Source organism: Acidithiobacillus sp. TH-A117, from assembly GCF_057473465.1.
On sequence record NZ_JBYCKQ010000018.1, the window covers coordinates 1 to 44,353 of the forward strand.

The 44,353-nt window shown below is 56.9% G+C and carries 48 protein-coding genes, 1 other RNA gene and 1 pseudogene; 26 read left to right on the top strand and 24 right to left on the bottom strand.

Annotated elements, in window-relative coordinates:
* On the top strand, nt 1–458 hold a 458-nt coding region (gene vapC, locus AC2VLR_RS03565; protein ID WP_486880880.1), incomplete at its 5' end, for a tRNA(fMet)-specific endonuclease VapC.
* A 13-nt stretch (nt 459–471) separates the two neighbouring features.
* Here the strand turns inward: vapC and AC2VLR_RS03570 are convergent.
* From AC2VLR_RS03570 to AC2VLR_RS03585, 4 genes are all read right to left on the bottom strand, one after another.
* Nucleotides 472–1,593: a 3-deoxy-7-phosphoheptulonate synthase gene (locus AC2VLR_RS03570; protein ID WP_486880881.1), complete on the bottom strand. Its 1,122-nt coding sequence runs from the start codon at nt 1,591–1,593 to the stop codon at nt 472–474.
* Nucleotides 1,594–1,824: 231 nt separating this feature from the next.
* On the bottom strand, nt 1,825–3,198 hold the full coding sequence (gene fumC / locus AC2VLR_RS03575; RefSeq protein ID WP_486880922.1) for a class II fumarate hydratase: 1,374 nt from the start codon (nt 3,196–3,198) through the stop codon (nt 1,825–1,827).
* 3 nt (nt 3,199–3,201) lie between these two features.
* Nucleotides 3,202–4,989, bottom strand: coding sequence for a M3 family oligoendopeptidase (locus AC2VLR_RS03580; RefSeq protein WP_486880882.1), 1,788 nt, complete (start codon nt 4,987–4,989; stop codon nt 3,202–3,204).
* 43 nt (nt 4,990–5,032) lie between these two features.
* Nucleotides 5,033–5,479: a DUF1841 family protein gene (locus AC2VLR_RS03585; RefSeq protein ID WP_486880883.1), complete on the bottom strand. Its 447-nt coding sequence runs from the start codon at nt 5,477–5,479 to the stop codon at nt 5,033–5,035.
* Between the two features lie 163 nt (nt 5,480–5,642).
* Between AC2VLR_RS03585 and AC2VLR_RS03590 the strand changes: the two genes are divergently transcribed.
* Nucleotides 5,643–7,346 (top strand): hypothetical protein, encoded by a 1,704-nt coding sequence (locus AC2VLR_RS03590; protein ID WP_486880884.1) that lies wholly within the window; start codon nt 5,643–5,645, stop codon nt 7,344–7,346.
* Between the two features lie 287 nt (nt 7,347–7,633).
* On the opposite strand, the gene AC2VLR_RS03595 is transcribed toward AC2VLR_RS03590, so the two are convergent.
* On the bottom strand, nt 7,634–8,203 hold the full coding sequence (locus AC2VLR_RS03595) for a 3-deoxy-D-manno-octulosonic acid transferase (protein WP_486880885.1): 570 nt from the start codon (nt 8,201–8,203) through the stop codon (nt 7,634–7,636).
* A 117-nt stretch (nt 8,204–8,320) separates the two neighbouring features.
* On the opposite strand from AC2VLR_RS03595, the gene glgA reads away from it, so the two are divergent.
* The 7 genes from glgA (at nt 8,321) to AC2VLR_RS03630 (ending at nt 15,601) form a co-directional block, all read left to right on the top strand.
* Nucleotides 8,321–9,772 carry a glycogen synthase GlgA gene (glgA, locus tag AC2VLR_RS03600; protein ID WP_486880886.1) on the top strand — a complete coding sequence of 484 codons (1,452 nt, stop codon included), beginning with the start codon at nt 8,321–8,323 and terminating at the stop codon, nt 9,770–9,772.
* A 144-nt stretch (nt 9,773–9,916) separates the two neighbouring features.
* On the top strand, nt 9,917–10,333 hold the full coding sequence (locus AC2VLR_RS03605) for a hypothetical protein (protein ID WP_486880887.1): 417 nt from the start codon (nt 9,917–9,919) through the stop codon (nt 10,331–10,333).
* A 59-nt stretch (nt 10,334–10,392) separates the two neighbouring features.
* Nucleotides 10,393–11,040, top strand: a complete 648-nt coding sequence (gene nth / locus AC2VLR_RS03610) for an endonuclease III (protein ID WP_486880888.1) — start codon at nt 10,393–10,395, stop codon at nt 11,038–11,040.
* Nucleotides 11,022–12,095, top strand: a complete 1,074-nt coding sequence (locus AC2VLR_RS03615) for an FIST domain-containing protein (RefSeq protein ID WP_486880889.1) — start codon at nt 11,022–11,024, stop codon at nt 12,093–12,095. Before nth ends, AC2VLR_RS03615 begins: the two co-directional genes overlap by 19 nt.
* A 145-nt stretch (nt 12,096–12,240) precedes the next feature.
* Complete coding sequence (locus AC2VLR_RS03620; RefSeq protein ID WP_486880890.1) at nt 12,241–13,152, top strand: L,D-transpeptidase family protein; 912 nt, start codon at nt 12,241–12,243, stop codon at nt 13,150–13,152.
* 225 nt (nt 13,153–13,377) lie between these two features.
* Nucleotides 13,378–15,132: a proline--tRNA ligase gene (locus AC2VLR_RS03625; RefSeq protein ID WP_486880891.1), complete on the top strand. Its 1,755-nt coding sequence runs from the start codon at nt 13,378–13,380 to the stop codon at nt 15,130–15,132.
* Entirely contained in the window at nt 15,125–15,601 is a 477-nt protein-coding gene (locus AC2VLR_RS03630) for a universal stress protein (protein ID WP_486880892.1), read from the top strand. The genes AC2VLR_RS03625 and AC2VLR_RS03630 overlap by 8 nt, the downstream gene beginning before the upstream one ends.
* Here the strand turns inward: AC2VLR_RS03630 and AC2VLR_RS03635 are convergent.
* The gene (locus AC2VLR_RS03635; protein WP_486880893.1) at nt 15,595–16,239 is read right to left on the bottom strand and encodes an ABC-type transport auxiliary lipoprotein family protein; all 645 of its coding nucleotides are present in this window, start codon (nt 16,237–16,239) and stop codon (nt 15,595–15,597) included. The genes AC2VLR_RS03630 and AC2VLR_RS03635 overlap by 7 nt on opposite strands.
* A gap of 3 nt (nt 16,240–16,242) precedes the next feature.
* Nucleotides 16,243–17,181 carry an MlaD family protein gene (locus AC2VLR_RS03640; RefSeq protein ID WP_215844378.1) on the bottom strand — a complete coding sequence of 313 codons (939 nt, stop codon included), beginning with the start codon at nt 17,179–17,181 and terminating at the stop codon, nt 16,243–16,245.
* Between the two features lie 141 nt (nt 17,182–17,322).
* Here AC2VLR_RS03640 and AC2VLR_RS03645 point away from each other — a divergent pair, with 141 nt between their 5' ends.
* Genes AC2VLR_RS03645 through AC2VLR_RS03660 form a run of 4 tightly spaced genes read left to right on the top strand, consistent with a single transcriptional unit; the run spans nt 17,323 to nt 20,962 of the window.
* The gene (locus AC2VLR_RS03645; RefSeq protein WP_486880894.1) at nt 17,323–17,976 is read left to right on the top strand and encodes a protein-L-isoaspartate O-methyltransferase family protein; all 654 of its coding nucleotides are present in this window, start codon (nt 17,323–17,325) and stop codon (nt 17,974–17,976) included.
* A gap of 6 nt (nt 17,977–17,982) precedes the next feature.
* Nucleotides 17,983–18,528 (top strand): isochorismatase family protein, encoded by a 546-nt coding sequence (locus tag AC2VLR_RS03650; RefSeq protein WP_486880895.1) that lies wholly within the window; start codon nt 17,983–17,985, stop codon nt 18,526–18,528.
* Nucleotides 18,529–18,545: 17 nt separating this feature from the next.
* Complete coding sequence (locus AC2VLR_RS03655) at nt 18,546–20,318, top strand: M61 family metallopeptidase (protein WP_486880896.1); 1,773 nt, start codon at nt 18,546–18,548, stop codon at nt 20,316–20,318.
* A complete protein-coding gene (locus AC2VLR_RS03660) occupies nt 20,315–20,962 on the top strand; it encodes a LysE family translocator (protein WP_486880897.1) in 648 nt (215 codons plus the stop codon). The genes AC2VLR_RS03655 and AC2VLR_RS03660 overlap by 4 nt, the downstream gene beginning before the upstream one ends.
* A 27-nt stretch (nt 20,963–20,989) precedes the next feature.
* Here AC2VLR_RS03660 and AC2VLR_RS03665 read toward each other — a convergent pair whose 3' ends face one another.
* The 4 genes from AC2VLR_RS03665 to AC2VLR_RS03680 form a co-directional block, all read right to left on the bottom strand.
* A complete protein-coding gene (locus tag AC2VLR_RS03665) occupies nt 20,990–21,592 on the bottom strand; it encodes a 5-formyltetrahydrofolate cyclo-ligase (protein ID WP_486880898.1) in 603 nt (200 codons plus the stop codon).
* A gap of 1 nt (nt 21,593) precedes the next feature.
* Nucleotides 21,594–21,774: non-coding RNA, 6S RNA (gene ssrS, locus AC2VLR_RS03670), on the bottom strand.
* Nucleotides 21,775–21,782: 8 nt separating this feature from the next.
* Nucleotides 21,783–22,097 carry a cell division protein ZapA gene (locus tag AC2VLR_RS03675; protein WP_215844373.1) on the bottom strand — a complete coding sequence of 105 codons (315 nt, stop codon included), beginning with the start codon at nt 22,095–22,097 and terminating at the stop codon, nt 21,783–21,785.
* A gap of 20 nt (nt 22,098–22,117) precedes the next feature.
* On the bottom strand, nt 22,118–22,357 hold the full coding sequence (locus AC2VLR_RS03680; RefSeq protein ID WP_486880899.1) for a hypothetical protein: 240 nt from the start codon (nt 22,355–22,357) through the stop codon (nt 22,118–22,120).
* Between the two features lie 88 nt (nt 22,358–22,445).
* Here AC2VLR_RS03680 and mrdA point away from each other — a divergent pair, with 88 nt between their 5' ends.
* The 7 genes from mrdA to AC2VLR_RS03715 all read left to right on the top strand — a co-directional run bounded on the left by mrdA (nt 22,446) and on the right by AC2VLR_RS03715 (nt 28,337).
* Nucleotides 22,446–24,416 carry a penicillin-binding protein 2 gene (gene mrdA / locus AC2VLR_RS03685; protein ID WP_486880900.1) on the top strand — a complete coding sequence of 657 codons (1,971 nt, stop codon included), beginning with the start codon at nt 22,446–22,448 and terminating at the stop codon, nt 24,414–24,416.
* 12 nt (nt 24,417–24,428) lie between these two features.
* Nucleotides 24,429–25,037, top strand: a complete 609-nt coding sequence (locus AC2VLR_RS03690; RefSeq protein WP_486880901.1) for a 50S ribosomal protein L25/general stress protein Ctc — start codon at nt 24,429–24,431, stop codon at nt 25,035–25,037.
* Nucleotides 25,038–25,043: 6 nt separating this feature from the next.
* Nucleotides 25,044–25,613, top strand: a complete 570-nt coding sequence (pth, locus tag AC2VLR_RS03695) for an aminoacyl-tRNA hydrolase (RefSeq protein WP_486880902.1) — start codon at nt 25,044–25,046, stop codon at nt 25,611–25,613.
* Nucleotides 25,614–25,622: 9 nt separating this feature from the next.
* Nucleotides 25,623–26,714 carry a redox-regulated ATPase YchF gene (ychF, locus tag AC2VLR_RS03700; RefSeq protein ID WP_486880903.1) on the top strand — a complete coding sequence of 364 codons (1,092 nt, stop codon included), beginning with the start codon at nt 25,623–25,625 and terminating at the stop codon, nt 26,712–26,714.
* 13 nt (nt 26,715–26,727) lie between these two features.
* The gene (locus AC2VLR_RS03705; RefSeq protein ID WP_486880904.1) at nt 26,728–27,459 is read left to right on the top strand and encodes a hypothetical protein; all 732 of its coding nucleotides are present in this window, start codon (nt 26,728–26,730) and stop codon (nt 27,457–27,459) included.
* Nucleotides 27,351–27,752, top strand: a complete 402-nt coding sequence (locus AC2VLR_RS03710) for a DUF7281 domain-containing protein (RefSeq protein WP_486880905.1) — start codon at nt 27,351–27,353, stop codon at nt 27,750–27,752. The genes AC2VLR_RS03705 and AC2VLR_RS03710 overlap by 109 nt, the downstream gene beginning before the upstream one ends.
* Nucleotides 27,753–27,932: 180 nt before the next feature.
* Entirely contained in the window at nt 27,933–28,337 is a 405-nt protein-coding gene (locus AC2VLR_RS03715) for a YidB family protein (protein WP_486880906.1), read from the top strand.
* On the opposite strand, the gene AC2VLR_RS03720 is transcribed toward AC2VLR_RS03715, so the two are convergent.
* From AC2VLR_RS03720 to AC2VLR_RS03730, 3 genes are read right to left on the bottom strand one after another with little or no spacing between them, the layout of a single operon-like run.
* Nucleotides 28,334–28,840 carry an RNA pyrophosphohydrolase gene (locus AC2VLR_RS03720; RefSeq protein WP_215844179.1) on the bottom strand — a complete coding sequence of 169 codons (507 nt, stop codon included), beginning with the start codon at nt 28,838–28,840 and terminating at the stop codon, nt 28,334–28,336. The genes AC2VLR_RS03715 and AC2VLR_RS03720 overlap by 4 nt on opposite strands.
* Before the next feature lie 55 nt (nt 28,841–28,895).
* A complete protein-coding gene (locus tag AC2VLR_RS03725) occupies nt 28,896–29,345 on the bottom strand; it encodes an NUDIX hydrolase (protein ID WP_486880907.1) in 450 nt (149 codons plus the stop codon).
* 2 nt (nt 29,346–29,347) lie between these two features.
* A complete protein-coding gene (locus AC2VLR_RS03730; RefSeq protein ID WP_486880908.1) occupies nt 29,348–30,055 on the bottom strand; it encodes a pseudouridine synthase in 708 nt (235 codons plus the stop codon).
* 83 nt (nt 30,056–30,138) lie between these two features.
* Here AC2VLR_RS03730 and AC2VLR_RS03735 point away from each other — a divergent pair, with 83 nt between their 5' ends.
* Both AC2VLR_RS03735 and AC2VLR_RS03740 read left to right on the top strand, forming a co-directional pair.
* Nucleotides 30,139–31,170 (top strand): agmatine deiminase family protein, encoded by a 1,032-nt coding sequence (locus AC2VLR_RS03735; RefSeq protein ID WP_486880909.1) that lies wholly within the window; start codon nt 30,139–30,141, stop codon nt 31,168–31,170.
* A 156-nt stretch (nt 31,171–31,326) separates the two neighbouring features.
* Nucleotides 31,327–31,584 (top strand): hypothetical protein, encoded by a 258-nt coding sequence (locus AC2VLR_RS03740; protein ID WP_486880910.1) that lies wholly within the window; start codon nt 31,327–31,329, stop codon nt 31,582–31,584.
* A gap of 66 nt (nt 31,585–31,650) precedes the next feature.
* Here AC2VLR_RS03740 and AC2VLR_RS03745 read toward each other — a convergent pair whose 3' ends face one another.
* The 8 genes from AC2VLR_RS03745 to AC2VLR_RS03780 all read right to left on the bottom strand — a co-directional run bounded on the left by AC2VLR_RS03745 (nt 31,651) and on the right by AC2VLR_RS03780 (nt 36,725).
* Entirely contained in the window at nt 31,651–32,079 is a 429-nt protein-coding gene (locus AC2VLR_RS03745) for a universal stress protein (RefSeq protein ID WP_486880911.1), read from the bottom strand.
* A gap of 20 nt (nt 32,080–32,099) precedes the next feature.
* Entirely contained in the window at nt 32,100–32,747 is a 648-nt protein-coding gene (locus tag AC2VLR_RS03750) for an MFS transporter (RefSeq protein WP_486880912.1), read from the bottom strand.
* Nucleotides 32,714–33,643, bottom strand: coding sequence for a DHA2 family efflux MFS transporter permease subunit (locus tag AC2VLR_RS03755; RefSeq protein ID WP_486880913.1), 930 nt, complete (start codon nt 33,641–33,643; stop codon nt 32,714–32,716). Before AC2VLR_RS03755 ends, AC2VLR_RS03750 begins: the two co-directional genes overlap by 34 nt.
* Nucleotides 33,640–33,930: a MarR family winged helix-turn-helix transcriptional regulator gene (locus tag AC2VLR_RS03760; RefSeq protein ID WP_486880914.1), complete on the bottom strand. Its 291-nt coding sequence runs from the start codon at nt 33,928–33,930 to the stop codon at nt 33,640–33,642. The genes AC2VLR_RS03755 and AC2VLR_RS03760 overlap by 4 nt, the downstream gene beginning before the upstream one ends.
* Nucleotides 33,931–34,001: 71 nt before the next feature.
* Complete coding sequence (locus tag AC2VLR_RS03765; protein WP_486880915.1) at nt 34,002–34,676, bottom strand: YceI family protein; 675 nt, start codon at nt 34,674–34,676, stop codon at nt 34,002–34,004.
* Nucleotides 34,677–34,774: 98 nt separating this feature from the next.
* The gene (locus tag AC2VLR_RS03770; RefSeq protein ID WP_486880916.1) at nt 34,775–35,443 is read right to left on the bottom strand and encodes a M48 family metallopeptidase; all 669 of its coding nucleotides are present in this window, start codon (nt 35,441–35,443) and stop codon (nt 34,775–34,777) included.
* 52 nt (nt 35,444–35,495) lie between these two features.
* Nucleotides 35,496–35,972, bottom strand: coding sequence for a TspO/MBR family protein (locus AC2VLR_RS03775; protein WP_486880917.1), 477 nt, complete (start codon nt 35,970–35,972; stop codon nt 35,496–35,498).
* 6 nt (nt 35,973–35,978) lie between these two features.
* A complete protein-coding gene (locus AC2VLR_RS03780) occupies nt 35,979–36,725 on the bottom strand; it encodes a hypothetical protein (RefSeq protein WP_486880918.1) in 747 nt (248 codons plus the stop codon).
* 268 nt (nt 36,726–36,993) lie between these two features.
* Between AC2VLR_RS03780 and carA the strand changes: the two genes are divergently transcribed.
* From carA to AC2VLR_RS03800, 4 genes are all read left to right on the top strand, one after another.
* Nucleotides 36,994–38,133: a glutamine-hydrolyzing carbamoyl-phosphate synthase small subunit gene (carA, locus tag AC2VLR_RS03785; RefSeq protein ID WP_486880919.1), complete on the top strand. Its 1,140-nt coding sequence runs from the start codon at nt 36,994–36,996 to the stop codon at nt 38,131–38,133.
* Entirely contained in the window at nt 38,126–41,344 is a 3,219-nt protein-coding gene (gene carB, locus AC2VLR_RS03790) for a carbamoyl-phosphate synthase large subunit (RefSeq protein ID WP_486880920.1), read from the top strand. The genes carA and carB overlap by 8 nt, the downstream gene beginning before the upstream one ends.
* Nucleotides 41,345–41,362: 18 nt before the next feature.
* The gene (gene greA / locus AC2VLR_RS03795; RefSeq protein ID WP_215844177.1) at nt 41,363–41,839 is read left to right on the top strand and encodes a transcription elongation factor GreA; all 477 of its coding nucleotides are present in this window, start codon (nt 41,363–41,365) and stop codon (nt 41,837–41,839) included.
* A gap of 182 nt (nt 41,840–42,021) precedes the next feature.
* A complete protein-coding gene (locus AC2VLR_RS03800; RefSeq protein ID WP_486880921.1) occupies nt 42,022–42,852 on the top strand; it encodes an undecaprenyl-diphosphate phosphatase in 831 nt (276 codons plus the stop codon).
* Nucleotides 42,853–42,856: 4 nt separating this feature from the next.
* On the opposite strand, the gene AC2VLR_RS03805 is transcribed toward AC2VLR_RS03800, so the two are convergent.
* Nucleotides 42,857–44,044, bottom strand: coding sequence for an MFS transporter (locus AC2VLR_RS03805; protein ID WP_486880923.1), 1,188 nt, complete (start codon nt 44,042–44,044; stop codon nt 42,857–42,859).
* 31 nt (nt 44,045–44,075) lie between these two features.
* Nucleotides 44,076–44,353: pseudogene (locus AC2VLR_RS03810) on the bottom strand (heme o synthase); the annotation flags it as partial.

The window sequence follows — 44,353 nt, forward strand, 5'->3', positions numbered from 1 at the left end:
CTGCCCACGATCCGCCAGAATCATTGCCCACCATCGCCCAGAATCACCGCCCACGATCATTCAGAATGACTGCCCACGATGGGCCAGAATACGCAATCAAACGCAAGCCACCAGAAATTCAGCGACAATTCCAGCACCATTACGGTCAAATGGCCATCAGCACCATTACGCTGATGGAGTTGCTGTATGGCGCGGAAAAATCCCAAGCAGCTGAGCGCAACCTGAGAGAAATTGAAGGATTTGCCGCGCGGCTGGAAGTCCTCGATTATGGAATTGAAGCGGCCAGACATACTGGACAGTTGCGCGCTGAGCTGGCGAGAATGGGACAACCCATCGGACCCTATGACCAGATGATTGCCGGGCATGCCCGCAGTACCGGTTTGATCGTAGTGACCAACAATCTGCGTGAGTTTGCGCGTGTTCCCGGTTTGCGGGTTGAGGATTGGATGCGGCGGTAGGCTTATCCTACCCTCACTCCCCAACCCCTTGGGCGGCGGCCAGCAGCACCCGTTCTTCGTAGGTTTCCCGGGCCAGGCGGACATCTTCCAGAAACCAGGGGAGTTCCTTGAGCAGCAAGGCCTGGGGACCATCCACCAGGGCGGTGGCTGGATCAGGATGGAAATCCACCAGAATCATGTTGGCACCGGCCACGACGCCCTCGGCCGTCACCTGGAAAACTTCCGGAATCCCGTCAGGCCCTGCGTCGCGGCTGCCCACCGAGTGGGAAGGATCAATGCAGACCGGCATCCGGGTGAGACGCTTGACTGTCGGTACCTGAGCAAAATCCACGAAATTGCGGTGCGGGTCGCCCAGATTGCTTTTCATGCCACGCAGCCCGAACACTACCTTGGTATTGCCCTCGGAAGCCAGATATTCGGCGGCATTGAGGGATTCTTCAAGGGTAATGCCAAAACCGCGTTTGAGCAGCACCGGAAACTCGGTCTGCCGGCCTACCGCCTTGAGTAGCTCAAAATTCTGGGTGTTACGGGTGCCTATCTGCAGCATCACCCCGGTCGGGTGTCCAGTTTTTTCCAGGGCTTCACGAATTTCATCCATGTGGGATTCATGGAGAATTTCCATGGCGATCACGCGCATACCATACTTGCCCGCCAGCTCAAACACATAAGGCAGACAGGCTTTGCCGTGGCCCTGGAAGGCATAGGGACTGGTGCGCGGCTTGTAGGCGCCCATCCGCGTACAGACCTGGCCATTGTCCTGGAGAGCTTTCATCATCTGCTCGACATGCTCGCGGGTGTCCACCGCGCAAAGTCCCGCAAAGACATTGAGATTATCCTGACCAAAATGCACGCCATTATAATCAAAACCCTGCGCTCTCTGGTCGCCGGAATGCCGGCCGAGCATGCGGTACTCGCGGGAAACCCGGATGGCCTGCTTCACCCCCGGCAAGGCTTCCATGTCTTCCACCCGCAGCTGCTTGGTATGACCAATCAGATAAATTTCGCTCAACAACTGTTCCGTCCCCTGCTCCTGGTGAATCCGGAACTGGATATCGGGAAGGGCCTTGAGGCGGGTCAGCAACTGTTGAAAAACCGGGGACTGTTCCGCCAGATCTGCTTCTAGAATCAGGATCATGTTCTACATCCTCTTGCATGGCATGAAAGTTTTATTGGCCCCAAGGGGCGGGGGCAGAGTCCAAGGCGGTGTCCGGAAAGGATGAGCCGGACCAAAGGATAACATGATCCGAGGATCAGCCTCCAGAACGCTCCGCCCATAGCCATTGGACGAATGGCTGCTGCCCATTTCAAACCGGCAGTGGCCGGGATCAAGGCACAGCAAGCTCGGCTTGAGCATAAAGCCCCGAGCCTAAAGCATATCCTCCGGACGCATCTGGGCATCAAAAGCCTCGCCACTCAGATAGCCCAAATGGATGGCCGCCTCGCGTAGGGTACAGCGGGCCCGATGGGCGTGCTGAGCGACCGCCGCCGCCCGCTCGTAACCGATCACCGGGGTCAGGGAAGTTACCAGCATCAGGGATTTCTCCATGTTTTCTTGCAGACGCTCTGCCACTGGCTCCAGGCCCTGCAGACAATGTTCAGTGAATGAGCGGGCCGCATCTGCCAGCAACTGAACAGATTGCAACACATTATATATAATCAGCGGCTTGTAAACATTCAGCTCAAAATTGCCCTGGGATGCGGCAAAGGCAATGGCCGCATCATTGCCAAAAACCTGGACGCAAACCATGGTCAGCGCCTCGGCCTGGGTCGGGTTGACCTTGCCGGGCATGATGGAAGAACCCGGCTCATTTTCAGGAAGTCGCAACTCTCCCAGGCCAGCCCGGGGACCAGAAGCCATCCAGCGAATATCATTGGCTATTTTCAGCAAGGACATGGCGGTCAGGCGCAGACTGCTGCTCAATTGCTGGAGGGCTTCATGACCAGCCAGGGCCGCAAAAAAATTGCCCGCCGGATGAAAGGGCAAGCCCAGCTCAGCGTGCAGTCGGGCGCAAACCCGTTGCGCAAAGTCAGGATGACAGTTCAGGCCGGTACCTACGGCGGTAGCCCCCAGAGCCAGGCCATAGAGCGCCGGCAATGCCTGCTCCAGCCCCTGAATACCCATCTGCACCTGGGCTTGATAGCCGGAAAACTCCTGCCCCAGGGTCAGGGGAACGGCATCCATCAGATGGGTGCGCCCCACCTTGATGATGGCGGCGAAAGCCCGACTTTTTTCGGCCAGCCGCTCTTCCATATCTACCAGTGCCGGCAACAACTGCTGATGCACCGCCAGGGCCGCCGCCATATGCATGGCCGCCGGGAAAGTGTCATTGGATGACTGTCCGAGATTCACATGGTCATTGGGATGCACCGGTGATTTGCTGCCCCGGGGCTGACCGACCAATTCATTGGCACGATTGGCGATGACTTCATTCACGTTCATGTTGCTCTGGGTACCGCTGCCAGTCTGCCAGACGTGCAAAGGGAATTGATCATCCCAGCGGCCATCGAGCATTTCGCTGGCGGCGGCCTCGATGTGCCGGGCGAGATCATCGGACAAAAGACCCAGTTCACTGTTGACCCGGGCAGCGGCGCGCTTGATGCGGACCAGAGCATGCATCAGCGCCAGCGGCATCTGTTCACTACCAATGGCAAAATACTGTAGAGAGCGCTGGGTTTGTGCGCCCCACAGCACCGTATCTGCCACCTCCACCAGACCCATGCTGTCTTTTTCCTGACGCATCACTCAGCGTGCTCCAGCCAGGGTTTCCGCCTCATCCACCAGACTGGCCAGATAATCCAGGGCCTGTGACCACAATTGCGGACTGCCCAGATCGACCCCGGTTTCCGCGACAACCTCGGCGGGCGCCTTGCTGCCTCCCAGCTTGAGCATGGCAATGTAACCTGGCACGAAACCGGCGGGATTATCCCGATAGCGCTGAATCAGCGCCAGGGTCAGCAACTCCCCGAAAGCATAGGCATACACATACCCCGGGGAACCGATGAAATGGGGAATATAACTCCACCACCAGCGGTATCCGGGGCTGAACTGGATACTATCGGCAAACTGCTCAGTCTGGGTTTGCATCCACAATTCGGCCAGACGTTCCTTGCTCAATTCCCCTTCCGTACGCCGGGCCTGATGCATCACTACTTCGAAGCGGTGCATGGCCATCTGCCGGAATATGGTGGCGAAAGTATCTTCGATTTTGCCGCAGAGCAGGGTCAGGCGTTGCTGCGGATCCTGCTCCTCGCGCATCAGCCGCTCAAAAGTCAGCATTTCCCCGAACACCGAAGCCGTTTCCGCTGTGGTAAGGGGGGTATCGGCATTCAGATAGCCCTGCTCCCGGGCCAGATACTGGTGGATACCATGCCCTAGCTCGTGGGCAACGGTCATCACATCGCGCACCGTACCGGTATAGTTCACCATCAGGTAAGGATGCACGTCGGGGGTGACCGGATGGGCAAAAGCCCCGCCGCGCTTGCCGGGAGCAAGTGCCGCATCAATCCAGTGCTCAGCAAAAAAGCGCTGACCGATGGCGCCCAACTCGGGAGAAAAATCATGCACTGCCGCCAGCACAATGCGCTGACATTCCCCCCAGTCATAGCGCCGCGCTTCGCTGGAAATCGGTGCGTAGCGGTCATAGTCCATCAAGGGCGACACTCGCAGCAATTTGGCCTTGAGCCGATAATAACGGGCTACCAGGGAATAGCGGGAGACTACCGCCGCTTCCAGGGCCTCCACCATGTTGTCGGAAATCTCATTGCTGAGATTCCGCTCGCTCAGCCAGTGGGGATAAGCCCGCAGCCGGTCATCCAGAGCTTTGTCGGCCAGAATCGCATTGAAGCAGGTGGTCAGGGTATGCAGACGGCTTTCCAGCCCGACACTCAAGGACTCCGCCGCGTCATGGCGCAGTGACCGGTCGGGATTGGAAAGCAAGGTCAGGACCTCCTGCTCGGTCATGGCCTTGCCCCGCAACTGGAAGCGCATTTCCGTCAGGGTTTCATCAAAGAGGCGCTCCCAGAGCGCCCTGCCGGTAACCCGTTTTTCCGAAAGAATCTGCTCTTCACTTTCACTGCGCAGATGATTCCGGTACATCCGCCAGTTACGCAGCAAATGCGCCCAGTGCGCCAACGCCGGGTCCTGTAGCCATGTTTCCGCTCGGGCATCATCCACGGCATTCCAGGCAATATCAAAAAATATCAATTGATTGTTGATGCTTGTGGCGGCTTCTTCATAAGCCTGCAAGGCGGCACCATAGCCGGGCTGATCGGCATGGGTCACGTAACTCAAATACCGAAAAGCCCCCACCCGACCAAGCCGCTGACGAATGGCCTCCAGTTTCTGCATGGCAACGGCCAATTCAGCAGCATCCAGATCGTCCAGACCCGGGCGATACTGGCGGGCAAAATTTTCTGCTTCAGTATTGGCCCAGCGCATGTCTGCTTCGATCTGAGGATCGTCCATTCCTGTGTACAGATCCTGTAAGTGCCAGTGAATATTTTCCGCACCTGTCGTCGCTTGTTTTACCATGAATTTTTCTCCACCATGCCCATTAGAGCACGCTCAGTAATAATCACTCTGCCAGATCAGGCAAACCAAGCCCGCGCCGTACACAGGCGAGCATGGCAGCCATATCCGGTGATGCTCCCTGCCGCTGCGCCTGCCACATCATTTCACCGAGGCAATCGACAAACAAATGCTCGGCATCGACTTTACCGCGTTTTTCACAGGCCAGGGCGTAAAGGGGCACGATACCCTGTGGCTGCTGCATTGCCAACATTTCCGCCAGCCCCAGATGCAGGGACATGTGCAGGAAGGGGTTACTCTGACCCTGCTCCGGGGGGAAATCCCGCTCCAGGCCGCGCTCGGCATCTTCGAGCAAGGCCTGATATTCCGGATGTTCGAGGATGATCTCGACAATGCGGGTCTGCACCCCCTCCAGCGGTCGGCCAGCGCGAAAAGCCCGCCAACTGTCGAGAAAGACTTGCCGATATGTTTCTCGTTTACTGCCATAAAGCATAATAATTAGCCTGCCAATGTCTGGTTGACGATCATAGGACCCATTGTCGTGGGTAGGAAAGAACCGTTTTTTGTGGTAAATAAGGCAAGTCTTAAACAAAGCCTGCTTTGTTTACATTAAAAGCACTTATCGCAGCATTATTTCAGCGGGAGATCAGCGCATCATGGCCAACGCGAATACAGTACCAGCAGCAGTAGTAAGTCTCAATGAACGCCAGTGGGAAGGGCTCGGAAAAGTCGGCGATGCCGCCCTGCAGGTCCAGGATATGCTGCAGATGCTCCGCGATGTTCTCAATGAACTCCCCCAGGCTATCGACACCGACAAACTGATGGAAACCATGCAGCCCTACATGGAAAAACTCCAGGGCATTTCCGAATCCCTGCAATCTTTCGTCAAGGGCAACTCTGATGAAGAGCCCCTGGACCGTCTCCGCGCCCTCATCAACGACGCCCAGAAAGCCGAACTCGACAAAACCCTGAAAGAAGTCCTGCAACTGCTTGGCAATCTGCAGCGCTCGGGATTTTTCGCCTCGGTGGCCGCCCTCAGTGCCGAACTGAAATGCCCGATCATCGGCGAGAACCCCGAAGAAATGGTGCAGAAAATCCACAGCAGCACGGCCACCATTCAGTACTGGGTGGAAAGCGCCAAGCAGGGCGTGGGCGTAGTCGGCAACATGGTGGGGCAACTGGATTTGCCTGACCGCCTCGACGAAATTCAGGAAATGGCCGATCAGTGGATCCAGATGGCCAAACGCGCCCAGCGTCTCATTCAGGGCGATGCCCCCGATCTGCAAACTCGCCTGAGCGGCATGCTCGACATGGCCGAGATTCTCGGTGGGCAGATGAATATTGCTATCGGCACCCTGCGTGACACCATGCCGGAAGTTTTGGAAAGCGCCAATATGGGCAACGCCCTGGCCAGCATCGGTTCCGGCGGTAATCGCTGGATGCAGGTCGCCATGCGCGTCAAGAACCTTACCCAGGGGGATGGCTCCGTAGATATGGTCACCCGCGTTGAAGGACTTTTGGATCAGGTCGAGCATCTGGCCGGTTACGCTGCCAGCGCCGGCTTCTTTGTGCAGGCGGGCAAGGATGGTATCGGCGCGGTAAAGGGCATCATCAACGATATCGATCTCCCCGACAAACTGGATGATCTGGCCGAAGAAGCTGAAAAGTGGCTGAAAATTGCCATGCGCGCCAAAAATCTGGCCCAGGGAGATGCAGACAGCCTAGCCGATCGTGTGGGTGGTCTCCTGAAAATGGCTGAAACCGTCGGCGGCTCTTTGCAGTCTGCCGCCAAGGCTCTGGAAGCCAAGGGCATCCGCCTCGAAGATATCCTCACCCCGCGCGGCGATCTCAATATCGCCTTTGGCACCGGCGCCGACTTCATCGCCGAATTGTGGCATGACGGCACCATTCAGCACATTGGCAGCACCATCAGTCAGGGCGCCCTGGTCTGGATGGAAATTGCCCAGATTGGCAGCAAAGCCCTCAAGGGGGATGCGGAAAGCATCAACCATCGCATCAAAGACATTGTTCAGGGTCTTCATGATGCCCATCTGATCGATATGCTGCCGGATGTGTTTGCCCTGGTAGGCAACCTGCAGAAGGCCGGCCTGGTGGGCAAAATCAATATGGTCATGAGCAAGGTTGTCCCCATGATCCCTTCAGACGCCGTATTTGCCGGTGGCGTGGACAAGGCCGTCAGGGCCCTGGAGCTGACCAAAACCGAAATGCAGAACGAAGCCAACAAGGGCGGCGGTATTTTTGGCCTGATGAAAATTGTCTTCGCCAAGGATACCCAGTACCTGCTCAAGTTCTTCATCCGTTTTGCGACGATTTTCATGAAGTCCCTGAAAGCCAGCTAAGCATTCCCTTATTCTGGCTGCATAAAAGCCCCGGCCTACTTGTGGACCGGGGCTTTTTAATAGTTATTGATGAATGCGCTGATCATGACCCTCCTTGATGAAAGCCACCACATCATCCCGGCCAATGTTTATATGTCAATGCATACATCAAGATATCCAGATATAGCTCCCTGGATACTCAACGCTCGGCTCGTCTTTCAACTCGTATTTTTGTGGATGATCAGTTGGTCCAGCGAAATAAAATGGCGTCTTCACTAGCATGATGAGCAGACAGCCTTCCTGAAATTTCATGACCCATGCTGCGCCCACCACTCCCGGGCTTTTTCGGCAGCAGCTTTTGCCGCAGCAGGGTCAGCCAGCCAGGCCTTGGCCAGATCGATCAGCTGGTTGTTGTCCTGTGCCCAGACGGCGGCGCCGGCTGCCAGCAGCCCCTGGCGCAGAGCATTATCGGGCATTTTCGGGCCGAGAATCAGCGGACAGCCATCGGCGATGGGCCGGGCCAGATCTACCGGACCTGCAACCAGGGTGCCACCGGGCACACAAAAATCCGCGCAGGGATAAAAAGCGTCCCGTACTTCAGCCGTTTCCACAAAATATACCCGGGTCTTCAAGGGCACATAACTGGTAAACAGGCGGCTGTGACGAATGGTCTGAAGATGATATTTGAGCGCATCCCGATAGACCGGCTCGAAGCGTTCTTCCCGATCGGGGGCGAGAATCATGATCCCCATTTTCACCCGCATCAGATTCAGAAAAATGCCATAGGCTTCTGCATCTTCCCCTTCGTGCAAATTGGGGAAATACACCACGCAGCGTTCCCGATCCCGATATTCCTTAAAGCGTTCGCACCATTCCATACCAACCACTCCTCCGCTGCGGATTTATATCTTGCCCGATCATAGGCGACCTGAGGCCATCATTCAAAAAGTGTTTTGTGATATGTTAGCAACAAGTCACTCACTGAAGAACCCAAAATGTTACAAGTCCTCTTTGTCCTCTCGGAAATGGTGCCCTACTCCAAAACTGGCGGTCTGGCGGATGTGGGAGGGGCTTTACCCCTGGCCTTGCAGCAACTGGGTGACGACATCCGGGTGCTGGTACCCTGGTACGGTCGCCCGGATCTGAACGAAATGCACCGGATCTGCTCAGTGAATGTGCCTTACACTCACGAAGCGGCGGAAATCTGGATAACGACAAACCGCCCCCAGGTCTATTTCCTGCGCTATCCCGCCTATTACGAGCGGGGGGGCGGCCTCTACCAGAATGCCCTGGGCCAGGACTGGCCTGACAACCCCCGGCGCTTCGCCCTGCTCAACCGGGTAGCGGTGGAACTGGCCCAGGGACGGGTAGCGGGTCTGGACTGGCGCCCTGATCTGGTCCATGTGCATGACTGGCAAACCGGGTTGATCCCCTATCTGCTGGAACTGGAAACCCGGGTGGGTAATACCCGGCCCGCGACCCTGTTCACGATCCATAATCTCGCCTATCAAGGACGTTTCGACCCGGCCATCATGACTGAGCTGCATCTGCCCGGCGCTGATTTTCACTGGCAGGGTACGGAATTATACGGAGCATTTTCCTTCATGAAAACCGGCCTGGTGTATAGCGACCGGCTCAGTACGGTCAGCCCGACCTATGCGCAGGAAATCCAGACCGATGCTTTCGGCATGGGACTGCAAGGACTGCTTCAGCAACGCGCGGGGCAACTCAGCGGCATTCTCAACGGAGTGGACGAAGTGCACTGGAACCCTCGCGCTGATCCTTATCTGCCGGCCCATTATCATGCCCGGAATCTGGTTGGCAAAAGTCAATGCAAGGCACAACTCCAGCAGCATCTCGGCCTGGAAGCTCAAGCCGACGTTTTTCTGCTGGGCATGATCAGCCGTCTGGTCGACCAGAAAGGCATTGATATGGTCCTGGAGGTGCTCCCCGATCTGCTCCAGCGCGGCATGCAGGTGGCCATTCTCGGCAGCGGTGAAAAGCATTACGAAGCCCGTTTACAGGAACTGGCCGCCATCCATCCCGGTCGCTTGGCTGTTCACATTGGTTTTGACGAAGGACTTTCCCACCGCATTGAAGCGGGTGCCGACGCCTTTCTCATGCCCTCCCGCTTTGAGCCCTGCGGCCTCAACCAGATGTACAGCCTGCGCTACGGAACACTCCCCATTGTCCACCAGACCGGCGGGTTGGCCGATACTGTGGTGGATGCGGGCGATATTGCCCGGGATCATGAACGCAACGGCTTTGTCTTCAGCATGGCCCACAGTAACGACCTCCACCATGCGGTACTCCGTGCCGCTGCCCTCTTCCAGCAACCAGCGGCCTGGCAGCGGCTCCAGCAACAGGCCATGGCCGGAAACTTCAGCTGGGAGCACTCGGCCCTGGCTTATCAGCGGCTTTATCAGCAGATTCTGACACGCACATAAAACCCCAAAACATGGTCATACCGTTCTGAAAACCAGGTCATTGGAGATCATTATCCCCGTAAAAAAGCTTTTACGTTGCGCCAGAGCCATAAACCGCTACAATGCTGCGATGACTTTTATCCCACATGCATGAGGAGTCGCACGATGTCAGGTCATTTCCCCTTTTCCGGCAAAGCTAACCGCGTATCCGTGTTTGCCTTTTTTGAAGCCCACAACTGGAGTCTCGAAGCCCAGGAAAAATACTTTGAAGAATGGTACAAATGGGCTAAGGACTACGTCATGAATGATCCTGACCTCAAGGCGGCCAAGGGCGTATTGTTTGCCGGCGATCATTTCGGCACCCATGCCGGTCACGATTTCCATCTGCATGGCTATGCAGTCGCTACCCGGATGCTGGATCTGGGTGAACTCATCAAGGGCAACATCCTGCCCAAGCTGGATCATGACATGATGCACGCTCTGGAACATGATCACGAAGAGTGGATTGCTGCTGCCAATGCCGTGGCTGCCAGCCATCCCCGCGCCGAAGCCCCGGAAATCGGTCGTTACCGTCACGTCTGATTATCCTTCCGGTCAGCAGCTGTGCGTCTACTTCATCTGCTGACCGGTCAAAAAAACCTATGGATGCCAAACACGTCAAACAGTGCTTTGCCGCGCTTCGCGCCAGCATCCCCGAACCCCGCACCGAACTCCACTATGCCAGCGCTTTTCAACTACTGGTAGCTGTTGTACTGTCTGCCCAGAGTACCGACAAAGTCGTCAACCTCTGTACCGCCACCTTGTTTGCCGCCGCTCCGGATGCCCGCAGCATGGCCGCCCTGGGTGAGGAAGGCATCAAGCAGCATATTCGCCGTCTCGGCCTCTTTAATGCCAAAGCCCGGCATGTGCATGCCCTGGCCGAACAACTGCTGGACCGGCATCATGGCGAGGTACCCGCCGAGCGCAAGGCGCTGGAAGCCCTGCCCGGGGTCGGGCGCAAAACCGCGAATGTAGTCCTCAATACCCAGTTCGGGCAACCCACCATCGCGGTGGATACCCACATTTTCCGGGTCGGCAACCGGATCGGTATCGCTCCCGGAAAAACGCCCCTGGCGGTAGAACAGGCCCTGCTCAAAAAGGTTCCCGGCGAATATCTGCAGGATGCCCATCATTTACTCATTCTGCATGGCCGCTATACCTGCACCGCCCGCCGGCCCCATTGTGAACGCTGCGCGCTGTTCCACTGCTGCGCCTGGCCCGACAAGGTACTGTGGGTCCAGCAAAAGTAGCCAGCGGTTTTGCACGCGGCCATCAGTCTCCGGCAGACCTGCTCCAATCGGCCATCGCCGAAGCCCGGGAAAAGCTCTCCGGCCAGCACATTACAGGCGCTTTGCTGTTGTTCAGCCCAACACTGGCGGCTATCAGCCCAGCCATGCTGCAGCAGCAGATGCGGGCACTCTCCTGCCTGCAGATAGCTACCGGCACTTTTCCGGGCATTTTTACCGAAAAAGACCAGGCGCTTGGAGAAAACGCCTGCGCCGTGCTCCTCCTTTGCGCCCCGCTGGGATTGATTCCGCAAGCTCCGCAAAAAAACCATGCCGCCCTGGCCTGGGGACGCCTGGAGCATTTGCAAGGAGACTGGCTGGAGCAAGCGCCCCGCTTTGGCAGCCTCAGCAGTCGGAGTGGCCGTTTTTGGTATCAGGCCAGCCCCCGCGACAGCCTGGAACTGGGCTTTTCGGGGATCAACACCGAGAGCCTCTGGTCCGCCGGCCTACGCACCTTGAGCGCACCGCTACCGGTGCATTTACAGGAAGGCAGCCTGCTTCTGCAACTGGAACGCTATATGGCCCTGCCCCTGCTCGCCCAGAATATTCCCGTGAGTATTCGCAAAGATAGCCGCCTGCCGCTGGAACAACTGCTCGTTGGCGAAATCCGGGCCGACGCCTTGCCCGATGCCCCGCCCGAGTGGCTGCATATCCGTGCCACCGATCTCAATCGCAGCGGGTTATGGCTGGAAAGGCCCCTGGCTGATAACGCCCGGGCTTTTCTCAGCCTGCGCGATCCGGCCATTGCCGAGCGCGATACCCGCATCGTCCTGGATCAGGCTGCGAGTGATCATAAACCGCCCCTTTTCGCCTGGATCTCCAGCTCCATCGGTCGGGATGCCGGATTTTTTGGTCAGGATGATCGGGATTTAAGTATCTGGCGGGAGCAGTATCCAGATGTACCCATGCTCGGCGCCTATGGTATGGGGGAGCTGTTCCCCCGCCATCAACGGGCTCATTTCTTGCGCTACAGCAAGGTTTACACTTTGTTTTCAGGGACGGCAGTGGAATCCACCTGATCTATCAATACTTTTCGCCTCTCCTCCACCAACTTCGGCCATATTGGACCATAGTTGTTGCACCTCATTCTTAATCGCACCCTGGTTCATGCCTGACAACTATGCTTGAATATCTGCATACGCTAGCTACCAGAAAAGAATCATCATGCGCCAGCCCAGTACACTCACCGCCAGCATTTTTTTCCTGCTGATGATGTTCGGCTTTACCGCAGCCCGGGCGAGTACCTATTTACTGCCTCCTGCTGGTGACAACATGGTAGGCGCCATTCAAAGTGTTACCGCCCGTCATGAAGACACCCTCTCGGATATTGCCCGGCAATATGATCTCGGCTACGACCAGATTACCGCTGCCAACCCCGGGGTTGATCCCTGGCTGCCGGGGGAAGGCACCCGCATTGTGCTGCCTACGGAATATGTCCTGCCTGACGCTCCCCGTCAGGGCATGGTCATCAACCTGGCCGCCATGCGTCTGTTTTATTATCCCCCGATCCAGGCAGGACAGCCTCCGGAAGTCATCACCTACCCCATCGGGGTCGGCCGTGAAGGTTGGGGAACCCCGCTGGGTAAAACCCGCATCACCGTCAAGGTGGCCAACCCCAGTTGGACGCCTCCGGAAAGCATTCGCAAAGAACATGCAGAAAATGGCGACCCCCTGCCGGCGGTTGTTCCTGCGGGTCCTGACAACCCACTGGGGCAATTTGCCCTGCGCCTGGCCCTGCCCGGCTATCTGATTCACGGCACCAACAAGCCCTGGGGCGTCGGCATGCGCGTCAGTCATGGCTGCATCCGGCTCTACCCCGAAGATATTGCCGCACTTTTTGCCAAAGTTCCTGCCGGCATCCCGGTCCTGATCGTCAACCAACCCTGGCTACTGGGACACGACAACGGCCACGATTACCTGCAGATTTTTTCCGCGACGAGCGAAGCGCCTGCAGCACAGACTCAAGAGGCTTTTTCTGCCTGGCTGACTCAGCATCTCCCTCCCGGCAAGGCGATTGACTCCCGCATGGCGCAAGACTGGCTGAAAGCAGCCAATGGGATTCCGGAACCGCTTTAAGCGACGGCAATATTACACCCTCTGACAGAGGGCACCCCGGTTGGTCTCAGGACATTCACTTCAGATCGGCGTAAACATCTTCCAGGCTGATGTCTGCATCCAGACAGGCAAGCCGTAAGATTGTCGCTTTTTGTACATTCGAACACTTGGGTTGTTGATCATTCCCTCTTCCTTTGTGCCAGCCCCTTTCTTACACTGTGCGCTACCTTTACCTTCGAGACTTTTATGCGCGCCAGCCAGATTTTCATCCCCACCCTCAAGGAAACTCCTGCCGAGGCTGAACTTGTCAGCCATCAACTGCTGCTGCGCGGGGGTTTTATCCGCCGCCTGGCTTCGGGGCTCTATACCTGGATGCCCTTGGGTTTGCGGGTGTTGCGCAGGGTCGAGCGGGTGGTCCGCGAAGAAATGGACCGCAGCGGAGCCCAGGAAGTGCTGATGCCGGTGGTCCAACCGGCGGAGCTCTGGCAGGAATCGGGCCGCTGGGAAAAATACGGGCCGGAGTTGTTGCGCCTCAAAGATCGTCATCAACGCGATTTCTGCCTGGGACCAACCCACGAGGAGGTCATCACCGATCTGGCCCGGCGCGAGATTCATTCCTACCGGCAATTGCCCGTCAACTTCTATCAGATCCAGACCAAGTTCCGGGATGAAATCCGGCCGCGTTTCGGACTGATGCGGGGGCGGGAATTCATCATGAAAGATGCCTACTCTTTCCACATGGATCATGCTTCTCTGGAAATCACCTATCAGGGCATGTATGACGCCTACCAGCAGACCTTTACTCGTCTGGGCCTGAATTTTCGGGCAGTGGAGGCAGACAACGGGGCCATTGGCGGCAAGCGTTCCCATGAATTTCATGTGCTGGCCGATTCCGGGGAAGATGCCATTGTTTCCTGCAGTCATTGCGATTATGCCGCCAATATGGAAAAAGCTTGCAGTCCAGCCCCGGCAGCCGAGCAGGAAGCCTGGTTGGAAGCCGAGCAAGTCGCTACCCCGGGGATTCGCAGCGTCAACGGCCAGGCAAAGCATTTGGGTATTGCCACCAGCAAAATCGTCAAAACGGTGCTGGTCCTCGCCGAGGACAAGCCCTATCTGCTGCTCTTGCGCGGCGATGACAGCCTCAATTTGATCAAGGCCGCCCATGCCCTTCAGGTGGATGAAGTACGCATGGCGACGCCCGAAGAAGCCGAGGCGGCAACGGGCGCGCCGGTGGGCTTCATCGGTCCCAAAAATCTGCCCGAATCCCTGCCCGTCCTGGCGGACCTGCGGGTATTGGGGCTACGCAATTTCAGTACCGGCGCCAATATGGCCGATCTGCACTGGATCAACCTGAACTGGGAGCGGGATTTACCCAGTCCGGATGCCGCCGATCTGCGCGAGGTGACAGCCGGCGATGCCTGCCCCCATTGTCAGCAGGGCACACTCGGCATTCGTCGCGGCATTGAGGTAGGGCATGTATTTCAGTTGGGCCAGACTTACAGCGAAAAAATGGGGTTGACCGTGCTGGATGAAAGTGGCCGCGATGCGTTGGTGACCATGGGATGTTATGGTATTGGCGTATCCCGGGTGGTGGCGGCGGCGGTGGAACAGCATTTTGACGAGCGCGGCATTATCTGGCCGGCGGCATTGACGCCATTTGATGTGGGTATTGTCGCCATCCATGCCCGCAAGTCTCCAGAAGTGGCGGCGGCGGCGCAGGCTTTGCATGACCGCCTGGAAAAAGCTGGCTACAGTGTGCTGCTCGACGACCGGGATGAGCGCCCCGGTGTCCAGTTTGCGACCATGGACCTGATCGGCCTACCCCATCGGGTGGTGGTCAGTGACAAGGTGCTGGCCCAGAATGTCTGGGAATATCGGGCCAGACGCGCCACCGAAAATACCCTGCTGAGTGAAGCCGAACTCATGGCCCATCTAGCTGCCGGCTTGTCCGGCGCCGCAGATCAGGAACATCAGAAGCATCAGGAGCAAGCTCATGGATAATAAGGTTACGGATACATTCCCGGTGCAGCATGTGGCGGTGGCGGTGGATTTCTCTGAAATGGCGGAACCAGTGGTCATGGCCGCTGCCCGGGAAGCACAGCTGCACCAGGCCCGACTAACCGTGCTGCATGTTTTTAATCCGCAGATGCTGAATTTGCAGATGCCCGAAGAAATTCTCCCGCCAACCCTGGATATCCGGGAAAAACTGCTGCATTTGGCTCACACCGAAATGCACAAGCTGCAGAAACTGCTCGAAGCACAAGGTCTGAAGGCGGAAATGATCCTGGAAGAAAGCGCGGATAATATCGGCAGGGCCATAGCCGATTATGGCAAGACCCATGCAGTCGACCTGCTGGTGGTCGGCAGCCACGGGCACAGCGGTCTGGGACGGCTGTTATTGGGCTCTGTGGCCAATGACGTGCTCAAGCACGCGCAGTCGTCCGTGCTGGTGATCAAGGCCCTTCACTGAACTCCGGCAGCCCAATCTGTCACGGCGTTCACAAAATCATTGCTGGCCTTGGCCATCGCGCTGGCTCCGCCCGCTGCGGAAGCGGTGCTCAGCGCGACGCTGTCCGTAAACTGCTGCTGGGCAATGACTTGATAGTCATGGGCGTTCACCAGGGTGGCCGTACCCGCCACCAGCGCTTTTCCTGCCTGCGCCGCGCTGAAATTGACCACAAAATTGGTCAGTTGCACCTGCAGCACATATTGCGCCGCGCCACTGGATTGCCCGGAAAGTACCGCCTTCCAGACATGACTGCGCTGAAGCTGCTGGAGCAAACGTGACTCCAGCATTTCTGCGGGAGTCCCTACCCAGCGCGCATCCCGGTAAGACAACAGCATCTGGGGATTCTGATAAAGCAGATGATACTGGTAAGCATCTGTATCCAGCCAGGGCGATGCGCTCACCGGAGCCAACTGCAAGACCACCGGAACCGTTTGGCTGACTGCCTTTCTGCCAGGTAGCGCAACAGGGTGGACCTCATTGATGTTGTATGGCGTCTGCCAGGGAGTAGCAGCGGCGCAGCCTCCGGCGAACACCATTACCGCTAAAAAGCCCAGACGAAGGGCAGTACAACAGCTAGATTGCTTTGGCGTATTGAACATGGATCAGTGTGCTCCTGCAGAAAAACCCGACTCACCGGGCCCCGGAGGCGGTCCCCGGGTACCATAAATCAGGGACTGGGGTGATTGCTTCAGGGACTGACCAAGACCAGAAAGCTCGGCACTGCTATGCAACAGACTTTGGGTTAACCGGTTGACCTGGGGAAGGGTCTGATAATTGAGGGTATTGATGGCCTGTTCACTGGTGGTCCCCAGTTTTTGCAGGGATGCTGCAGCCTGGGTCGCACTGGCCAGCGGTTTCCGGGCATTCACCGCCAGCACATCCAGATGCTGGATCAATTGATGACTGGCGACCATGGTGGATTGAGTCGCCGCGACCATAGCCGGTAGCGCCTTGAGCGCCGGCATCAGGGCATTTTCCATTTGCACGAGATCCTGAGTAGCCTGATCCAGATGGGTCAGAGTCTGCCCAAAACGCGCCCGATTCTGATCATTGAGCAGATCATTCAGACGGTCGGCCAGTTCATTACTGCGGTTGACCAAGGATTCACCGTTACGTGACAGGACCTCAAAAAAACTCGGGTGCATGGGGATTTCCGCCACCTGTCCCGGCTTGCGGGTAATGGGCGCAAAATCGGTGCCCTTATCCGTCAGCGATAAATAACTGAGTCCTGTAACTCCCTGGGGTGCCAATTCTGCAAAGGTAGCGCGGGTGATGGGGGTGGATTTATCGACTTTGATTCGCACCCGGATCATGCGTGGATCGCCCGGATCCAGACCGATGGCCGTCACCTCGCCCACCCGCACGCCCTTAAAACGCACCGGCGCCTGGAGACTGAGGCCGGTCACACTATAAGGCGATATCACATCAAAATTTATCCCGGGTTTTTCACCGTGATGCATCCACAGGCCGACAATGGCCACGGCAACACCCAGCACCAGCAAAAACACCACAGCAACCAAGGCGTGCGCACGGCTTTCCAAGAAAGTGACTCCTGCATTTAATATCTGCCTATTGGAGCACAGGAAACGGGGCAAGCCAATCCTCAGCATGCAGGACAAACAATTGACTTGCCCGAAAACCCATGACTAAATGAGGCAAACTCACTGGAGCCCCTGTAAGCTATGGACTTTGATACCCTGCGTCGGACCATGATCGACACGCAAATTCGCACCTGGGACGTGCTCGATCCGCGCGTTCTGGCCATTGTCACGGAAGTCAAAAGGGAATTGTTTATTCCTACGGCCTATCGCCATCTGGCCTTTGCCGATTTCGCCATGCCCATTGCCCACGGTGAGTACATGTGGACGCCCAAAATGGAAGCGCGGGTGCTGCAGGAACTGGATCTGCAAGAAAATCACCGGGTGCTGGAAATTGGCACCGGCACCGGCTATCTGACAGCACTCCTGGCACGGCTGGCTGGCATGGTGCACAGCATTGAAGACCGGTCTGATCTCGCCCAACAGGCCGAAAGTCACCTGCGTGTGCAGGGCATTCATAATGCCCAGATTCATGTCGGTGACGGTTCGACGGGCTGGGCTAGGCATGCGCCTTATGATGCCATCTGCATTACCGGCTCCTTGCCTGTCTTACCCGAGGTTTTCAAGGAACAACTGGCCGTGGGCGGACGTTTGCTGGCTATCGTCGGTACGGGGCCAGCCATGCGTATGCGGCGCATCACCCGGACCCGGCTGGACACCTATGAAAGTAGCGATCTTTTTGAGACAGAAGTCCCGCCCCTGCGTCATCCACCGGTCCCCCGCCCCTTTGTTTTTTGAGAGAACATGCGCATAGAAGCCCGGCAGAGCCTGTTCCTCAACATCGACATGCAGGACCGCCTGCTGAGCGCCATTCCTGAGCCGGCGCGCAATGCGGCCATCCAAAACAGCGGGCGCCTGCTGGCTGCAGCAGCGGCCCTGGAAATTCCCCGTCTGGCTACCGCCCAGTATCCCCAGGGTCTAGGTCCGATTCGTGATGACCTGCGCGAAAACTGTCCGCAGACTTTTGCCAAAACGGCTTTTTCCTGTTGGCGAGATGCGGTCATTCGCGACTGGCTGGAAAGCTATAATACCCACCCACAAGTCATGATCACCGGGGTGGAAACCCACATTTGTGTGCTGCAAACCGCTCTGGATTTGCATCACGCCGGTTGGCAACCCGTTGTCGTCGCTGATGCCTGCGCCAGTCGTGACCCCGACAAGGCCGAGTCTGCGCTCTCACGCCTGAGTCAGGCTGGCGTTACGGTGGCAGTGGCCGAGTCGGTTTTTTATGAATGGATTGGGGATGCTGCCCATCCCCAATTTCGCAGCCTGGCTCCGGCCTGGCGCTGAACCGGAGTTTTCCCTCAATGCAAGCCCCTATCCGCTATACCGTCGTCATGGAACCCAACGCCCATCTGTTTCAGGTTGTGCTGGATATTGCCGAACCGGATCCCGACGGGCAGGTATTGGCTCTGCCAGCCTGGGTTCCGGGCAGCTATACCATCCGCGATCTGGCCCGGCATATTACCGAGATTACCGCAGAATCTCTGGGAGAGGTTGTTTCTTTACGCAAAATCGCCACGGATCGCTGGATCAGCGCGGCCATCAGCGGAGCGCTGCGGATCACTTACCGGGTGTATGCTCTGGATCAATCGGTACGCACCGCTTTTCTGGATCATCTCGGCGGTTTTTTTAACGGCCCTGCCCTGTTTTTGCGGGTAGAGGGGCAGGAACAAAATCGCCATACCCTATCCATCAGCGGTCCGGAGCAGTGGCAGTTAGGTACATCCATGCCCCGTATTTCCGGAGAAACATGGGGCTGGGGAGATTTTCAGGCCGAAAATTATCGGGCGTTCATCGACCACCCCATGCTGATGGGGACCCTTACCCTGCTGAATTTTGAGGCCGGAGGACTCCCTCACCACCTGCTGATTCAGGGAAGCCATGACGCCGATCTGCAGGCGCTGGGGCGTGACATGGCCCGCATCTGCACCTGGCAGCAGAATTTCTGGGGGGAGTCTCCCTTTGCGGAATACCATTTTCTGTGCAAGGCGCGCAGTGATGACTATGGCGGCCTGGAACATCGCGCTTCCAGCGCCCTCGTCTGTGCCCGGGATGACCTTAACGGTCGCGATCCGAACAATTATCGCCGCTTTCTGGGGCTGGTCAGCCATGAATATTTTCACAGCTGGCTGGTTCAGGCGATCCGGCCTGGGGTGTTCAGCGCCAGCGCTCTGGATAAGGCGGAGCTCTCCCGGGATTTATGGGTATTTGAGGGAATCACCTCCTATTATGACGATTTATGCCTGCGCCGGGCGGGACTCCTCTCTACGGAACAGTACTTACAGGGTTTGGGCAAGGAATGGACCCGCTTGCAGCGCCGCCCCGGTCAATTTCTGCAGAGTGTCGCCGAATCCAGCGAAGACGCCTGGCTCAAGCTCTATCACCCCCACGTCAACAGCGCCAATTTTGAAATCAGTTACTACAACAAGGGCGCACTGCTGGCCTTGTGTCTGGACTTGAGCCTGCGCCTGGACAGCGCTGGCAAGCTGTCCCTGGACAACCTGCTCGCCCGCTTCTGGCAGGATTACGGACAGACCAAGCAGCCTTTGCCGGAAGGTGCCGCCCTATCACTGATCGCCGATCTGGCCGGAGCTGACATGGCTCGTCAGGTTCAAAGCTGGCTGGAAGCACGCGCCGAACTGCCTCTGGCTGCCTTGCTGGCACGCATGGGTATCGCCCTGCAGCAGCGCCCCGCCAGCAGCCTCAGTGATGCGGGCGGAGAGGACGCCCGCACCTTACCGTCGGCCTGGATCGGTGCGCACTGGAAATCTCATGCCTTGGGCGTGCAATTGCGTCAGATACTTTCCGGCAGCCCGGCCGAACAGGCAGGCCTGTCTCCCGACGATATTATTATCGCCCTGGAGGGACAGCGGGCCACAGCGGAAAAATTCGCCGAAAAAATCGCCAGCAGCATTCCAGGCTGTCCGCTGCAACTGCAGTATTTTCGCGAAGACGTACTTTACAGCACGCAGATCACGCCGGTCACTCCCGTTCAGGACACCTACTGGCTGGAATGTCTGGAAGACGTCGATGCCGTCGTGCGTGCCCGCCGTGACGCCTGGCTTTCACCGGCATGAGCCTGCATGTCTGGATATTTTATGCCCTCACCGTCCTGGTGATTTCCGCCATTCCAGGCCCCAACATGATGCTGGTGATGAGCCATGGCGCCCTGTATGGCTGGAAGCGCTCCATGGCCACTATGGCAGGGTGCATGACCGCCTTGTTGCTGATGATCACCCTGTCAGCAGGCGGCCTGGGGCTTTTTTTTCAAACCTGGCCCCGTATTTTTGATCTGGTACGCCTGATTGGGGCTGCTTACCTGATTTATCTGGGGATACAGGCCTGGAAAGCCGCCGGTCAAGGCTCAAAAATGCTTTCCAGTATGACTACTGCGCGCTTAAAAGCACATAGTGCCGCGACCTTGTATCGCACCGGGATGCTGGTGACCATCACCAACCCTAAAGCCATTCTCTTTACTGTGGCCCTTCTTCCCCAGTTTATGCGCCCACATGCAAACCCATGGGTACAATTTGCGGAGTTGATTTTTACCTTCTGGCTCATCGAAATGAGCTGGTATATGTTTTATGCACAACTGGGAACCAAAATCAGTAGCCTGTTACGTACCCCCCGCGCTAATCAGATTTTGCAACGCGCTACGGGGAGTATTTTCATGACTCTGGGTATCACCCTTTTTGTCATGGCAATGCTGAACGAGAACTAGGCGATTCATCCCAAAAAACTTTTCCGTTCAGAGCGGTATCCGGTAGCAAGCCTGATCGGTACACACCATGCCGAGAGGGACGTCCCAGGGCTCGCGGGGAATATGCGCCACCTGCTGAAAGGCATGCCCCACACCTAACAGATGTGGATGCTGCCAATGTTGCCGATGGGACAAGCTGGCAAGACTGCGATCATAAAATCCTCCGCCCATACCCAGGCGGTAACCTTCCGCATCAAAAGCCACCAGCGGCAGAATCAGCAGGTCGAGATCCTGCGGCCCCAGCAAAGATGCTGCGGCCACCAGAGGTTCAGGAATACGAAAAGCATTGGGACGCATCCGGCTGTTGGCGTGGAAAGGCGCAAAGCGCAATTTTTGGGCGAAGCTCCCGGATAATACCGGCAAGTAAAAGTGTTTACGGAAACTGCGAAGATGATAGAGCAATGGCAGCGGATTGATTTCACCCTGCATTGGCCAGTATAGGGCAATGTGGCGGGCTTTCTGGTAGTGCCGAAGCTGGAGAATCTGCTGGCAAAGGCCCAGGGATGCCTGCTGCAATGCCTGCGGAGAAAGAGAACGGCGCTGCTGCCGCATTTTTTTGCGCAAATCGCTCTTGGTACTGTCTGAAAACAAAAAACCTCCCGCGATGGTCGTGCGGCCCGCTACCCCCAGAACCTGATGAACAGGTGGGAATCCACACATCGCTTCAGGCTACGCCGCAAGGGCACTGCACACCGCGATGATGACTGGGGATTCCCTGGATAGACAGTATTGGTTCAGGAATCGTCTCGGCCACTCGTGCCTCGCAGGAGGCAAGTTCAAGCTACTCTGACCCCCTGGCTCTGTCAACCAGTTGCTGCAGGCGTTGTTCCACCAATTGCAGGTCCCGTTCCCTTTCTTCCAGGGCTTGCCGGGCACGCTGCAAGTCTGCCGCGAGATTCACGGCCACCATCAATGCAGCTCTTTCCCGATTCAGTAACTTGCCACGGCTACGCGTTGCTTCCAGTTGCTGATTGAGCAGCCGCACCGCTTCCAGCAAGAGTTCCTGTTCTTCGTCCGCGCAGGGAACCTGATAATGCTGATCCAACAGAGTGACTGTAATCTGCCTGATGGAATTTGAGGATTTTGCTTCGGACACCTTACTTCTCCCTGATGATTTTATAGCTCGTTTTCCCAGCAGTTGACCTGTGCCAGTAACTCATTCAGGCGCGCACAAATTTCTTCATGGCGCTCCTGCAGCATACGATTTTCGGTTTTCAGCTTTTGAATCTGGGCTTGCAGGGCTTGCACCGAATGGCGGTTGCGACCATCACCTTCCCGTTGGCGACGCAATCCGCGATAATCCGTGATAGCATTCTCCAACTCTGCAAACAGGGACTCATATCGGGATTCTAACACTGCGCCACCCACTTTTAGTCGGACATTCCGATACCGAGTGTACGAAGCGCCTCTGTCATTTGCAAATTGAAGCAGGTTTTTTGCCCCCATGCCCTTATCCGAATCCTTAAAACGTACGCGCAGTTTTCGCTTTCGCCTGGGCGTGGCGGCCACCCTGATGCTTCTGGCCATAATGGGCCTGGTTTTGCGGATTGTGGATCTGCAGGTACTGCATTATTCCCGGTTTCGTGAACTGGCCTACGACAATCACGTCGCCCTGGTTCCTTTGTCGCCGCCACGCGGTTTGATTCTCGCCGATCATGGTGAAGTCCTGGCCGAGAACCTGCCCACCTATGCGCTGGAAATCACTCCCGATCAGGTGCCCCATCTGCAGCAATGTCTGGAATATCTCCAGCATCTACTGAATTTGAGCCCCGAGGACCTGCAGCAGTTTGCCGCCCGACGCGCTGGCAAACCCGACTTCGATCCCATCGTCCTCAAGACGGGGCTTAATCCGACGCAGATTGCGGCAGTGTCCGTCCGCGCCATGGAGTTACCGGGTGTCCGCATTGTCGCCATGCTGCATCGCCATTATCCCTATGATGCCCTGTTTTCCCATGTGGTGGGTTATGTGGGGCCGCTCACCGCGACCGACCTCAAGGATTTTCATGCCAGCCAGTATGTAGGCCGTAATTATATTGGCAAAAACGGCCTGGAACGCTACTACGAGCGGCAACTGCGCGGGACCATGGGTTATGAAATCAAGGACATCAACGCCCGTGGCCTGCCGGTCGGCACACTCCGCCAGATTGCCGCCCACCCCGGCGGCAATCTGATTACCCATCTGCGTCTGCGGGTGCAGGAGGCAGGTGCCCAAGCCCTGCAGGGTAAAGGTTATCGCGGTGCCGTCATTGCCATGAATCCGCAAAATGGCGGGATTCTCGCCATGGTGACCAGCCCCAGCTTCAATGCCAACTGGTTTGTGGATGGCATCAGCAACAAGCACTGGCAGGAGCTGCTCGGTAATCCTGGGCGCCCGCTGATGAATCGGGCAGACAATGGTCTGTATCCCCCGGGCTCCTGCGCAAAACCTTTTTATACGATCCAGGCTGTCCAGGAAGGGGTGATCAGTCCTGACTTTCACACCTATTGTCCCGGCAATTACCAGCTGGGTGGACACACTTACTGGGACTGGAATCGGGGCGGCTTCGGCAATACCGGCATCACCAAGGCGCTGGCCTGGTCCGTGGATGTTTTCTACTACAAACTGGCCGTCAAAATGGGCATAAACATGCAGGACAACACCCTGTGGCGCTTCGGTTTCGGCCGCAAAACCCCCATCGATCTGCCCGGTGGGGCCAGTGGTCTGGTACCTACTCCGAGCTGGAAACGTGCCCATCTGCATGCGCCCTGGTATACGGGGGATTCGGTGATTCTGGGGATTGGTCAGGGTTATCTGCTGGAGACTCCCTTGCAGCTGGTGCGCGCCGTAGCAGCATTGGCCAATGGCGGATATCTGGTCCAACCCCAGGTTGCCAAGGCATTTATCGATCCGCAGAACGGCAAGACCATCCCTATTCCCAATGCCGCGCCGGTGAATCTGCATATTTCCGCAGAGGCCATGCATGCGGTACATCTGGGCATGGAAGCCTGTGTCAATACCGGCACCTGTCATACGGTCAGTATTCCCGGCATCAGCATCGCCGGTAAAACCGGAACGGCGCAGGTACCCATGGGCTACCAAAATGGCCGCACCATTTACAACAATGACTCCCTCTTTATTGGCTGGGCACCGCTGGATCACCCCAAAATTGCCGTGGCTGTGGTAGTGGAAAATGGTGGCTACAACGCCTGGCAAGCCCTGCCGGTAGCGCGGGCGGTAATCAAGGCTTACTTGCAACCCGATCAAAAAGCGTCACCCGATGCTGCGCCCGGCGAATCGGCCACAGCGCCCGCTCAAAAACCCGCAAAAAATCCGGCAAAGGTTGCTCAATCCGTAACTGCGCATTATGATGCGCCCCTTAGTCTTGGGGAGAAAGGTTCTGTCAACCCTCGCCCCGCTCAATCCACGACACAATAAGGAGTCCTGACAATGACAGATTTTGCGATTGCGGCCATGCCGCGTGAAGAAAACGGGCGGCGTCCCAGCCGCCGTTTGCGCCGTACGGGTATGGTTCCGGCCGTACTCTATGGGGACAACAAACCGGCCACCGGCCTCAGCATTGAAGCCCGTCTGCTGCGCAAGCTGCTCGCAGACGAACGCGCCTATACTCATGTCATCACCCTCGAATTCCCCAAGGGCAAGGAAACCGCTTTGATTCGCGACATCCAGATGCATCCCTACAAGGAAGAAGTCCTGCACCTGGATTTCATGCGCGTACATGCGGGTGAAACCGTACGCCTGCATGTGCCCATTCACTTCCTCCATGAAAATACCTGCGTCGGCATCAAGGCCGGCGGTGTATTGCACCGGGCTTTGAACGATGTCGAAGTGGAAGCCCCCGTGGATCGCCTGCCCGAAGCCATTGAAGTGGATATTGCCCAGCTGGAAAAGGGTGAGAGCCTGCATTTGTCCCAGATCAAGGTGCCGGCAGGCGTTACCCTGATTCCGTTGCAGCATGAGGACGACAAGGAAATCGTCTCCATCCATAACCCCCGTACCGGCGCTGAAGCGGAAGAAACGCCCGAAGCTGCCGAGTGAGGTAACATGGACTGGCTGCTGGCGGGGCTGGGAAATCCCGGGGCGGAATACGCCCGCACCCGCCACAACGCTGGTTTCTGGGCGCTCCAGACTTTTGCAGAAAGGGCTGGAGCGTCTTTGCGTATGGAGTCGCGCTGGCATTGTCTGGCTGCCGTCGTCCAGAATTCTGGACAGCAACTGGGCTTGTGTATGCCCCAGGATTTCATGAACCGCAGCGGGGGTCCGGTGCAGGCCATGGCGGCCTTTTACAAGATTCCACCGGCGCGCATTCTGGTCATTCATGACGAGCTTGATCTGCCCCCCGGCACTGCCCGCCTGAAATGGGGTGGCGGGCATGGTGGTCACAATGGCTTGCGTGATCTGGATCGGGCGCTTGGAACCCGGGAGTACTGGCGCCTGCGCATCGGTATCGGCCATCCCGGACACAAGGATGCGGTCATCCATTATGTCCTCGGCGCCCCGCAGGTAGCGGATCAAGGGTCGATAGATGCCGCCATTGACCGCAGCCTCGCCGTTCTCCCGGACTTTCTCCAGGGGCGCAGCGATGCGGCGCAAAAAACCCTGCACAGCGATTAGGAGTATGATATGGCTTTGGCTTGTGGCATCGTCGGTCTTCCCAACGTGGGTAAATCCACCCTCTTCAATGCGATCACCAAAGCCGGTATCGCAGCGGAAAATTATCCTTTTTGTACCATAGAGCCCAATGTCGGCCTGGTATCCGTACCAGATCCTCGCCTGCAGGCCCTGACCGCAATCGTCAAGCCCCAGAATGTGGTGCCGGCCACCATGGAATTTGTGGACATTGCCGGACTGGTAGCCGGCGCTGCCCAAGGTGAGGGGCTGGGCAACCAGTTTCTCGCCCACATTCGTGAAACTGATGCCATCGCCCTGGTCACCCGCTGTTTTGACGATCCCAATGTGGTCCATGTGAGTGGCCAGGTAGATCCTGTGGCCGATCTGGATACGGTGCTGACCGAACTGATTCTGGCCGACATCAGCAGCGTCGAAAAAGGCCAGGCGCGGGTGGCCCGTCAGGCCAAGGGCGGGAACAAGGAGGCGGTGGCCGAAGCTGCGGCCATGGCCCGCCTGCTGCCCCATCTCAACAGCGGCAAACCGGCCGCGAGCCTCGACCTGAACACCGAGGAAAAAGCCCACTTACGCGGGCTGTTTCTGCTCACCATGAAACCCATGATGGTCATTGCCAATGTGGCGGAAGACGAAATTCAAGATGGCCCCTGGCGTCCCCTTCTGGAAGCCTGGGCGGCTGAACGCCATGCCAGCGTGGTCCCGGTCTGTGCAGCCATTGAATCCGAATTGGCGGAACTGGAGCCCGACGAGCAAAATGCTTTTCTCCAGGATCTGGGTCTGGAAGAACCGGGGCTCAATCGCATCATCCGCGCCGCCTATGGCCTCCTCGGCCTGCAGACCTATTTTACGGCCGGCGTCAAGGAAGTACGGGCCTGGACCATTCCGGTGGGCGCCACGGCCCCCCAGGCGGCTGGTGTGATTCACAGTGATTTCGAAAGGGGTTTTATCCGCGCCCAAACCATCGCCTATGCCGACTTCATCCAGTACCGGGGGGAGCAGGGCGCCAAGGAAGCCGGCAAAATGCGTGCCGAAGGCAAGGAATATGTGGTGCATGACGGGGACGTGCTGAATTTCCTGTTTAATGTTTGAGCGTTGAGCGGAAATGGCTAATCCCCGCTCGCTGGTTTACGCGCTTTACACCCACTGGGACACCGTGGAAATGCTGGCGCGTTTGTCGCGGGAGTTTGCCGTGCTCACCAGCGATCAAGTGTTGAATAGTATTGCCAAGGCATCTGCACAGTTGGATGTGGAGGCGCAGGGAGCGGTTCTGCGTGCGTTAGTCAATGCTGATATCCTGCACAGCTTAACGCGCAGCAGTGATCTGCAACTCAACGCCTATGTGCTGGAATTTGTGCGCAGTATCACCCGCGAGCATGAGCTGGGTCTGGCAGCTGTGCTGCAAGCACGCATAGCCGCCATTCGTGAGGCCACCGAGGCGCTCAACGATGGGATAGCGAGAACAGACATGGATCGTGTACGCGCAGCCGCCAATCAACTGGCAGAACTCTTTCGTCAAATCAATCTGCAACTTGACCAGGATCGACATGCCCTGTTTGATCTGGCGGAAAACGCCAAAAGCGCCGACAGCAGCATGCCGATTACCCAGCGCTACCGACAGGTGCTCGAAGCCTACGACCATTATGTAGAGCCGATGAACCAGATGATGGACAGCGGTTCGCAGGGCACCTTTTATCGTTACCTGGAAGCCAGCAGCCGCTCTGGCTGGTGGAAAATCAGGCGCTTTTTGACCGCAGCGATTGGCTGCCGACTGAAACCCGGGCCACCCTCTTGTATTACGGCGGACAGCTGGATGGCCGGCTTCTCGCCTGGTTGACCCAGCGCCCGCGTGCCAGTCGCATCGTGCTTTTCCCGGACTATGACGGTGTGGGTCTCGCGAATTTTGCGCGACTTTACACCCGGCTTGGCGACGCCTGCGAATGCTGGCTGATGCCCGACTGGCAAATCAAATTGGCGCGCTACGGCAGCCCGCAGCTATGGCAGGATACCTTTCGGGAATTCACCAGTGCCATTTCGCTGTTGCCGGATTACTTAGGCGCGTTAACCGAACAAATGCGTCAATCTGGTCTTGCGCTCGAACAGGAAGCGGTTTGGTTACCGTCTTCATAGCGACTATCCGAGAAATTGATTATCCAGTTCAACAGCTCAGAAAATCCATACACCTTACAGCAAAAAATATTATGCAACAATTTGAAATGATAGATTATTTTCCTTGAAAAGCCCTCGCTGAACTGGCAATAATCGGGTGGGACAATTCCCGTTTTATAACCACGTTCAAGGAGAATGATCATGAGTTTGCTTGATTCAGCCATGTCCGCACTCGGCGGTGGATCTGACAGTACCCAGAATTCCCTGCTGGGCGAAGCCGTCAACTTTGTACAAAATCAGCCGGGCGGCCTGTCCGGCCTGGTACAGCAACTGCAGAGCCAGGGACTGGGCGATGTGGTGCAATCATGGATCAGTAACGGCGCCAATCAACCCATTACCGCCGATCAGATCCAGCAGGTGCTGGGCAGTGATACCGTGCAACAAATCGCCGGTAAAATAGGCATTGACCCCAATACGGTTGCGAGCGGCTTGTCCCAGGCTTTGCCCGAACTGGTCAACCAGCTGACGCCCAACGGCGAAGTGCCCGCCGATGGCAATCTGCTGAGTGATGGTCTCAACATGCTGAAGGGAAAACTTTTTTCCTAAACGCTCCGCCTCGCCTCCGCAGCATCTGCCGGAGGCGGTCCGACATTGATCAGGGGCGCCAGCTCCTGCAACGCCTGCCAGTAAACCCGGCGTTTGAAAGCGATGATTTCCCGGGCCGGCATCCAGTAATCCACCCAGCGCCAGGTTTCAAACTCCGGATGCTGGGTGGTCAAGGTATTGATCTCGGCCTCATCCCCTTCAAAGCGCAGCAGGAACCAGATCTGTTTCTGACCGCGATAGCGGCGCCGCTGCGCCCGATGCCGGGAACAGGGCACTTCATAACGCAACCAGCCCTGGGTACGGCCGATGATACAGACATTGGCCGTACCCACTTCTTCTTCCAGTTCGCGAAACATGGCCTGTTCTGGCGTTTCGGCACGATCGATGCCACCCTGGGGAAACTGCCAGGCGTTCTCCCCCCGGCGTTTGGCCCACAACACCTGATTGTGCTCGTTACAAATAATCATGCCCACGTTAGGGCGATAGCCGTCTGCGTCTATCATATTCATCGTCTCTACCGATGCCTTTTGCACAATATAGCACGCGGCAGAGCGCACGTCAGTCTGTCAGACTGTGTAAAATTTCCAGAGGATAGCGTTTACCGGCCAGATAATCGGCAATACAACGCTGGACCATAACATTACGCAGTTGTTCGTGCGCTGCGTCCACTTCCGCAGGAAGCATCCACACCGGGCCGATAATGCCCGTGTCCAGTGCATAATCCTGGCGCTGAGGGCCCAGCTTTCCGCCAAAAGCAAAACGCAAATAGGTCAGATCCTTGCCGGGGTGTTCCCAGTGATAAATCCCCGTGAGATATTCAGGCTCAAAGGCGTAAGCGGTTTCTTCCAGGGTTTCCCGGATGACCGCATCCAGCAGACTTTCACCCGGATCCCAATGGCCGGCGGGCTGATTGAAGCAGCGCCGACCTTCTACCATTTCTTCCACCAGCAAAAACCGCCCCGCCTCTTCAACAACAGCCGCCACCGTCACATGGGGTTTCCAGACCATGTTCAACCCTCCCCTCGCCATTCAATTTCCGTCAGTTCCCGCCACTGTCCGGGAGCCAGATCGCCCAGAGTGAAGGGTCCAAAAGCCTCGCGATGCAAACTCAGTACCAGATTATCCAGCGCCGCAAACATCCGCCGCACCTCATGATAGCGGCCCTCATAAAGGGTCAATTGTAGCTCCACCGGACTGAGCGGGGTCATTTCGGCGGCCTTGCAGGGGCTGCTTTCTCCCTCCAGCAGGAGGGTACCCGAAGCAAGGATAGCCACTTCATCGCCACGCAGAGGATTTTGCAACAACACCCGATAACGGCGCGGGATGGCATAACGGGGACTGGTCCAGCGATGCAGCCAGTCACCATCGTCGGTCAGCAGCAGCAGCCCGCTGGTTTCGCGATCCAGACGTCCGACACTGCTGAAGCTGGGACGACGATACCGCCAGCGCGGCGGGAAATCCTGGTAGATTGCTCGGGGATCATCATGGGCGCAGACCTTGCCGAGTGGTTTGTGATAAAGCACATAAAGGGGATAGGGATGATCCAGGGCCTCATCATCCACCTGCAAGCTGGCGGGGTCCACCTTGAGCGAAGCCTTGCGCAGCGGCAACCCGTCCGCCAATACCCGACCTTCGCGCAACAGGTCACGCACCTCCGAACGACTGCAGTAACCCAGCCGGGAGAGCAAATGATCCAGTCGTTCGCTGTGTTGCGCCATGGGCGGAGTTTACCCTGTCGGGATGGCTGACGAAAACCCGTGAATTGCCTATGATGGGCACATCGCTTCAGGAAGGATCCGCTATGCAGGCAAATTACACCCTCCCCGCCGAATGGGCCCCCCAGTGGGGCGTACAACTGACCTGGCCCCACCCCGAAAGTGACTGGGCGCCGCGCCTGGAGCAAGTGCTCCCGGTTTTTGTGCAAATCGCCCGGGAAATCAGTCTGCGTGAGCATCTCGTGATAGCCTGTCATGACCGGAATAGCCTACAGGACTGTGAAAGACGCCTGCAGGATGCCCGGGCCAACATGGCCCATTGTCATCTCCATCTGGTCCCCAGCAATGATTCCTGGGCCCGGGATCATGGCCCCATTACCCTCAAAAATGCCGCAGGGCAACGTAAATTGATGGATTTTGCCTTCAATGCCTGGGGACTCAAGTTTCGCGCCGATCTGGACAACCAGATCACCCGCCACCTCCACGCCCAGCAGGCTTTCAGGGACTATCCCCTGGAAATTTCCGGGATGGTGCTGGAAGGCGGCAGCATTGAAAGTGATGGTCAAGGCACTCTGCTGACAACCAGCGCCTGCCTGCTTTCCGCCAATCGCAATCCCCAATGGTCTGCAGCTGAAATTGAAACGGCGCTTTGTCAGCAGCTCGGCATGGAGCGGGTGCTTTGGCTGCACAGCGGTCATCTGGAAGGCGATGATACCGACGCGCACATTGATACTCTGGCGCGTTTTTGTAATCCCCGGACCATCGCTTATCAGAGCTGCGATGACCCCAATGACCATCATTTTGCCGCCCTGCAGCAGATGGCTGCCGAATTGAGCGCCCTGTGCAACGCCGATGGCCAGCCCTACCACCTGATTCCCCTGCCCTGGGCCCAGGCACAATGGGATGAAGACGATAACCGCTTACCCCTGACCTACGCCAATTTTCTCATCATCAACGGTGCGATATTGATGCCGGTTTATGACGATCCCGCCGATCAGATTGCCGTCCAGCGCTTGCAGTCCGCTTTTCCGGATCGTCAGATTATCCCCGTTCCCTGTCTGGAGCTGGCCCGGCAACACGGCAGCCTGCATTGTGTGACCATGCAAATACCAGCTTAATGTCCTTACCCATATTGTTTCAAGGCATAGTCGTAAAATCTGCGCAGCCTGAAAGTTGCAGAAATGCTTACAATCTCGTATGTTGACCATATTGTTATTGGCATTAACAGCGGATCTTATTGCCGAGACACCGCCAGCACCAGGTGATGGACGTGCATGCCATCTGAGGAATACGTGACCGACAATATTGAAAATCTGATACTGGAACACCTGAAGCGCTTTCAGACTAGCCAGGAGCGTATTGAGCGCAAACTGGAAGAGGTGATAACCCGCTGGGGTGCGCTGGAGATTAACCTTGCCAGTACGCGTCGTGACTTTGCCCACTCCGAGGAGAATACTGCCGTCATCGGCGTACGCGTAGACCGTTTGAATGAACGTCTGGAACGTATTGAGCGCCGCCTGGAATTGTCATGACAAGCCCTGGTTCGCGTCTGGTTTCGCGTTGCAGATTTTCAAGTTAGCTCCAGACTTCAACACAGATTATTTGGCAATCAGAATACTGCAGGGCAGGCTTCTGAGCAGGGCCTTGGCGACCGAACCTTCGAGCCAGTGGCCGAAGGAAAATTGGGGAATGTGTCCGAGTACCAGCAAATCTGGATGCATTTGCCGTGCATATTGGACAATGACTTGCGCAGGGCTACCCTCGACCGCCGCGACCTCTACCCGGAGCCCCCTTTCCCGAAGGGTTGACGCAGCAGCGGCAAGCCGGGTGCGTATGGCATCCCCTTCCCGTCCCAGCAAGTCTTCAACACCCGCCGCCTGACCAATGGCCATGCCCCCGGTGCTGACAATGGCCCCAAACAAATGCAGTTCCGCTTGCATCAAAGCCGCCAGTCCGGCACCCTGCTCCAGCGCCAGCTCACTGGAGGCGCTCCCGTCGTAAGCCACCATGATTTTCCGGTATCTCATTGATTCTCCTTAACGCCCCATCAATCCATGACCGGCTCAGTCGGTGCAGCAGCCGCTTCCCGCTTCGGACTGCGAATGATCAATAACAAGGGGAAAATAGCCAGAGTCATCACCAACATCAACCAGAAATCGTCGATATAGGCAATCATACTCGCCTGCCGGGTAATTTCCGTATTCAACAGCGCCTGACCCAGACTGCTGTGCGGATTGTACATTTCTGCCACGACGGGGTTCTGGAAACCGGGATTGCGTCCGTCCATGTGCGCCGCCAGCGAGGCATGGGCAATCTGGGTGTTGCGGGTCAGCAGGGTCTCCACCAGGGAAATGCCCAGACTGCTGCCCACATTGCGGACCAGACTGTAAATGGCGGTGCCGTTGGCGCGCATCTGCGGGTCGAGGGTGGCAAAGGTGGCCGTACTCAAGGGCACAAATACCAGACCAATCCCCAGCCCCTGCCAGACACCGGGCCAGATGATGTCCGCCTGACTGATCACCAGACTGTAACCCTGCATTTGCCAAAGAGAGAAGGCAGTGATGCCAAAACCGATGGCCAGCAGAAGCCGCAAGTCCACCTTGCCCACCAGACGCCCGACAATGAGCATGGCCAGCATCGTCCCCAAACCACTGGGGGCCGTCACCCAGCCTGCCGCCTCGGCGGTGTAACCCATGAGGTCCTGAAGATGGTCGGAATCAAAGCGCGGGAGGCGAAGAGCACCACGCCGACAATGAAAATAAACATTAGCCCGGTCACATAATTGCGGTTCAGAATCAGCCGATAATCAAAAAAAGACTGTTCCGGCGGCGTCCGCCAGGTATGCCAGAGGAAATAGAGAGCTCCGAAACCAGCCAGATAGGCTTCCACCCAGATTTCCACCGAACTGAACCAGTTGAGTTGCTGCCCCCGGTCCAGCAGTAATTGCAAAGCACCAATGGCAATGCTCAGACTGACAAAGCCGGCCATATCGAAGCGCATCCCATGCCCCGGCGCATCCTTGGGGAAGGAGTTCCAAATGCCCCAGAGAGCCATCATCCCCACCGGCACATTGATAAAAAACACCCAGCGCCAGCCCAGACTATCGGTAAGCCAGCCCCCCAGGGTCGGGCCCACGATGGGTCCGACCATCACCCCCATCCCCCACAGGGCCATGGCCGAGCCTTGTTTTTCCCGGGGATTGATGTCCAGCAAGGTGGTTTGGGAGAGGGGCACCAGAGCGGCACCAAATGCCCCCTGAAAGACGCGGGCGAGGACAATCTCGAAAAGAGAGGTGGAGATGCCGCACCACATGGAAGCCAGGGTAAAACCCGCCACCGAGGCCAGAAAAATGTTGCGCTTGCCGAAGCGATCCACCAGCCAACCGGTTAACGGGGTAGCGATGGCCGTCGCGACGATATAGGAAGTCAGCACCCAGCCAATCTGGTTGAGGGAGGCCGACAAACTGCCCTTCATATGGGGAAGAGCCACATTGGCGATAGTGCTGTCCAGGGTCTGCATGACGGTGGCCAGCATGATGGACAGAGTGATCAGGCCACGGTTGGGAACAACTGCCACAGATGCCGTTGTCATGGGATGGGATCTTCCAGACGCTGCTGCAATTCCTGAAGCAGCTCCGTCATCCGGCGCAGCATTTCCACATCCAGATCCTGCAGTTTTTCCTGACGAAACGCCCGCGCTACCCGCCGCACTTCTGCATACACCTCGGCACCCGCACTGGTGAGATGAATCCGGCGCATACGGCGGTCATGGGGATCCACTTCCCGGCGAACCAAACCGGCCCGTTGCAAACGGTCGAGCATGGCCACCACAGTGGGCTGCTCTACCGACAGGCAATGGGCCAGTTCAGTCTGGGTCAATGGTTCACTGGCCTTGGAGGGACAACGCCGACAGCCACTTGTCCCCGACCGGATGTGTTCAGATCAAAATATCAGGCGATTTTCTTGCCTTCGATTTCCACCCGGATCTGCACCTTGTTGGAAAGCCCTTCGGGCAAATAGGCTTTCATGCCGTAATCACTGCGCTCAATGGTCGTTACCGCCACAAAACCGGACAGATAGCCGCCCCAGGGTTTGGGCAGATAAGCCACTTCACCGGCACCGGTTTCCTTGACCCGGAACATGACCGGACGGGTCACGCCATGCAGAGTCAACTTCCCGTACAGGTCACCGGTATGCTTGCCGGTGGGCTGATAGCGGCTGCTGACGAAGGTCACATCGGGATACTTTTTGACATCAAAAAATGTCGGGCTGCGCAGGTATATGTCCCGAGCCGCAAAATTCGTAAATATGCTGGCCGCCGGAATGGTGATTTTAGCCATATCTTTGGCCGGATCCTGGGTATTGACAGTATAGGTTCCGGAAATCTGGTTAAAACGCCCGCTGAAGGGGCCAATACCGACGTGACCAATGGTAAAATAGGCAGCCGAGTGTTCCGGATCGATCTGATAGGTCCCACTGGGGTTTCCCGTCAGGGCGTGATAGTGGTGACTGGCAGCGACTGGCGCAGGGACAGTCGCTGCTTGTGCGACATTCATGCCCAAGGACCAGGTAAAACCCAGTACCACAGAAAATATCAACCATTGTTTTGATCGTCTGTTTTGCATTTTTATCTCCTTTATTCAGGCTCGCTCATCTTTCAGAGCGCGTAGAACGCTCTGCGTGTAACCGGTATTTCACCGTAAGCTTCAGGCATCATTCTATTTTAGCGCAAATAGCCAGCCCGCAGTTGATTTTTTACTTCCCGCCAGCCCGGCATGGCTCCATCCAGGATGCGCTTAAAGCGTTCATTATGGAGGCGCTCCAGCAAGTGCGCCATTTCATGCACCACCACATATTCTAGACAGATTTGCGGATAACGGGCGAGTTCTAGACCCAGCCAGATGCGCCGGGCACGAATATTACAGGTACCCCAGCGGGTTTTCATGCGTTTTACACCCCAAGCTGCCACCTGCACGCCCAGAATCGGTTCGTAATGAGTAATCATTTGTGGAATCAGTGACTTGATGGTCTGACGGTGCCAGTCCAGCATGAGAGTTTCGCGCTCGCTGCGCGAAGCATCAGGACGACAGTACAGGTGTATCCCAGAGGCTTCATGCCACTCGATACGGCTTCTACTGATCACCGGATAAACTAGAAGTGGGTAATCCACGCCCAAATACCTATGGTTTTCTCCGGAACGGTACTCCAGAACGGCGGGAGTCATCTGGTTCTGAAATTGCCGCTGATGATTTTTGATCCAGGCCAGACGCGCCAGAACCGCCGCATGAATGGCGCTGTCCGTCATGCTCCAGGGAGCACTTACCCGCACCTGTCCATCCGGGGGGTACACCATGATCCGCAAATTTTTGATGGTCTTGCGGGTCAGTTGCACCTGCAGATCTTGTATCTTTAACGGGGTTGGCTCAGCAATCCGCATAGAGGCGTTAAGAAGAGCGGTTCAGTCGGTAAGTGGCTGCATTCAGGTACAACGCCACCCCCAACCACAGCAGATAAGGAAGCAGCAGCCAGGCTGCCAGCGGACTGATCAGGGCAAAAATAATGGCACAGCCCAGAACCAGCACCAGGAGCAACACGAGATCCAGTAGCGCCCCCAATATCTGATGGCGCCCGAAAAACAGCCAGGACCACAGCGCATTACTCAGCAGTTGCAAGCCATACAGCGTTAATCCTGCCAGCCGTAATGGACTTTCGGGATGCACGTACACCAGCGTTGCAGCAAAAGCCATGAGAATATAGAGCAGGGTCCACACCAACGGAAACACCCAGGGCGGAGGAGTACCTCGGGGTTTTTGCAGACCCGCATACCAGCTATCGGGCCGAAACAGCGAGCCGGTGGTGGCCACCCCCAGCGTAATGGCCAAACTGATCAGCGCAACCAGCGCGAAATGATGAATGTGCATCAGCAATTACGCGTTCGGAGAACTACCTGAAATACCCACCGATGCCTTCCACTGCTGCATCTTGCCGATCAGCGGCGATTCGGCACAGGACTGGGCGCTGAGGGAACTACAGGCACTGGCCCACTCACTGGTGACCCCGAAAAATTTGGATGCCGATTGCATTTGCTGGGCCTCGGCACCCGTCGCGGTGCTGCTCATGTTCTGGTACCGCGCAGCCCGGGTTTTGGCCCAGTCCGAAACACTCTGCCAACAGCTGCTCTGGGCGCTGGAACTCAGCGCTGCGCACTTGGCGCTATCCTGACGGGCCTTGCGCATATCGTCCTGCCATTTTCCGGAAAATGCCGAAGTGGCCGTGTCGAGTTTCTGCTGTACCGTATTTTGTGCCAGATTCACCGCCTGATCTGCAGAATTTTTGGCACTTTCCACAGCCTGATTCACCGGTTGGGTGACAGACTCTGTGGCAGCCGTAATGGCTGATTTTGAGCTGGCCAGGGGGGCCAGTGGCAAGGCTGTGGATGAATAAGTCACACTGGGTACTGAAGGCGTCGGCAGAGCACTTACTGCCGGTTGCGGTTGTACGGGGACCTGTACCCCGGCAAAGGGTGCCTTGTACGTTGATGGGGTCGGTATGGCCGAAGGCACGGGATAGGTATTTTCCGCTTGCGGAGGCAACCCGTTATTAGTGGCCGAACCACAGCCCGATAAAGCCAGTACCGCTCCTGCAAACAACAGCGAACCCTGAAAACGACCCATACTGAACGGCTCCTTTGATAATTATATCCATCTTGATGGAGACAAGCTTACCATCACTTGTCGCACACTCAAGCACTTATCTCGCTATAGAGCCCAACCTTCGACAAATGGGGATCACACACAACATTCTTAATCCCCGGGCACAAACCCAGAAGCTGCCCCATGCTTGCGTTGACCCGTGCCCGGCATATCCCTAGAATATGGTCAATCTATGCGGGAGGGGACACCCTCCCTTTTTTGCATCTTCCATGGTAAACGAGGTGAGAAAGTGCAGGCGGTACTGGCATTGGCAGACGGCAGTATCTTCCGGGGTACGGGCTTTGGCAGCAGTGGTCTTGCCGCCGGTGAAATCTGTTTTAACACGGCAATGACCGGTTACCAGGAGATATTGACGGACCCTTCCTATCGCGGTCAGATTGTCACCCTGACTTACCCACATATCGGTAATACCGGCATCAATTTCGAAGACATGGAAGGTGCGCAAATATTCTGCTCGGCTCTGGTCCTGCGCAACATGCCCCGCACCCCCAGCAACTGGCGCAGTCAGCAGAGTCTCCCCGACTTTTTAACTGAACAGGGCATTCCCGCCATTGCCGGCATTGATACCCGCGCCCTCACCCGCCGTTTGCGCAGTGGCGGCGCCCAGAATGCCGCCCTGCTGGTCGGCGCCGAGGTAGATGAACAAGAAGCCCTGGGCGCAGCGCGGCGCTTCCCCGGCCTGCTGGGCCGGGATCTGGTGCAGGATGTCGCCGCAGACCAGCCCTCGGAGTGGCTTCTGGCCAGTGGCCTGCCCGAACAGGCTTATCAGGCGCAGCCCATCACCCAAGCCAGACATCATGTCGTCGTTTATGATTTCGGCAAAAAGCACAATATCCTGCGCCTGCTTGCCGACCGTGTCTGCCGGGTCACCCTGGTGCCTCCCAAAACCCCTGCGGCAGAGGTCATCGCCATGCATCCCGATGGCGTACTGTTTTCCAACGGCCCCGGCGATCCCGATGCCCTGGACTATGCCCAGGAGGCCATGCGCGAAATCATCGCCGCACGCATACCCACCTTTGGGCTCTGCCTGGGACATCAATTGCTCGGTCTGGCCCTGGGGGCAAAAACCATCAAAATGAAATTCGGGCACCATGGCGCCAACCATCCGGTGAAAGATCTGCGCAGTGGCCGGGTTTTGATTACCAGTCAGAATCACGGTTTTGCCGTGGACGCCCAAACCCTGCCCGATGTTCTGCGCATTACCCATACTTCCCTCTTTGATGGCAGCCTGCAGGGCATGGCCCACCAGGACCTCCCGGTATTCTCCTTTCAGGGGCATCCGGAAGCAGGCCCCGGTCCTCACGATGCCAGTAGCATTTTTGACGCGTTCGTGACAGCCATGCAGCAATGCGGAGCAACCCATGCCTAAGCATCAGGATATTCACAGTGTTTTGCTGATTGGTGCCGGCCCCATAGTCATCGGTCAGGCCTGCGAGTTCGATTACTCGGGGGTCCAGGCCTGCAAGGCGCTACGCGAGGAAGGCTGCCGGGTCATTCTGGTCAATTCCAATCCGGCGACCATCATGACCGATACCCAAACGGCCGATGCGACCTATATTGAACCTGTGGAATGGCAGACGGTGGCACGCATCATCGCAATGGAGCGTCCCGATGCCATTCTCCCGACCATGGGCGGACAGACGGCCCTGAATTGCGCCCTGGACCTACACCGGGAAGGCATTCTCGACAAATTCGGAGTGCGCTTGATCGGTGCTTCGGTAGAGGCCATCCGCGAAGCCGAGGATCGCGGCCTTTTCAAAAAGGCCATGCAGGAGATCGGTCTGGAAGTCGCCCGTTCCGCTTTTGGTCACGATATGGACGGGGCTCGCCAGATTGCCGAAGACATCGGCTTCCCGGTGATCATCCGGCCTTCATTCACCCTGGGCGGAACAGGCGGCGGCATTGCCTACAACCGCGAGGAATTCGAGGACATCGCCGCACGCGGTCTGGAAGCCAGCCCGACCCACGAAATTCTCATCGAAGAATCCATCATCGGCTGGAAGGAATTTGAGATGGAGGTGGTCCGGGATCAGGCCGACAATTGCATCATCGTCTGCTCCATCGAAAACCTCGACCCCATGGGCATTCATACCGGTGATTCCATTACCGTGGCCCCGGCCCAGACGCTGACGGATCGGGAATATCAGCGGATGCGCGATGCCTCCATTGCGGTGCTGCGCCGCATTGGTGTGGATACGGGTGGTTCCAATGTGCAGTTTGCCGTCAATCCGGCGGATGGTCGCCTGATCATCATCGAGATGAACCCACGGGTATCGCGCTCCTCGGCGCTGGCCTCCAAGGCGACGGGTTTCCCCATTGCCAAAATCGCCGCCAAACTGGCCCTGGGCTATACCCTGGATGAATTGCGCAATGACATCACCCAGGCGACACCGGCCAGCTTTGAGCCGACCATAGATTATGTGGTCACCAAAATTCCCCGCTTTGCCTTCGAGAAATTCCCTGAGGCTGATGCGCACCTGACGACCCAGATGAAGTCCGTGGGAGAAGTCATGGCCATCGGCCGCAGTTTTCAGGAATCCTTGCAAAAGGCTTTACGCGGTCTGGAAACCGGGGTGGATGGCCTGGATGAAAAACTCAGCGGCAACGATCCGGAAACCCTGCAGAAACTGGAGCAGGAACTGCGCATTCCCGGGCCTGATCGCCTCTGGTATCTGGCGGATGCCATAAGACGCGGCTGGGATCAGGATAAAATCCAGCAGATCACCCGCATTGATCCCTGGTTCCTCGAACAAATCATCGAGATCATCCAGCAGGAAGAATGCTTGCGGGGAATGCCCCTGGCCAGCCTCGACGCGGCCCGCCTGCGTGAACTCAAAAGCATGGGTTTTTCGGACCGCCGCCTTGCGCGACTGCTCGGCTGCCGGGAATCCCAGTTGCGCGAGCAGCGCCAGAAATGGGGCATTCGCCCGGTGTACAAACGGGTGGACACCTGTGCCGCCGAATTCCACTCCCCGACGCCCTACCTCTATTCCACCTATGAAATGGAATGTGAGGCAGAGCCTGGAAGCAAGCCCAAAATCATGATTCTGGGCGGTGGTCCCAATCGCATCGGCCAGGGTATCGAATTTGATTATTGCTGTGTACATGCCAGCATGGCGCTGCACGCTGACGGCTTTGAAACCATCATGGTCAATTGTAATCCGGAAACGGTTTCTACGGATTATGACACTTCCGATCGTCTGTATTTTGAGCCGCTGACCCTGGAAGATGTGCTGGAAATCGTCGCCGTGGAAAAACCCCAGGGCGTCATCGTCCAGTTTGGTGGACAAACCCCTCTGAAACTGGCCAACGACCTCGAGGCAGCTGGTGTACCGATCATCGGTACAACCCCTGACTCCATCGATCTGGCCGAAGATCGCGAACGCTTTCAGCAACTCCTGCAACGTTTGGGGCTGCGGCAGCCCGAAAATGCCATTGCCCGCAGCGCTCCCGAAGCGTTGAGCAAGGCCCGGGAGCTCGGATATCCCCTGGTTGTGCGTCCCTCCTATGTGCTGGGGGGGCGCGCCATGCGTATTGTGTATGCGGAAGAAGATCTGCAACGCTATATGGAAGAAGCGGTGCGTATTTCCAACGACCAGCCCATTCTCCTCGACCGTTTTCTCAATGACGCCCTGGAAGTGGATATTGACGCGGTGGCCGATCAGGATGGACAGGTCGTGGTGGCGGGCATCATGGAGCACATCGAACAGGCGGGGGTGCATAGTGGTGATTCGGCCTGTTGTTTACCGCCCTACTCGCTTCCTGAACATATCCAGGCAGAATTGCGTCGTCAAACCGTGGAGCTGGCTCTGGCCCTGGGCGTGGTGGGCCTCATGAACTGTCAGTTCGCCGTACAGGAAGACCGGATTTATGTGCTGGAGGTCAATCCGCGTGCCTCCCGCACCGTGCCTTTTGTCTCCAAGGCCACGGGCTGGCCCCTGGCCAAAATTGCCTCACGCTGCATGACCGGGCAAACCCTGAAAGTCCAGGGAGTACCGGAAATCCCCAACCCGCGTCACTTCAGCGTCAAGGAAGCGGTATTTCCCTTCATCAAGTTTCCCGGTGTCGACATCCTCCTGGGCCCCGAGATGAAATCCACCGGCGAAGTCATGGGTATCGGTGCCAGCTTTGGCGAAGCTTTTCTCAAGGCGCAGATGGGCGCCGGCGAACATTTCCCCTCTTCTGGAACCGTATTTATCAGCGTCCGGGATGCCGACAAGAACAAACTCGTGCCTGCGGCACGCACGCTCGCTGACCTGGGTTTTCAGCTGATTGCCACCCGTGGGACTGCTGAGCATCTGCGCGCACAGGGTCTGGATGTCACGACCGTCAACAAGGTCACCGAAGGACGTCCGCACATTGTGGATGCCATCAAAAATGGTAAAGTACAAATCATCATCAATACCGTGGATGAACGCCAGTCAGTACGTGATTCCTTCAGTATCCGTCGCGCGGCATTACAGATGGGCCTGACTTATTACACCACCCTGGCCGGGGCCATTGCCGGCGCCGAAGCCATCCGTGTTCTGATGCGGGAGGAACGCAGCGTTCTTCGTCTTCAGGATTTGCAACACCATTAACCAGTTCGAGAGGTAAACATGAGCGATAAAGTCCCCATGACCGTCATCGGCGCACAACGTTTGCGCGAAGAATTACAACGGCTGAAATCGGTAGAACGGCCCGCCGTCATTGAGGCCATAGCCGAAGCCCGGGCCAAGGGAGACCTCTCGGAAAATGCAGAATATGACGCAGCCAAGGAACAGCAGGCTTTTATTGAAGGAAGGATTCGTGAGGTAGAGGACTTTCTCGCCCGTGCCCAGATCATCGATCCCAAAACCCTGAATACCGGCGGAAAAATTGTTTTTGCAGCGACCGTTGATCTGGAAGATGCGGATGGGAAAGAAGTAACCTATCAAATTGTCGGCGATGCCGAGGCCGACATCAAGGAAAATAAAATCTCGATCAGCTCGCCCATTGCCCGTGCGCTGATCGGCAAACACGAAGGTGATCTGGTCGAAGTGCGTGCCCCCGCCGGAGCCCGGGAGTACACGATTCTAGCCGTGCGCTATGAATAAAGCTGGCCCAACCAGTATCTAGCAATTGTCATGGGTGCTTTTTCGCAACTTTCGCCAGCACCTGTTGTAGCTGGTAAGAACCCGTCTCCAGAAGATGAATTGTTGAACAGATAGCTCCAGACACATGCCGATTTCTGCGACTGCCCCACTATCATGGCGGTCAAAACCTCCGAGGACTTATCGTGATCCACCATATTTATCTTTTGCTACTGGCGATGTTGCAAGGCGTTACCGAGCTTTTTCCTATCTCCAGTCTCGGACATATCATTCTGGTCCCGGCACTGCTGCATTGGCCCATCAATCGCGATGCCGAATGGTTTTTACCCTTTGTAGTCGTACTGCATCTGGCTACGGCGGCGGCATTGTTATTGTTTTTCTGGAAAGACTGGGCGGCGTTGATCGGCGGCTTTGTGCAGGCGCGGGGCAAGCCGAGTAATCCCCAGTCACGCCTGTTATGGATATTGTTCATTGCCTCCATTCCCGCCGGCATTCTGGGTCTGCTCCTTGCCCATAAAATCAAGAATCTGTTTGGCGGCTTCACTTTTGCCGCCGTCGCGTTGATGATCAACGGTGTCATGCTGATCTGGGGGGACCGGCTACGCTCCCGTCATCCCAGTCATTCCCTGGATAATCTCAGCTGGATGCGCGCCATCATCATCGGCTTTGCCCAATCCATGGCCCTGATTCCCGGGTTTTCCCGTTCCGGAGCAACCCTGGTGGCGGGCATCGGGGTGGGGCTGGATTACGAAAATTCGGCGCGCTTTTCGTTTTTGTTGGCGACTCCCATCATTGCCGCTGCGGGGGCGCTGGAAGTGCCTAAATTATTCCACGCGCACATGCAAAGCGGCTTGCTCGGCACCATTTTCCTGGCAGGGGCCCTCGCCGGTCTTTGTGCCTGGGGCTCTGTCTGGTTTTTGATGCATTATTTTCACAAGCATGAGGTGACTGCTTTGCGCCCCTTTGGGATTTACTGCATCGGCTTCGGGGCGCTGGCGCTACTGATTGGCGGCTAAAAACTCAGGACTGATTATCCGGCGAAAGGAGTAAGGCCATCCGTTTACCATTCCAGCTCTGGATGGCCAGCAGAATGCCTACGCCAGTCAGGATATAAAACACGCCTTGATCTCCGGCGATTCCCAGCCCCCAGCCGCCGACGACCCCGCCCACAAAAATACCCAGAAACTGCAGCATGGAATACACGCCACTGGCGGCGCCTCTTTGTTCGGGGCGCGTACTGCGGCTCATCAGCGAGGGCAAAATCGCTGAAGCGATGTTATAGCCGGTAAAGAAAATCACCGCGCCAACTCCTACGGGCCAGAAATGTCCCGATTCCAGCCCCATGATCAAGGCACCTATGGCAATGGTCAGGCCGCTGACGATCAGCATCTGGCCGTGCTGCTTGTTTTTTTCGGCATGAATGACGGGGAACAGCATGGCGACTACCGACAGCAGCATCACCGGCAGATACACTTCCCAGATACCACTTTCCGGGATGTGCATGGCATGAACCAGTTCCGGGGAAAGCACCACAAAGCTCGCGCCAAGCACCATCTGTAAAATGAAAATGCCGACGCTGGCAGTCAGTACCGGCGGATGCCGGAACATTTTCATGGCATCCGCCCAGCCACCCATACGGTTTTGCCGTGACTGATCGATGGGCGGGATGATTTTCCACAGAGGATACAAAGCCAGCACGCCCAAAACTGCGGCCACCAGAAACACTCCCGTCAATCCCCACAGTCCGTAAAATACCGGACCAATGGCAATACCCAGCACATAGGCTACAGCAATACTTCCTCCGATGGCGGCCATAGCCTTGGTGCGATGCTCATCACCGGTCAAATCTCCGGCCGTAGCCAGGAGCACCGAAGAAACCGCACCGGCACCCTGCAGCAAGCGCGCCAGGATAATGCCGTAGATATTATGGGTGAGCGCACCCAGCAAGGAGCCCAGAATAAAAAGAACAATCCCGAAAACCAGGACTTTTTTCCGGCCAAAACGGTCGGAAGCCGCCCCAAAGGGAAACTGCAGGGCCGCCTGGGCCAGTCCATATACGCCAATGGCCAGCCCCAGCAACAGGGGGGTGCTGTAACGCAGCTGATCATTATCGAGGGCCAGCACCGGCATGAGCATAAATAGGCCGAGCATCCGCGCGACATAAATAAAGCTCAGGCCGCTGACGGCCCGTTTTTCCAGTGGACTCATGGGCGGGCCTTTGACCCGCCCATGACGTTTCTTAGATATTGAAGCCATAACCCATCACCAATTTACCCAGGATCAGAGCAGTATAAAGCAAAAACAGATAAGAGATGGAATAAGCGAACATGCTGCGGGCGTATTGATCCATTTCCGGGCCTTCAGGCAGGGCTTTCAGCCGCAGGGCCATGCCCACAAACCAGGCCCCCGAGAGCCAGGCGATGCCGCCATAAATCCAGTCGCCGGTGAGGAATGCCGGGATCAGGCTGACTGCCCAGGTGAGAATGGCGTAATGCAGCACTTCCTGGCGGGTGCGGT

Bases quoted from the DNA above. Each gene is read 5' to 3' on its own strand.
- AC2VLR_RS03590 (WP_486880884.1), top strand. From the start codon at position 5,643: ATGGCCAACGCGAATACAGTACCAGCAGCAGTAGTAAGTCTCAATGAA.
- nth (WP_486880888.1), top strand. From the start codon at position 10,393: ATGGATGCCAAACACGTCAAACAGTGCTTTGCCGCGCTTCGCGCCAGC.
- AC2VLR_RS03705 (WP_486880904.1), top strand. From the start codon at position 26,728: ATGGCTAATCCCCGCTCGCTGGTTTACGCGCTTTACACCCACTGGGAC.
- AC2VLR_RS03635 (WP_486880893.1), bottom strand. From the start codon at position 16,239: ATGTTCAATACGCCAAAGCAATCTAGCTGTTGTACTGCCCTTCGTCTG.
- AC2VLR_RS03715 (WP_486880906.1), top strand. From the start codon at position 27,933: ATGAGTTTGCTTGATTCAGCCATGTCCGCACTCGGCGGTGGATCTGAC.
- AC2VLR_RS03580 (WP_486880882.1), bottom strand. From the start codon at position 4,989: ATGGTAAAACAAGCGACGACAGGTGCGGAAAATATTCACTGGCACTTA.
- AC2VLR_RS03660 (WP_486880897.1), top strand. From the start codon at position 20,315: ATGAGCCTGCATGTCTGGATATTTTATGCCCTCACCGTCCTGGTGATT.
- AC2VLR_RS03585 (WP_486880883.1), bottom strand. From the start codon at position 5,479: ATGCTTTATGGCAGTAAACGAGAAACATATCGGCAAGTCTTTCTCGAC.
- AC2VLR_RS03605 (WP_486880887.1), top strand. From the start codon at position 9,917: ATGTCAGGTCATTTCCCCTTTTCCGGCAAAGCTAACCGCGTATCCGTG.
- AC2VLR_RS03645 (WP_486880894.1), top strand. From the start codon at position 17,323: ATGGACTTTGATACCCTGCGTCGGACCATGATCGACACGCAAATTCGC.
- greA (WP_215844177.1), top strand. From the start codon at position 41,363: ATGAGCGATAAAGTCCCCATGACCGTCATCGGCGCACAACGTTTGCGC.
- AC2VLR_RS03720 (WP_215844179.1), bottom strand. From the start codon at position 28,840: ATGATAGACGCAGACGGCTATCGCCCTAACGTGGGCATGATTATTTGT.
- AC2VLR_RS03625 (WP_486880891.1), top strand. From the start codon at position 13,378: ATGCGCGCCAGCCAGATTTTCATCCCCACCCTCAAGGAAACTCCTGCC.
- AC2VLR_RS03570 (WP_486880881.1), bottom strand. From the start codon at position 1,593: ATGATCCTGATTCTAGAAGCAGATCTGGCGGAACAGTCCCCGGTTTTT.
- fumC (WP_486880922.1), bottom strand. From the start codon at position 3,198: ATGCGTCAGGAAAAAGACAGCATGGGTCTGGTGGAGGTGGCAGATACG.
- AC2VLR_RS03750 (WP_486880912.1), bottom strand. From the start codon at position 32,747: ATGGGTTACACCGCCGAGGCGGCAGGCTGGGTGACGGCCCCCAGTGGT.
- AC2VLR_RS03765 (WP_486880915.1), bottom strand. From the start codon at position 34,676: ATGCAAAACAGACGATCAAAACAATGGTTGATATTTTCTGTGGTACTG.
- mrdA (WP_486880900.1), top strand. From the start codon at position 22,446: ATGCCCTTATCCGAATCCTTAAAACGTACGCGCAGTTTTCGCTTTCGC.
- AC2VLR_RS03735 (WP_486880909.1), top strand. From the start codon at position 30,139: ATGCAGGCAAATTACACCCTCCCCGCCGAATGGGCCCCCCAGTGGGGC.
- AC2VLR_RS03630 (WP_486880892.1), top strand. From the start codon at position 15,125: ATGGATAATAAGGTTACGGATACATTCCCGGTGCAGCATGTGGCGGTG.
- AC2VLR_RS03690 (WP_486880901.1), top strand. From the start codon at position 24,429: ATGACAGATTTTGCGATTGCGGCCATGCCGCGTGAAGAAAACGGGCGG.
- AC2VLR_RS03740 (WP_486880910.1), top strand. From the start codon at position 31,327: ATGCCATCTGAGGAATACGTGACCGACAATATTGAAAATCTGATACTG.
- AC2VLR_RS03745 (WP_486880911.1), bottom strand. From the start codon at position 32,079: ATGAGATACCGGAAAATCATGGTGGCTTACGACGGGAGCGCCTCCAGT.
- AC2VLR_RS03775 (WP_486880917.1), bottom strand. From the start codon at position 35,972: ATGCACATTCATCATTTCGCGCTGGTTGCGCTGATCAGTTTGGCCATT.
- ychF (WP_486880903.1), top strand. From the start codon at position 25,623: ATGGCTTTGGCTTGTGGCATCGTCGGTCTTCCCAACGTGGGTAAATCC.
- AC2VLR_RS03780 (WP_486880918.1), bottom strand. From the start codon at position 36,725: ATGGGTCGTTTTCAGGGTTCGCTGTTGTTTGCAGGAGCGGTACTGGCT.
- AC2VLR_RS03595 (WP_486880885.1), bottom strand. From the start codon at position 8,203: ATGGAATGGTGCGAACGCTTTAAGGAATATCGGGATCGGGAACGCTGC.
- AC2VLR_RS03730 (WP_486880908.1), bottom strand. From the start codon at position 30,055: ATGGCGCAACACAGCGAACGACTGGATCATTTGCTCTCCCGGCTGGGT.
- AC2VLR_RS03725 (WP_486880907.1), bottom strand. From the start codon at position 29,345: ATGGTCTGGAAACCCCATGTGACGGTGGCGGCTGTTGTTGAAGAGGCG.
- AC2VLR_RS03655 (WP_486880896.1), top strand. From the start codon at position 18,546: ATGCAAGCCCCTATCCGCTATACCGTCGTCATGGAACCCAACGCCCAT.
- AC2VLR_RS03755 (WP_486880913.1), bottom strand. From the start codon at position 33,643: ATGACAACGGCATCTGTGGCAGTTGTTCCCAACCGTGGCCTGATCACT.
- AC2VLR_RS03650 (WP_486880895.1), top strand. From the start codon at position 17,983: ATGCGCATAGAAGCCCGGCAGAGCCTGTTCCTCAACATCGACATGCAG.
- pth (WP_486880902.1), top strand. From the start codon at position 25,044: ATGGACTGGCTGCTGGCGGGGCTGGGAAATCCCGGGGCGGAATACGCC.
- AC2VLR_RS03620 (WP_486880890.1), top strand. From the start codon at position 12,241: ATGCGCCAGCCCAGTACACTCACCGCCAGCATTTTTTTCCTGCTGATG.
- glgA (WP_486880886.1), top strand. From the start codon at position 8,321: ATGTTACAAGTCCTCTTTGTCCTCTCGGAAATGGTGCCCTACTCCAAA.
- carB (WP_486880920.1), top strand. From the start codon at position 38,126: ATGCCTAAGCATCAGGATATTCACAGTGTTTTGCTGATTGGTGCCGGC.
- AC2VLR_RS03805 (WP_486880923.1), bottom strand. From the start codon at position 44,044: ATGAGTCCACTGGAAAAACGGGCCGTCAGCGGCCTGAGCTTTATTTAT.